Below are 42,379 nucleotides of genomic sequence, written 5' to 3'. Positions count from 1 at the left end.
GCCTCGGGGCCGCCGCCGCCCTGATCGCCCTCGTCCTTCTGGCCAAGCCGCCCTACGCACCGTTGGCAGCGATGCTGCTCGTGCCGCTGCCTGCCGGCCGCGACATCGGCCGCTTCCTGCTTCGCCGGACGGCGTTGGCCGCGCTCGTCGTGCTGCCGGGCGTCTTTTGGTTCGGCTATGCGAATTCCGTCGTGGCGACGCCGGTGCCGCGCTACGCCTACGAGGCCGGCCCGCTCTGGAACGGAGCGCGTCCCGCCACCTTCGACGGTACCGACACGCGGGCGCAGGCCCAGGTGCTGCTATCCCAGCCGATCCGCCTGCTGACCGTGCCGGCAAAGTTTCTGTTCACGGTCAAGCATATGGCGACCCTCGCCATGGGCGCCATCGGCTTCTTCGGCTGGCTCGATAAACCGCTGCCGGTTGCGCTCTATTGGCTCTGGGCAGCCGGGTTCGTCGTCCCGTTCGTGGCGCTCGCCGGTCAGGGAGAGGCCATCCGCCGCGCCGATCTCGCGCTCCTTGCCGGATCCGCGCTGCTCTGCGTCTGGCTCGTGATCCTGTCGCAGTACCTGTCCTGGACGAATGTCGGCGAACTGGCGGTCTATGGACCGCAGGGGCGCTACCTCCTGCCGATCCTGCCGATGCTGGCCCTCGCCGTGCCCCGTCTGCGCGAAGCCTCCCTCGCCGGATGGCGGCGCATCGCCGTCGCGGCACCGATCCTTGTGGCTGCCGTCAGCCTCGCCGCCGTACCGATCACCACCGCCCGGATGTACTGACAAACGAAAAACGCCCGGCCGCTGGGGCCGGGCGCTTCTGGTCTTCTTGGGTTGCGAAACGATCAGGCCGTGAGCACGGAGCTCGGCTCGACCTTCACACCCGGGCCCATCGTCGAGGTGACGGCGATGCGCTGGATGTAGGTGCCCTTGGAACCCGTCGGCTTCGCCTTGGAGACGGCGTCGGCGAAGGCCTTGATGTTCTCGACGAGCTTCTGCTCATCGAAGGAAACCTTGCCGATGCCGGCATGCACGATGCCGGCCTTCTCGACGCGGAACTCCACGGCGCCGCCCTTGGCGGCGGCGACGGCGGCCTTCACGTCCATGGTCACCGTTCCGACCTTCGGGTTCGGCATCAGGCCGCGCGGGCCGAGCACCTTGCCGAGACGCCCGACGAGGGGCATCAGGTCGGGAGTCGCGATGCAGCGATCGAACTCGATCTTGCCGCCCTGAACGATCTCGAGAAGATCCTCCGCACCGACGATGTCGGCACCGGCCTCACGGGCGTCGTCGGCCTTGGCGCCGCGGGCGAAGACCGCGACCCGCACGGTGCGGCCGGAGCCGTTCGGCAGGTTGCAGACGCCGCGGACCATCTGGTCGGCGTGGCGGGGATCGACGCCCAGATTCATCGAGACCTCGACGGTCTCGTCGAACTTGGCGGTCGCCTTCGACTTCACGAGCTTGATCGCTTCGTCGATGGTGTAGAGCTTGGTCGGCTCGATGCCCTCGCGGGCGGCGCGGATGCGCTTACCTTCAGCCATTCTGACCTCCTCAAGCCGTGACTTCGAGACCCATGGCCCGGGCGGAGCCGCGGATCATGGCAACGGCGGACTCGATGGAGTCGCAGTTGAGGTCGACCAACTTCTTCTCGGCGATCTCGCGAAGCTGAGCCTCGGAGATCGTGCCGACCGTCGGACCCTTGCCCGGGGTCTTCGAACCGGAAGCCGGCTTCTTGCCGATCTTCAGGCCGACGGCCTTTTTCAGAAAGAAGGTGACCGGCGGCTGCTTCATCTCGAAGGTGAACGAACGGTCCTGATACGCGGTGATGATCACCGGGATCGGGGTACCCTTGTCCATCTGCGCGGTCTTCGCGTTGAAGGCCTTGCAGAATTCCATGATGTTGAGACCGCGCTGACCGAGCGCGGGACCGATCGGCGGCGACGGATTGGCGGCGCCGGCCGGGACCTGAAGCTTCACGTAACCCGTGATCTTCTTCGCCATGGGGACTGCTCCCAATGTATGCCCGCCGCCGGGCTGCCTAAGCCTTCGACGGAGCGGGCGGTTGCAGGTCGCGGTGCGATCCGAAATTCCCGGAGGCGAAGCCGGGCGGATCTCCCGCGTGTGATGGGCGAGCGGGCTAGCCGATCGACCCTACGATCAGGCCTTAACGACCTGTCCGTATTCGAGCTCGACCAAGGTAGCGCGTCCGAAGATCGACACTGCCACCTTGAGGCGAGAGCGGCCATCGTCGATCTCCTCGACGACACCGTTGAAGCTGGCGAAGGGGCCTTCCGACACCTGAACGGTCTCGCCGATCTCGAAGGATACCGAATGCTTCGGGCGATCAACGCCCTCCTGCACCTGACCCTTGATCCGCTCGGCTTCCGCGTCGGGAATCGGCACGGGCTTCGACTTGTCGGCGCCGAGGAAGCCTGTGACCTTCGGGGTGTTCTTGATAAGGTGGTAGACCTCGTCGGTGAGTTCGCACTTCACGAGGACGTAGCCGGGGAAGAACTTGCGCTCGGCCTCGACCTTCCGGCCGCGGCGCACCTCTGTGACCTTCTCGGTCGGCACCATGACCTCGTCGAAGAGCTCCGTGAGTCCGCGCTGCGCCGCCTGATCCTTGATGGACTGGGCGACCTTGTTCTCGAAGTTCGAGTAGGCGTGGACGATGTACCAGCGCTTCGACACGGGTCGGTTCAACTCCCAAAGCAATCGTCGGCGCGAGAGATCGCACCGGAAAATGACTAGCCGGCGATCCCGAGGAGGAGCCCGACGGCCCAGCGCAGGAACTGATCCACGACCGTGAAGAAGATGCTCGCGACGACGACCATGACGAAGACCATGATCGTGGTCACCGTGGTCTCCTTGCGGCTCGGCCACGTGACCTTGCGGCCCTCGTCGCGAACCTGACCCAGGAACTCCAACGGTCCGACACGCTTGGCCGGCGGGCGAGGCGCAGGCGCGGAGCGCGCCGTCGTCGGGGCTGCCGGCCCGCGGGCGGCAGCCCGGGCGGGATCCGCTTTCTTCGTCGCTTCGTTCGATGCCATGATCTTACGTGTACCGGAAATTCCGAGAGCCGGCGGGGCGAAGGACCAAGGCAAACGCCTCGACCACGCCCGAACCGCGATAGCGCAATCGACGATCTCGGAGTGCGCACGCTCTAGCGCAAGTACTCCGGCTTGTCGACTATCCACGAAAAGGCTGAGTTGTGCCGGACTGGCAGGAGTGGAGGGACTCGAACCCGCAACCTCCGGTTTTGGAGACCGGCGCTCTGACCAGTTGAGCTACACTCCTACGGCGCCGCGGCGCGGCGACGTCAATGCCGCAACGTTCGGCGGGATGCAAGAGGCTCGGCGACGTCCCCTGTCGTTCATCGACCGTGATCGGCCCGCTCGGCCACCGTGAGGGGTCTGACCGCGCCTCTTTCGAAGCGGAACAGCTCGTCGGTACGGGCGTAGGCGCCGGTCCGCATCTGCTTGCGCACTTCCTCGGCCAGGTCCTGGCGTGCCTTGCTGTCGGCGGGCCATGCCATCAGCAAGTCGCGAGTCGGAATGGCCAGTGTCAAGCTGTCGGTCTTGAGGGCCTCGGCGATCTGGGTGAGGTAATACGGCAACATGAGGCGCGCGGCATCGTAGTTGTCGCCGGTCGCGACCAGGGCCAAGACCGGAACGTCGTCGGCGAGGGCGAGCCGAAAGTTGGCTTTTTTCGAAGCGGCCGCGAGATTGACCAGGGCGGGCGCTTCGAGGCTCGCGGCGTCGATGTTCCAGCGCGCCAGCATCGGTCGGGTCACGTATTGATAGCGGTTCGGTTCGTCGAGGACGTAGGTGACGATCAGCGTCTCCGAGAAGGCGCGGTGAACGAGTTCGGGCGTCTGCCGGAGCACTTCGCGCGGCACGAGCTGGACGCGCAGGCGTGATTTGACTGTCTCGAAGGTCTGGGGATCGCCCGAGGGTGTGCCGGGCGCGGGCCGCATGAGTTCGGTCAAATACGATTCGATCGCTTGCCGACGGTCCGTCCCCGACAGCGTCGCGACACGGGGATAGAGGTTGGTCAACGCGATCGTGAAACGGCCGACGCGGATCTGACCCGGGTCGGGATCGGGAAGAATCGTCGCGGTCGGCTCGACCGCACGCACAATCTCTGCGACCTCGCTCCGGAAACGACCGTCGCTGAGCGCATCCGCGTAGGCGACGCCCGAGTGGACCAGGCTGCCCGTCCCCGCGAATAACAAGCTTCCGGCCAGGAATCGGCGCCAGGATGGCGACGGGTATACAGACATGGATGGCTCCGCCGGAATCGGGCGGGGCCAGAAAATGACTCCGCCGGCCACCCGTCAAGACGAGGACCGGCGAAGACTGTAGATCGGCGGCATTATTTGATCGGCCGTACGGCCGGCAACAGCCCCGCGTCCTATTCCTGGATCGAAGCGACGACGCCGGCGCCGACGGTGCGGCCGCCTTCGCGGATGGCGAAGCGCAGCTTCTCTTCCATGGCGATCGGCACGATCAGGGCGACGTCCATGGTCACGCTGTCGCCCGGCATCACCATCTCGGTGCCCTCGGGAAGGGTGCAGATCCCGGTCACGTCCGTGGTGCGGAAGTAGAACTGCGGGCGGTAGTTGGTGAAGAACGGCGTGTGGCGGCCGCCCTCCTCCTTGGTCAGGATGTAGGCCTCGGCCTTGAACTTGGTGTGCGGCTTCACCGAACCCGGCTTGCACACGACCTGGCCGCGCTCGACGTCCTCGCGCTTGGTGCCGCGCAGCAGCACGCCGACGTTGTCGCCGGCCTGGCCCTGGTCGAGCAGCTTGCGGAACATCTCGACGCCCGTGACCGTCGTGGTCTGGGTGTCGCGGATGCCGACGATCTCCACCGTCTCGCCGACCTTGACGATGCCGCGCTCGACGCGACCCGTCACCACCGTGCCGCGGCCCGAGATCGAGAACACGTCCTCGATCGGCATCAGGAACGGCTTGTCCACCGGACGCTCCGGCTGCGGGATGTACTCGTCCACCGTCTTCATCAGCGCGATCACCGCGTCATGGCCGACGGCCTTGTCGCCGTTGTCCAGCGCCACCTTGGCCGAGCCCTTGGTGATCGGGATGTCGTCGCCCGGGAACTCGTACTTCGAGAGGAGCTCGCGCACCTCCATCTCGACGAGCTCGAGCAGCTCCTCGTCGTCGACCAGGTCGACCTTGTTCAGGAACACCACCAGCGCCGGCACGCCGACCTGACGGGCGAGCAGGATGTGCTCGCGGGTCTGCGGCATCGGGCCGTCGGCGGCCGAGACCACCAGGATCGCGCCGTCCATCTGCGCGGCGCCCGTGATCATGTTCTTCACGTAGTCGGCGTGGCCGGGGCAGTCGACGTGGGCGTAGTGCCGGTTGGCCGTCTCGTACTCGACGTGGGCCGTCGAGATCGTGATGCCGCGGGCCTTCTCCTCGGGAGCCTTGTCGATCTGGTCGTAGGCCGTGAACGTCGCGCCGCCCGACTCCGCCAGAACCTTCGTGATCGCCGCCGTCAGAGACGTCTTGCCGTGGTCCACGTGGCCGATCGTGCCGATGTTGCAATGCGGCTTGTTGCGGTTGAACTTTTCCTTGCCCATCAGAGCCTCCTAAAAGTCGAATGCGTTTTTGCGGAAGAAGAAGTGTTTTAGGCGTGAGCCTTAGGCGTACTTGGCGATGACCTTGTCGGCCTCGCCGCGCGGCACCTCTTCGTAGTGATCGAACTGCATCGTGAAGTTGGCGCGGCCCTGTGAGAAGGAGCGCAGCTGGTTCACGTAGCCGAACATGTTGGCGAGCGGCACCATCGCGTTGATGACGTTGGCGTTGCCGCGCATGTCCTGGCCCTGGATCTGACCCCGGCGAGAGTTGAGATCGCCGATGACCGAGCCGGTGTATTCCTCAGGCGAGACGACCTCGACCTTCATGACCGGCTCGAGCAGAACCGAGCCGCCCTTCTGAAGGGCTTCACGCAAAGCGGCGCGGGACGCGATTTCGAAGGCGAGAGCAGACGAGTCGACGTCGTGATAGGCGCCGTCGATCAGCTCGACCTTGATGTCGACCACCGGGAAGCCGGCGAGGACGCCAGCGCCGAGGACCGAGTTCAGACCTTTCTCGACGCCTGGGATGTACTCCTTCGGCACCGAACCACCGACCACCTTCGACTCGAACGAGAAGCCTGCGCCCGGCTCGTTCGGCTCGACGATGAACTTCACCCGTGCGAACTGGCCGGTACCACCGGTCTGCTTCTTGTGGGTGTAGTCGATCTCCTGACGCTTGGTCAGCTTCTCGCGGTAGGCGACCTGCGGCTGGCCGATATTGGCGTCGACCTTGTAGGTCCGCCGCAGGATGTCGACCTTGATGTCGAGGTGGAGCTCGCCCATCCCCCGAAGGATGGTCTGGCCGGATTCCTGATCGGTCGAGACGCGGAAGGACGGATCCTCGGCCGCGAGCTTGGCGAGGGCGATGCCGAGCTTCTCCTGGTCGGCCTTCGACTTCGGCTCGACGGCGATCTCGATGACGGGCTCGGGGAACTCCATCTTCTCGAGGATCACGGCCTTGATCGGATCCGACAGGGTGTCGCCGGTGCGGGTGTCCTTGAGGCCTGCGAGGGCGACGATGTCGCCGGCGAAGGCTTCCTTGACGTCCTCACGGTTGTTGGCGTGCATCAGGAGCATGCGGCCGACACGCTCCTTCTTGTCGCGGGACGAGTTGAGTACGTTGGCGCCCGACTCGACCTTGCCCGAATACACGCGGCAGAACGTGATCGTGCCGACGTGGGGATCGTCCATGATCTTGAAGGCGAGCATGGAAAAGGGATCGCTATCCGTCGGATGACGGAAAGTGTCTTCCTCGGTCTTGAAGTCGATGCCCTTGATCTCGCCGCGATCCGCCGGGGACGGCAGGTAATCGACGACGGCGTCCAGGAGCGGCTGAACGCCCTTGTTCTTGAAGGCCGAACCGCAGAGCACGGGATGGAAGGCGCGCAGCTGCACGGCACGGCGCACGAGCATCCGCAGGGTCTCCTCGGACGGCTCCACGCCGTCGAGGTAGGCGGTCATGGCTTCGTCGTCGAGCTCGACGCAGGCCTCGATCATCTTGGTGCGGTACTCGACCGCCTGATCCTGAAGATCGGCCGGAATGGCCTCCTCTTCGTAGTTCGCGCCGAGCGCCTCGCCCGACCAGACGATCGCCTTCATCTTGATCAGGTCGACCACGCCCCGGAAGGTGCTCTCGGCACCGATCGGCAGCTGCAGGCAGACGGGCTTGCCGGCGACGCGGGTGATGATGTCGGCGACGCACTTGAAGAAGTCCGCACCGATCTTGTCCATCTTGTTGACGAACACGACACGGGGAACGTCGTACTTGTCGGCCTGGCGCCAGACGGTCTCGGTCTGGGGCTCGACGCCCTGGTTGCCGTCGAGCACGCAGACGGCGCCGTCGAGCACGCGCAGCGAGCGCTCGACTTCGATGGTGAAGTCGACGTGGCCGGGGGTGTCGATGATGTTCAGGCGCTTCTCGCGCCAGAAGCACGTCGTCGCGGCAGACGTGATCGTGATGCCGCGCTCCTGCTCCTGCTCCATCCAGTCCATCGTGGCGGCGCCCTCATGGACCTCGCCGATCTTGTGGGACTTGCCGGTGTAGTAGAGGATCCGCTCAGTGGTCGTCGTCTTGCCGGCATCAATGTGAGCCATGATGCCGAAGTTGCGGTAGTCCTCGATCGCATGCGTGCGGGGCATCGGGGTGCTCCTGAAAGGGCCTGGAACCGCTTACCAGCGGTAGTGCGAGAAGGCGCGGTTGGCTTCAGCCATCCGGTGCGTGTCTTCCCGCTTCTTGACGGCGTTGCCGCGGTTGTTCGCGGCGTCGAGCAGCTCTCCGGAGAGGCGCTCGACCATGGTGCGGTCGTTGCGGCCGCGGGCGGCCTGGATCAGCCAACGGATCGCGAGGGCCTGGCGGCGCTCGGTGCGCACCTCGACGGGGACCTGATAAGTCGCACCGCCGACGCGGCGCGAGCGCACTTCGATCGCCGGGGCGACGTTCTCGAGAGCGGCGCGGAAAACCTCGATCGGGTTGGTGCGGCTGCGGCTCTCGACGATCTCGAAGGCACCATAGACGATACCTTCGGCAACGGACTTCTTGCCCTCGTACATGATCGAATTCATGAACTTGGTCAGGACGATGTCGCCGTACTTGGCGTCGGGGATGATTTCGCGCTTCTCGGCAGAGTGACGACGAGACATGGGGTCCAGCCTTGCGTTCGAAAAATCGTCTTAAGCACCCCGCGCAGGCCGCCTGAGCTGTGAAGCCGGCGGCATCCTTACGGAGCCGTGGAAATAACAGGCCCGAAGAAATTACTTCGGACGCGGTTCTTACTTCGGGCGCTTGGCGCCGTACTTCGAGCGGCGCTGCTTGCGGCCCTTGACGCCCTGGGTATCCAGCACGCCGCGCAGGATGTGATAGCGGACGCCCGGAAGATCCTTCACGCGGCCGCCGCGGATCATCACCACGGAGTGCTCCTGAAGGTTGTGACCTTCGCCGGGGATATAGCCGATCACCTCAAAACCGTTGGTGAGGCGAACCTTGGCAACCTTACGAAGCGCCGAGTTCGGCTTCTTCGGGGTCGTCGTATAGACGCGGGTGCAAACGCCACGCTTCTGCGGGCACGAATCGAGCGCAGGCACCTTGTTACGGGCCTTCTGCGCCTTCCGCGGCTGGGCGATCAGCTGGTTGATCGTCGGCATTCTCTGCCCTCTTCCCTCGGGTCGCGCTGGGCGCCCCTGATCTTCGAACTCTCGGCTCCGGCGGAGCCGACGGCAAAACGAATAACGCCATAGGCCCCATGAGGCCTTTGGCGCAGTTGAGGCAGAGGATCACGCCGTAGAGGGCGCGTTCTTACCCACGGATCTGACGATTGTCAGGCTATATGACCCTCGGCACCGGCCCGGCGACGACCTGGGAAGCTCAGAGCTTCACGTCGTCGGAGACACTTGGCCAACCGAAGTGGGGCGCTTCTACTCGGGGATTTCCGGAACGTCAACGGCTCGGCAACACATTCTTCGTACCGCCGCCGGGACTCGGTCGCTGGCGTGCGGCGGGCGCATGCGGCCGGCGTTCCGCCAACGAAAAAGGGCGGCCCGAAGGCCGCCCTCGTTTTCGTCCGTTCGACCGAATCCTATTCGGCGGCGGCCGGCGGCAACTCGGTCACCGGGGCCGGCGCGCGCGCCGCGTGCTCTTCGGCGCGCTGCTTCAGGATCAGGCTGTCGCGGCGACGCGCGATCGTGCGGATATCCGCGACGAGCGAACCGGTACCCGCCGGGATGAGCGAGCCCACGATCACGTTCTCCTTCAGGCCTTCGAGCGTGTCGACCTTGCCGTTGACCGCCGCCTCGGTGAGGACGCGGGTGGTCTCCTGGAACGAGGCCGCCGAGATGAACGACTTCGTCTGCAGCGAGGCCTTGGTGATGCCGAGCAGCACCGGCACGCCCTGGATCGGCTTCTTGCCCTCGGCAAGCAGCTTCTCGTTGAAGTCGGCGAGTTCGGTCCGGTCGATCTGGTCGCCCGGGATGATATCCGAGTCGCCGCTATCGGTGATCTCCACCTTCTGCAGCATCTGACGGACGATCACCTCGATGTGCTTGTCGTTGATGAGCACGCCCTGGAGCCGGTAGACCTCCTGGATCTCGTTGACGAGGTAAGCGGCAAGCTCCTCCACGCCCTTGATCGCCAGGATGTCGTGTGGCGCGGGGTTGCCGTCGACGATGTAGTCGCCGAGTTCGACCACGTCGCCGTCCTGCAAGTGGATGTGCTTGCCCTTCGGGATCAGGTACTCGACGTTCTCGCTGCCGTCATGCGGCGTCAACGAGAGGCGGCGCTTGTTCTTGTAGTCGCGCCCGAAGGCGATCGTGCCGGACTTCTCGGCGATGATCGCCGCATCCTTCGGACGACGCGCCTCGAACAGCTCCGCCACCCGCGGCAGACCGCCGGTGATGTCGCGGGTCTTGGCCGACTCGCTCGAGACACGCGCGAGGATGTCGCCCGCCTTGATCTTCGCACCCGGATCGACGCCGATGATGGCTTCGACCGGCAGGAGGTAGCGAGCCTCCGAGCCGCGCGGCAGCTTCAGGGGCTTGCCCTCGGAATCGACGACGACCATGGCCGGCTTCAGGTCGGAGGTCCGCGACGAACCGCGCCAGTCGATGACGACGCGCTTCGAGATGCCGGTCGACTCGTCGGTGGTCTCGGTGATCGACTGACCGTCGTAGAGGTCCTCGTAGGCCACGATGCCGTCGATCTCGGACACGATCGGACGGGTATAGGGATCCCATTCGGCGATCCGCTGCCCACGCTTGATCTTGTCGCCCTCGTCGACACGCAGCTTGGCGCCGTATTGCAGGCGGTGCACCGCGCGCTCGCCACCGTCGCTGCCGACGATCACGACGGCCACGTTACGGCCGGTGGCGATGAGGTCGCCGTCCGAGTTCTTGGCGAGCGAGCGGTTGCGGATCGCGATCGTACCCTCGAAGCTCGATTCGACGAAGGACGAGTCCGCGATCTGCGCTGCGCCACCGATGTGGAACGTACGCATCGTGAGCTGGGTACCCGGCTCGCCGATCGACTGCGCCGCGATGACGCCGACGGCCTCGCCCATGTTGACGGGCGTGCCGCGGGCGAGGTCGCGCCCGTAACAGGTGGCGCAGACGCCGCTCTTGGTGGCGCAGACGAGCACCGAGCGGATCTTCACCTCCTGGATGCCGGCGGCCGTGATGGCCGGCAGGTGACGTTCCTCGATGGTCTCGCCCGCCGCCACGATGACGCTGCCGTCGGCAGCCGTCAGCGGATCGGCCGAGGCGCGGCCGAGGATGCGGCTCGACAGCGGCGCGACGACCTGGCCGGCATCGATGATGGCGCGCATCTTGATGCCGTTGGTCGTGCCGCAATCGACCTCGCGGATCACCGCGTCCTGCGCCACGTCGACGAGACGACGGGTCAGGTAGCCGGAGTTGGCGGTCTTCAACGCCGTGTCCGCGAGGCCCTTACGGGCGCCGTGGGTGGAGTTGAAGTACTCGAGAACGTTGAGGCCTTCCTTGAAGTTCGAGATGATCGGGGTCTCGATGATCTCGCCCGAGGGCTTGGCCATGAGTCCGCGCATCGCGGCAAGCTGCTTCATCTGCGCCGGCGAACCACGCGCACCGGAGTGGCTCATCATGTAGATCGAGTTGACCTGCTTGTCGGCGCCGTCCTCGTCCTTCTGCACGGTGGAGATGCGGAGCATCATCTCCGCGGCGAGCTTGTCGGAGCACTTCGCCCAGGCGTCGACGACCTTGTTGTACTTCTCGCCCTGGGTGATCAGGCCGTCGTTGTACTGCTGCTCGTAGTCCTTCACGAGCGAGCGGGTGGTGTCGACGATGGTCCACTTGTTCTCTGGCACCACCATGTCGTCCTTGCCGAACGAGATGCCGGCCTTGAACGCGTGGCTGAAGCCCAGCGCCATGATGCGATCACAGAAGATCACCGATTCCTTCTGACCGCAGTGGCGGTAGACGGTGTCGATCATCCCCGAGATTTCCTTCTTCGTCATCAGCTTGTTGACGACGTCGAAGGGCACCTTGGCGTGCAGCGGCAGCGCGCCCGACAGGATCACCCGGCCAGGCGTGGTGTCGTAGGTCTTGGTCAGCGGCTCGCCGTCCGGGCCGATGCCCTTCCAGCGCCACTTGATCTTGGTATGCAGCTTCACGGTCTTGGCCGCGAGCGCATGCTCGAGCTCGCCCACGTCGCCGAAGACGCCCTGCATCGGGTTGGTCTTGTGGTCGGGTTGGAAGGCGCCGACGAGGCCCTCACCGACGATGGAGAGGTAGTAGAGGCCGAGAACGATGTCCTGCGAGGGCACGATGATCGGCTGGCCGTTGGCCGGGTGCAGGATGTTGTTCGTCGACATCATGAGGACGCGCGCTTCCAACTGCGCCTCAAGCGACAGCGGGACGTGCACGGCCATCTGGTCGCCGTCGAAGTCGGCGTTGAAGGCGGCGCAGACCAGCGGATGCAGCTGGATCGCCTTGCCCTCGATCAGCTTCGGCTCGAAGGCCTGGATGCCGAGGCGGTGGAGCGTCGGCGCCCGGTTCAGCATCACGGGATGCTCGCGGATGACCTCGTCCAGGATGTCCCAGACCTCGGGCTTCTCCTTCTCGACGAGCTTCTTCGCCTGCTTGACGGTGGCCGAGAAACCCTTGGCGTCGAGGCGCGCGTAGATGAAGGGCTTGAACAGCTCCAGCGCCATCTTCTTCGGTAGCCCGCACTGATGCAGCTTCAGCTCCGGGCCGACCACGATGACCGAACGGCCCGAATAGTCGACGCGCTTGCCGAGCAGGTTCTGACGGAAGCGGCCCTGCTTGCCCTTGAGCATGTCGGCGAGCGACTTCAGCGGGCGCTTGTTGGCGCCGGTGATGACGCGGCCGCGGCGGCCGTTGTCGAACAGCGCGTCGACGGCCTCCTGCAGCATCCGCTTCTCGTTGCGGATGATGATGTCGGGCGCGCGCAGCTCGATCAGCCGCTTGAGGCGGTTGTTGCGGTTGATGACGCGGCGATAGAGGTCGTTCAGGTCGGACGTGGCGAAGCGGCCGCCGTCGAGGGGAACCAGCGGGCGCAGGTCCGGCGGGATCACGGGGACGACGGTCAGGATCATCCACTCGGGCTTGTTGCCCGAGAGCTGGAACGCCTCAATGATCTTGAGACGCTTCATCAGCTTCTTGGGCTTCAGCTCCGACGTCGTCGTGGAGATTTCCTCCTTGAGCGACGCGGCGATGCCTTCGAGGTCGAGCTCCATCAGGATTCGGCGGATCGCCTCGGCGCCGATCATCGCCGTGAACGAGTCCTCGCCGTACTCCTCCTGCGCGCGCAGGTACTCCTCCTCCGTCAGGAGCTGACGCTCCTTGAGGGGGGTGAGGCCCGGCTCGATGACGCAGTAGGACTCGAAGTAGAGGATCCGCTCGAGGTCCTTGAGCGGCATGTCGAGTAGCAGGCCGATGCGGCTCGGCAGCGACTTCAGGAACCAGATGTGCGCGACCGGCGCGGCCAGCTCGATATGGCCCATGCGGTCACGACGGACGCGCGCCAGGGTGACTTCGACGCCGCACTTCTCGCAGATGACGCCCTTGTACTTCATGCGCTTGTACTTGCCGCACAAGCACTCGTAGTCCTTGATCGGCCCGAAGATGCGCGCGCAGAACAGGCCGTCGCGCTCGGGCTTGAAGGTCCGATAGTTGATGGTCTCGGGCTTCTTGATCTCGCCGAACGACCACGAGAGGATCTTCTCGGGCGACGAGATCGAGATCTTGATCTGGTCGAAGCTCTGCGGCTGGGACTGCTGGTTGAAAAGGTTCATGACCTCTTGGTTCATGATCCGCTCCTTGTTCGCGTGAGACCCCGCGCCTGGGTGTCACGACTGAAATCGTGTGGCGCCGCGTCCGCCCGGACGCCGCTGGCCCTTGTCCCGGAAGGTGCTTCCCCTCCCCGCTCGAACCGTGCCGGCTCCGAAGGGCCGGCACGGGAGCTGTCGCTTGGTGTTACTCGGCGGCCTCGGCCGGCGGCTCGAGCTGGTCGTTCGCGTTCTTCTTGGTGGAGGTCAGCTCGACGTTGAGGCCGAGCGATCGCATCTCCTTGACGAGAACGTTGAACGACTCGGGGATGCCCGCCTCGAAGGTGTCGTCGCCGCGCACGATGGCCTCGTAGACCTTGGTGCGGCCGGCCACGTCGTCCGACTTCACGGTGAGCATCTCCTGCAGCGTGTAGGCCGCGCCGTAGGCCTCCAGCGCCCAGACCTCCATCTCGCCGAAGCGCTGTCCGCCGAACTGCGCCTTGCCGCCCAGCGGCTGCTGGGTGACGAGCGAGTACGGGCCGATCGACCGCGCGTGGATCTTGTCGTCCACGAGGTGGTGAAGCTTGAGCATGTAGATGTAGCCCATCGTCACCTTGCGATCGAAGGCCTCGCCGGTCCGCCCGTCATAGAGCGTCGACTGGGCCGACCGGTCGAGACCGGCCATTTCCAGCATCTGCTCGATGTCGGCTTCCTTGGCGCCGTTGAACACCGGGGTCGCCATCGGCACGCCGCGGCGGACGTTGTTGGCCGCCTCCGCCATGTCGTCGTCGGAGAGGCCTTCCAGCTCCGAGGGGGAGTAGATCGCCTGCATCTCGGCGCGCAGCGGCGCGATGTCCTGGCTCTTCAGGTAGGCGTCGACGGCCTTGCCGACCTTGCGGCCGAGGCCGGCGGCGGCCCATCCGAGATGGGTCTCCAGGATCTGGCCGACGTTCATCCGCGAGGGCACGCCGAGCGGGTTCAGCACGATGTCGGCATGCGTGCCGTCTTCGAGGAACGGCATGTCCTCGATCGGCACGATGCGGGAGACCACGCCCTTGTTGCCGTGACGGCCGGCCATCTTGTCGCCCGGCTGGATCTTGCGCTTCACCGCGACGAAGACCTTGACCATCTTCATCACGCCGGGGGGCAACTCGTCCCCGCGCTGCAGCTTCTCGACCTTGTCGAGGAAGCGCTGCTCGAGGCGCTTCTTCGACTCGTCGTACTGCTTCTGCATCGCCTCGATTTCCGTCATCATACGGTCTTCGACGACGGCGAACTGCCACCATTGCGAACGGGGATACTCGCTGATCTCCTCGCGGGTCAGCTTGGTGTCCTTCTTGAAGCCCTTCGGGCCGGCGACCGGTGACTGGCCGATCAGCACGCCGGATAGGCGGGCATAGGTGTTGCGGTCGAGGATGGTCTGCTCGTCGTCGCGGTCCTTGGCGAGACGCTCGATCTCCTCGCGCTCGATCGCCTGGGCGCGCTCGTCCTTGTCGACGCCGTGGCGGTTGAACACCCGGACCTCGACGATCGTGCCGGTCACGCCCGGGGGAACCCGGAGCGAGGTGTCGCGCACGTCGGACGCCTTCTCGCCGAAGATGGCGCGGAGAAGCTTCTCCTCCGGCGTCATCGGGCTCTCGCCCTTCGGCGTGATCTTGCCGCAGAGGATGTCGCCGGCGTGCACTTCCGCGCCGATATAGACGATGCCGGCTTCGTCGAGGTTCTTGAGCGCCTCTTCCGAGACGTTCGGGATGTCGCGGGTGATTTCCTCCGGACCGAGCTTGGTGTCTCGGGCCATCACCTCGAATTCCTCGATGTGGATCGAGGTGAACACGTCATCTTTCACGATCCGCTCGGAGAGCAGGATCGAGTCCTCGAAGTTGTAGCCGTTCCACGGCATGAACGCGACGAGCACGTTCCGGCCGAGCGCCAGCTCGCCGAACTCGGTCGAGGGACCGTCGGCGATGATCTCGCCCTTCTTGACCTGCTCGCCGACGCGCACCAGCGGCTTCTGCGTGATGCAGGTCGACTGGTTGGAGCGCTGGAACTTCTGCAGGCGGTAGATGTCGACGCCGGGCTTGGTGGCGTCGGCTTCTTCCGTGGCGCGGATGACGATACGGGTGGCATCCACCTGGTCGATGATGCCCGAGCGGCGGGCCGCGATGGCGGCGCCGGAGTCGCGGGCGACCACGGCTTCCATGCCGGTGCCGACGAACGGCGCGTCCGAGCGGACAAGCGGCACCGCCTGGCGCTGCATGTTCGAGCCCATCAGCGCGCGGTTCGCGTCGTCGTTCTCGAGGAACGGGATCAGCGCGGCCGCGACCGAGACGAGCTGCTTCGGCGACACGTCCATGAGGTCGACGCGGTCGGGGGTGACCACGATGACGTCACCGGCGCGCCGGCAGACCACGAGGTCCTCGGTGAGCTTCTTGTTCTCGTCCATCTGCGCGTTGGCCTGGGCGACGTGATACTTCGCCTCCTCCATCGCGGAGAGATACGAGACGTCGTTCGTCACCACGCCGTCCTTCACCTTGCGGAAGGGCGTCTCGATGAAGCCGTACTTGTTCACGCGCGCGAAGGTCGCGAGCGAGTTGATCAGGCCGATGTTCGGGCCTTCCGGCGTCTCGATCGGGCAGATGCGGCCGTAGTGCGTCGGATGCACGTCGCGGACTTCGAAGCCGGCGCGCTCGCGGGTCAGACCGCCCGGGCCAAGCGCCGAGAGGCGGCGCTTGTGGGTGACCTCCGAGAGCGGGTTGGTCTGGTCCATGAACTGCGAGAGCTGCGACGAGCCGAAGAACTCGCGCACCGCGGCGGCAGCCGGCTTCGCGTTGATCAGGTCCTGCGGCATCACGGTGTCGATGTCGACGGACGACATCCGCTCCTTGATGGCGCGCTCCATGCGGAGCAGGCCGAGCCGGTACTGGTTCTCCATGAGCTCGCCGACCGAGCGCACGCGCCGGTTGCCGAGATGGTCGATGTCGTCGATCTCACCCTTGCCGTCGCGCAGGTCCACCAGCGCCTTGACGACCGCGAGCATGTCCTCCTTGCGGAGCGTGCGCACGGTGTCCTCGGCGTCGAGGTCGAGGCGCATGTTCATCTTCACGCGGCCGACGGCGGACAGGTCGTAGCGCTCGCTGTCGAAGAACAGCGAGTGGAACATGGCCTCGGCGGTGTCGAGCGTCGGCGGCTCGCCGGGACGCATGACGCGGTAGATGTCGAACAGCGCACCCTCGCGAGCCGAGTTCTTGTCCACGGCCAGGGTGTTGCGGATGTAAGGGCCGACGTTGACGTGGTCGATGTCGAGCACCGGAATCTCGGAGATCCCGGCCTCGTCGAGGCCCGCCAAGGTCTTCTCGGAGATCTCGTCGCCGGCCTCGGCGTAGATCTCGCCGGTCTTCAGGTTGACCAGGTCCTCGGCGATGTACTGGCCGACGAGGTCCTCGTTGGTCTGCTTGAGGAACTGGGTGCCCTTCTCGGAGATGAGGCGCGCGTTGCGCACGTTCATCTTCTTGCCGGCTTCGAGCACGACCTCGCCCGACTCGGCGTCGATCAGGTCGACTGAGGCCTTGAAGCCCTTCAGCCGCTCGGGGTCGAACGGGACGCGCCAATCTTCCTTGTCGCGGTCGTAGACGACGCGGTCGTAGAAGGTCGCGAGAATTTCCTCGCCGTCGAGGCCGAGCGCGAACAGCAGCGAGGTCGCCGGGATCTTGCGCTTCCGGTCGATGCGGACGTGCACGATGTCCTTGGCGTCGAACTCGACGTCGAGCCAGGAGCCGCGATACGGGATGATGCGGGCGGCGAACAGGAGCTTGCCCGAGGAGTGGGTCTTGCCCTTGTCGTGGTCGAAGAACACGCCCGGCGAGCGGTGCATCTGGGAGACGATGACGCGCTCGGTGCCGTTGACGATGAAGGTGCCGTTCTCCGTCATCAGGGGCATGTCGCCCATGTAGACGTCCTGCTCCTTGATGTCCTTGACCGACTTGGCGCCGGTGTCCGGATCGACGTCGAACACGATCAGCCGCAGGGTCACCTTGAGCGGGGCCGCGTAGGTGATGCCGCGCTGACGGCACTCGTCGACGTCGTATTTCGGCTGCTCGAACGTGTACTTCACGAATTCGAGGAGTGCCGTGGCCGAGAAGTCGGAAATCGGGAAGACCGACTTGAAGACGCTCTGCAGGCCCTCGTCGCCGCGGCCGCCCTCGGGCTCGTCCACCATCAGGAACTGGTCGTAGGATGCCTTCTGAACCTCGATGAGGTTCGGCATCTCTGCCACTTCCTTGATCTTGCCGAAGAACTTGCGAATGCGCTTCCGACCGACCAGCGTGTTGGCCATGTGATCTCGCTCCACCTACCCGCGTACCGGTGCCCGGGGAAAGTGCCCTTCCCGCTCCGGGCCGTGAGACGCGCCCCGCCGGACCGCCTCACCCAAACTGCAAATTCGGTCTTCTGTCGCCGGTTTGGATCGCCCCCGATCCGCCGGCCGCCGGAAGCGGCGTCAGCCCGCGAGCCGGTGGGGCTCGCGGGCGTTTCGTGCCGGTCTCCCGCGAAGGAGACCGGAAGAGATGGGCCGGATCCGGCCCATCCGGGTCTTACTTGAGTTCGACCTTGGCGCCGGCCTTCTCGAGCTGGGCCTTGATCTTCTCGGCTTCGTCCTTGGACACGCCTTCCTTGACGGCCTTGGGAGCGCCCTCGACGAGGTCCTTGGCTTCCTTGAGGCCGAGGCCGGTGATCGCGCGGACCTCCTTGATGGCCTCGATCTTCTTGTCGCCGGCGGCGGTGAGCATGACCGTGAACTCGGTCTGCTCTTCGACGGCGGCGGCCGGGCCGGCAGCGGGTCCGGCAACGGCGACGGCGGCGGCAGCGGAGACGCCCCACTTCTCTTCGAGCAGCTTGGCGAGGTCAGCGGCCTCGAGGACGGTCAAAGACGACAGGTCGTCGACGAGCTTGGCGAGATCAGCCATTTTCGGTTTCCTTGAGAGATCGGTTCGATCGGTTTGAATGAAAAGGACGAACGGCCCTCAGGCCGCCTCGTCCCGGTTCTCGTCCTTGGTGGCATAGGCCCCGAACACGCGGGCGAGCTTGGCCGCCGGTGCGCTGACGACCTGGGCGATCTTGGTCGCGGGAGCCTGGATGAGGCCCACGATCTTGGCGCGCAGTTCGTCGAGGGACGGGAGCGAGGCGAGCGCCTTCACACCGTCCGGGTTCAAGGCTGTCGTCCCCATGGCGCCGCCGAGGATCACGAGCTTCTCGTTGACCTTGGCGAAATCCACCGCAACCTTGGCGGCCGCGACCGGATCGCTCGAATAGGCGAGCAGGGTCGGGCCCTTCAGGAGGGGCTTGATGGAGGCGACGTCCGTGCCATCGAGAGCAATGCTGGCGAGGCGGTTCTTGGCGACCTTCACGGTGGCGCCGGCCTGCTTCATCTGCGAGCGCAGCTTCTGCATGTCGGCGACCGTGAGGCCTTTGTAGTGGGCCACGACGACGACGGCGTTCTCTGAGAACACGCCGTTGAGCGTCGAGACGAGATCAGCTTTTGCTGTTCTGTCCACCTTGGCTCTCTCCGGTTCTGGCGGAACCTCGATGAGGACCCGCCGGTTGCAACATGCCGCCCGGAAACGGTCTCGGCCTCGTCAGCCGAAAACGTCCGAACGACGCTTCACGGCCCTGTCCCCTGCCGCTACGCCCGAGGGCGGATCGACATGGGCGAGATGGTTCAAACCGATGCCCCTCCCCCACGGAAGCCGCAGGGTCGAGGCGTGTCGAAAAACTCGGTCTTCCCCGTCTGTGCAGGCGCTTTGAGGATTAAGCCGGCAAGCCGGCCCCTGCAGTCTCGGACAGGACATGGCCGGACGAGGCTTCCGAGGCATCTGCCCCGAAGTCCTTCCGGCCATCGCCGCCCGGTTTCCCGGACGACATCTCGAACGGAAATCGGCCGATAGGCCGAACTCCTTCAAAAAGGTGAATTCGTGGAAGGGGGTCTATAGAGCCTAGCAAGCGCCCTGCCAAGTCCCTGAACACGGCAAAACGGTCGCAACCCGGCCATGCGCCCGGCGGCGGTCCCGCGATGCGAAGGCCCCAGTCGGCTCTCGGGCTCCCGAATCACCGGGGTGCGTTCCCTGCCGAAGGCGATGGTGCTGCACCCGGCGCCCTGGCGGCAAGGAAAAACGAATCGCGACGTGGTCCGGATCGGCTGTGGACGCGCAGCTCAGTGGCCGCCCGGACTCTCGGCCTGCCCCTTCGCGAAGGCGGCCTGCTGCTCCGGGGTCGCTTCCTTCTGATGCAGTCGCTTCCAGTCTGCGAAGGGCATCCCGTAGACATGTTCGCGGCTGGCTTCCTTGCCGAGCGCGAGGCCGCGCGCGTCGGCCGCATCCTTGAGCCAGTTCGACAGGCAGTTCCGGCAGAAGCCGGCGAGGTTCATCAGGTCGATGTTCTGTGCGTCCGGCCGGTCGCGCAGATGTGCGACGAGCCGGCGGAAGACTGCCGCCTCGAGTTCGGTCTGGGTCTGGGGATCGATGCCGTCCATCGGTGCCTGCCTCTCTCGTGATCGCCATGCGCCGCCGGCCGACATGCCGGGACCGCCCATCGGGAGGGATGTGGGGACGATGACGGTGGAGATCACGCCGATCCGGCACGTGTCCAGCGCAAGGGGGCATGTCCGGCCGACCTGGGCAATGCGCGGGCGGCGACGCAGGCGAGCGTCGCGAGGCCGATCATGAGGCCGAAGGAGATGCCCGTCGCCGCCATGGCCGGCCGCAGCAGCGCGGTCGCCGGTGCGGCGATCAGCAGCCAGCGCTCATGCGGCTTCAGCGCACCCGTCCGTCGCGCCGCCATGACCAGCAGCAGGGTCGCCGGCACGATCGGAGCCAGGTCGTACAGGGGCACGTAGGGCGAGATCATCGGCGATGCGGCCAGCAGGGCCGCGGCGCGCAGGTTCGGGTCGGCGCAGGTCCGCCAGGTCCGTACGGCGATCCCGATCGCGGCGAGGCTCACGGCGATCTGGATCGTCCAGGCCGCCGCCATCGGGCCACCCGCGAGCCGGACGGCACCGAACGCGCTCGCATTGATCTCGAGGCCGCCGCCGCCTTGCTGCAGAAGGATGCGGTTGGTCTGGGTCAGCGTTTCGAGGAAGCCGTGCCAGGGAGCCCAGCCGAACGCGGCGATCGAGGCGAGGCAGAGTGCGGCGACCGTGAGGACGGATGCCAGCAGCGCCTGCCGGCGACCCGTGACCAGCAGCAGCAGCGGTGCGAGGGCCGCGAGCTGCGGTTTGTAGGCGATCAGCCCGAAGCAGAGGCCGGAGAGCCAGGGCCTCCTGTCGACCAGAAGCGCGCCGAGCGTCAGCAGGCTCGCGGTGACGAGCCCGTTCTGGCCATAGGACAGATTGCAGAACACCAGGGGGTGGGCGAGCCCGATCAGGACGGCGTCGGTGCGCCGCGCCGCGAGCGACAGGGCGAGCGTGAAAAGGCCGACGGAGAAGAGCGTCCAGAGCAGGAACGCGGCCTGGTACGGCAGCAGCGCCATCGCGGCGGCGGGAAGCAGGACGAATGGCGGATAATGCCAGGAGTACCGGCAGTCGGGGCCGAAGACGGCCTTCAAGTTCTCCAGGTGAACCGCCAGATCGTAGGGCTCGCCGCCGCGGCCATCGAGTGCCCTGCGGCCTGCGAGCCAGACCTGCGTGAAATCGAAGCCGAGGATGTCGCCGAGCCAGTTGCGGCCCGGCTCCGGACCCGTGCCGAGGACGACGAAGGCGATCGCCAGGGTCAGCGGCACGATGACGAGGGCCGCGAGCCGGGCGAAGCGCAGCAGGCGCTCGTCGCTGGCGATCAGGCCGGCGAGATCGTCACCGGCCGACTGCAGGAGGTCGTGGATCGTCGATGGCGCGCGCATGCAGACGGTCTCGGCCAGCCCCGATGAACGGCAGGATCACACCCAAAGGCGATGAGCCCGTCGATCGCCGTTCTCCCATCCGATCGCGTCCATCGGTCGGGATCGGCGCATATCAGGTATAGGACGGCTGGGTTCCGAGGCGGTTAATGGACCGTCGCACGGCGTCCGAAGCGGCCGTGCACGATCGATGCGAACGGACTGGGCCTGGGTCGGCCGCCGGCCGCGATCAGGCGAACCCTTCCGCCTGGAACCGGAGAGCTCCGGACATGGCCGGGCGGCAGCCGCAGCCGGCGTCGGCGGGCGCATCCTTCCGGGGCCGCATCGTGCAGGTCATCACGTGGATCAGGATGTCCTGCATCTGTTCGAGGCGATAGGGCTTCTGCACCACCGGAACGGTCCGATAGGCCTGCTCCAGCCCTGCGAAGCCGTAGCCCGTCGCGAACAGGAAGCGCACGCCGCGCTCGAACAGGACGTCGGCGATCGGATAGCTGCGCTGCGCTCCGAGATTCACGTCGAGCACGGCGAGATCGAAACTGCCGTTCCGGGCATGGGCCAGCGCCTTGTCCAGGCGCATCGCCACGGTCACGTCGCAGCCGAGATCGACGAGCATGTCCTCGGCGAGCATCGCCACCAGACTCTCGTCCTCGACCAGCAGCACACGCCGGCCTTCGAGCGCGCTCATGGCGCCCCCTGCAGCGTGGCGGTTTCCTGTCCGTGCCATCCGAGCTCGGTCAGCGGGATCTGCAGCCGGCAGGCCACGCCGGCCGGCTCGTAGACGATCTCCGCCGAGCCGTCGAACTCCATCGGCAGCTGGCGTTCGATCAGCCGCGAGCCGAAGCCCGTGCGGACCGGCGCAACGACGACGGGGCCGCCCCTCTCCTGCCAATGCAGCTCGAGCCGGCCGCTGCCAGCGTCTTCGTGGCGTACCGACCACGCGACGGCCACCCGTCCTTCGGGCACCGACAGCGCGCCGTATTTCGACGCGTTGGTCATCAGTTCGTGCAGCGCCATCGACAGCGTCACGGCGATCTTCGGATGCAGGCGCGAATCCGGGCCGGACAGTTTGAAGCGGTCGGAATCGACCTCGGCCGAGGCGTGCGGGGCGAGCGCGCGTTCGACGACGCTCCACAGGCTCGCGCTTTCCCAGTTGTCGGCGACGAGCACGTTGTGGGCATCCGACAGGGCCAGCATGCGCTCGTCGAACACGCGCCGCACCGCGGCGTCGGTCTTGCCCCGAAAGGTCTGCGCGGCGATCGACTGCACGGTCGCGAGGGTGTTCTTCACGCGGTGGTTCAGCTCGTTGATGAGCAGGCGCTGGCGCTCGGCGGCCGCCTTCTCCTCGCTGATGTCGCGCACCTCGATGATGGTGCCGATGATCTTGGCGGTGTCGTCCCGGATCGGGCTCGCGGTGAAGCCGACGGGGTAGAAGTGACCGCTCTTGTGGACGAACACTTCCTCGCCGCGCTCCTGGTTGTTCTCGGGAAACGCCCGGTCGATCGCGCAGTCCTGCAGCGGAAAGGGCCGGCCGTCGGGATAGGTGTGATGCACGACGTCGTGCAGCGGGCAATCGCGGGCGAGCACTTCGTCCAAGGTGAAGCCCGTGAGCTTTTCGGCGGCGCGGTTCATGTAGACGCAGTGCTGGCGGTCATCCATCAGGAAGATGGAGACGGAGGCGTTGTTGAGAACCGCGTTGAGCCGGCGCTCGGTCTCGAACAACTGCCCGCTGCGGCGCAACGAGGCCAGGGGGGCCGATGCCTCGGCCGTGGACTGTACGGATTGCCGGGAAGACGGCACGTCACGGCCTTTCGGGGATGCGGGGACGGGGCTCATAGACTCAAGCATGCCGGGCTGACAATTCCCGCGTGTGCACGGATTCGATCCGCCGCTTCAGGGGGCGGCAGCCGCATCAACGCGGTGTCCGATCAAAGGCTGCATCAGTTTCGCGAAGCGCTCTGCCCATTCCGCGATGCCGGCCTCGCTGAGCAGCAGATCCTGCCGGATCTCGACGAGCGCGTTGGGCAGCCCGCGGGCGGTGGCATGGCGGTCGACGGTGTCGCCGGGCAGGCCGCCGCCATAGGGATCGTTGTCGCCGACGACGAGTCCGGCCGGGTCGGCCTGCAGGCCCGCGATCAGCGGACGGCTCAGGCGCTCGTCGCCGTCATAGAGGATGCCGACATGCCAGGGGCGCGCCACGCCGCGCCAATACCGGGTGAAGCTGTGCATGGTCAGGATCATCGGGGGCGCCCCGGCGGCCTGAGCCTCGGCCACGGCGGCATCGATCGCCCGGTCGTAGGGCGCGTAGAACCGGCGGATGCGCTCGGCCACGCCGTCGGCGTCGATGCGGGCGTTGCCGGGGACGATGGCCCCGTCCGACAGCCGCATCACCAGCGTCGGATCCTTGCGGCCCCGGTTCGGGTCGATCACCAGTCGCGAGAACCGCGTCAGCACCGCCGGCACCCCGAGCAGGCCGGCGAGCTGCCGCGTCACCGCCGCCGCGCCGAGGTCGTAGGCGATGTGGCGGCCGAACTCGTGTTCCGGCACGCCGAGGCGATCGAGATCGTCCGGCACATGGTTCGAGGCGTGGTCGCACAGGATCAACAGCCCGCGACCCGGATCGCCGGCGATGGTCTCGACCGGGTGCTCGGGATGCTCGGTCGGGTCGGGAGCGGGGGCGCGGCGGGCAGCGGATGAGGGCATGGGTCTTATCTGGGCCGATCGCTTACAAACGACAGTCTTGAAAGCCATGCGGGATCGATGCCGTTCGAATCTCGGCTGCAAATCTTGCCGTCGCGGGCAGGCTCGGGCATGGCGGGAGCCAAGCCGCGCTCGGACAGGGCGCCCGGCAGAAACCGTCTGCCGAGACCAGTGCAAAAAGACCGCTGCGAGGACGCCCGCATGACCGCCCCCTCCCCCGATGTGCCCGCCATCCGCGACCTGCGCCAGCTGCTGACCGACTTTCTCGATGCCGGGATCGCGGCGGCGCATCCGAGCAAGTGCCTGGTCGGCCAGCTGCCGCCGCCGGTTCCGGGCCGGCTGATCATTCTCGGCGCGGGCAAGGCCGGCGGCAGCATGGCAGCGATGGCGAGCCGGTTCTACCGCCAGGAACACGGGGTGCCGGAGGAGCGCATTTTGGGCCTCGCGGTGGCGCGTCACGGCTACGGCGAGGATGCGCCGGGCATCCGCATGGTCGAGGCCGGGCATCCGGTTCCCGACGCCGCCGGCATCGCGGCGACCAAGGATGCGCTGGCCATCGCCGCCCAGGCCGGCCCCGACGACGAGGTGCTGGTACTGCTGTCGGGCGGCGGCTCGGCCAACTGGATCGCGCCGGCCGGCAACCTCACGCTCGAAGAGAAGCAGGGGATCACCAAGGCCCTGCTCCGCTCGGGCGCGCCGATCGACGAGATCAACTGCGTCCGCAAGCATCTTTCGCGGATCAAGGGCGGCCGCCTCGCGGTCGCCGCGAAGAACGCCCGGCGGATCCTGACGCTCGCGATCTCCGACGTGCCGCGGGACGATCCCTCGGTGATCGCCTCCGGGCCGACCGTGCCCGACCCCTCGACACTGGCCGACGCGCTGGCGATCTGCGAGCGCCGCGGCATCACCCTGCCCGAGTCGGCGCGCGCGCTCCTCACCGACCCCGCCAACGAGACCCCGAAGGCCGGCGATCCGGCCTTCGCACGGGCCGAGTACCGCATCGTCGCCCGGCCGATCGACGCGCTGGAGGCCGCCGCCGCCGCCGCCAAGGCCGCCGGCTACGAGCCGGTGATGCTCGGCGCCGATTGCGAGGGCGAGGCGCGCGAGGTCGCGGCCGAGCATGCCAAGCTCGCCCGCGAAATGAAGGCGGCCGGCCGCAAGGTCGCGCTGATCTCCGGCGGCGAACTCACGGTGACGATCCGCGGCGAGGGCGACGGCGGTCCGAACCAGGAATACGCGCTTGCCCTCGCGCTCGCCCTCGACGGCGAAGAGGGCATCGCCGGCATCGCCGCCGACACCGACGGCACCGATGGCGGCCGCGGCAAGGCCACCGATCCGGCCGGCGGCCTCGTCGACCCGACGACTCTCGCCCGTGCCCGCGAAAAGGGTCTCGATCCGGCCGCGATGCTCGCGGACAACGATTCGACGCGATTCTTCGCGACGATCGGCGACCTCGTCCAGCCCGGCCCGACCCGAACCAATGTCAACGACTGCCGCATCATCCTCGTCGGCTGATTTTTTGTCAGATCCCCGGGTCGTCATCGCTCATCGTCCGGCCCTGCGTGGCCGGGCCGAACGTGGGATGCATACGATGCTGACGCGGGCGAGCATCGTGGTGTGCGTCCTGGCGGGCAACGTCGGGCCGGCCATGGCCGACCTGCGCATGTGCAATCTCACCGGCAGCAAGGTCGGCGTGACGGTCGGCTATCGCGATCCGCAGGGCTGGGTCACCGAGGGCTGGTGGGACCTCAAGCCGAAGGATTGCGAGACCCTGCTCAAGGGCGCCCTCGCGGCTCGGTTCTACTACATCTACGCCGTCGACTTCACCCGAGGCGGGGATTGGAGCGGCCGCTCGATGATGTGCACCCGCGACACCGCCTTCACCATCCGCGGCGTCGAGGATTGTCTGGCACGCGGCTACGACCGCAACGGCTTCATCGAGGTCGATACCGGCGAGCAGAAGAGCTGGACGATCCAGCTGACCGATCCCGGCCAGCCGCTCGGCGGCGCTCCGTAGCGCGCTTTCCCGGCGGTAGGGCGCGTTCTCCCATACCACCGGCCGTCGATCTCGCCCTGGGCCGGTTCGCCACTCCCGCCGTGACGGTCCGCTTCCGTCCAACGCACTGCAGATCCAAACGAAAAAAGGCGGGGCTCCGAAGAGCGCCCGCCCGATTTTCGTTTGGAAGTCGATGTCGGCGTGAAGCCGGATCAGCCGCCGAACTTGTAGTTGAAGCCAGCGCGAACGATGCTGCCCTCGGTGCTGAAGCGCGAGGTGTAGCCACCGCCCGCAGCGTTCAGGACGCTGATGGAGCGACCGCCGAGATCGTAGCGGATGTACTCGGCCTTGATCGTCACGTCGGACTTGAGGCCCAGGAGCCGGCCGACGGAGAAGCTGCTCAGGAAGCTGTCGGCGGGGATCGCGTACTCGACGCCGCCACCATAGTTGTAGCCGGTCTCGAAGTTGACGTCGTAGCCGCCGGTGAACTGCGTCGGGAAGGCGGGAACGTTGCCCTGCGTGCCGAAGAAGGTCGCGCCGTAGGAGACGTTGCCGAAGGCGAGACCGCCGGTCCCGTACACCAGGAACCGGTCGAAGGCGTAGCCGAGCTTGCCGTTCAGGGTGCCGAGGTAGTCGAGGTTCTGCGTGTAGACGCTGGCGTTGTTGCCGGGCCCGGTGGCGACCGGATTGAAGCCGCCGACGAAGCCGACGTTCTTCTGAAGGTCGGTCCAGCTGATGTCGAAGGCCGCGCCGACGACGAAGCCTGTGCCGGGGGTCAGCTGGTAGTTGACGCCCATGCCGCCGCCGATCTTCGAGAAGCCGTCGACTTCGCTCTTGAGCGAGGCGGGCCGGAAGCCGGCGTTGACGTTCGCCTGCGTCGCCAGCGCGTTGCCGGTCGTGCGGATGTTCTGGTTGTCGGTGAAGGCGTAGGCGCTGTGCAGGCCGGCATAGAAGCCGGTCCAGGAGAAGACGGGGATCGGCACGAACACCGGCGGCTCGGCGCGGCGCGGCAGGTCGGCGGCGGAAGCGGCGGTGGTCAGGAGCGCCATCGCGGCGCCGGCCAAGAGAAGCTTCTTCATCACGGTGTGTCCATCCCCAGGTATCAACGTGATCCGACAATACGGCAAAGCTCGGCCCATCAACTATGGCTTGCAAGCCACACTGTTGCCTCAAGCGTTCAAACGGAGCCGTTTCGGGGCGCTTTCGAGGGGCGCCGGGGTCTGTCGGGCGTCCGGCCGGCTTTCGCTTTCTGGTTTTAGGGACGGATGGGCGGCCGCTCCGGGGACTCGACCGGAACGAGGGCCTTTCGTCGAGGGCTGAGGAGCGCGCGATTCCAGTGCTCGGGACGTGCCTCCGCCGGTTCATTGTGCCGGACGCGCCGCGTGTGCGATCCTTGGCGCTGACCGACATGTCGGTCTGCGCCCGCTCGAGACCGTCGATCGACACCACGCGCCGAACCATTGGCGAGAGCCCTAACATTTCGGTATTCGCCTTTTGTTCTTGACAAAATTCCTATTCTATGGTTCCTTCCCCTGGCTCGCCCCCATGGAGGGAGGCGCTTCGGCGGACCGGGTCGAAGCGCTGCGGGGATGCGAGACGGTGCCTGCGTCGGTGGTCCGGATGCCCCACCGCCTCGGGCAGAGCCTGTGACGCAAGGTGCTGTGGGACGGGTACGCGACTTTGATCGCCGGACCCGGGACCCTCGCGGCACACCGAGAGCCTTCGATCCACCCGCCCACTACGAGGCGGGTGCGGGACGCCCCGCCGGCCGAGAGGCCGCACGGTGAGGCTGAAATGCCGATCCGTGAGGATGACAAGAGCGTCCTCGCGTCGAGTCATGGGCCTGTGAGAAGACACCGTGACGTCGTCGGCCCGCACCAGCGGGCCGCGGGACGCCGTGGGACCGAGTTCTACAAACCACAGAGTGGTTCCGCGGCGTCCCGCGTCCACCCTCGTGACAGTTTGGGCCATGCCGCCGGAGCGTAACGCTCGCGGGGAGGCCGAGCCGTGCGTGACGTGCCGACAGACTCTCTCCCGCGTTCCGGACCTTGACGCGCGGACCTCGAAGGGGCTTGTGGCCGCCAAGTCTTCGTCCGGCCGCCGGCGCCTTGCGGCGCCCCATCGCCGGGCCGTTCCCGCGGTCGCAGTCCGATCTCCGCCGGGTCCTAACGGGCATGGAGGAAAACGAGTGAAGCGCGCACGCCGTACCAAGATCGTCGCAACCCTGGGGCCGGCCTCCGACACGCCGGAGATGATCGCCAAGCTGTTTCACGCGGGAGCCGACGTGTTCCGGCTCAACATGAGCCACCTTCCCCGGGAAAAGCTGCCCGAGAAGGTCGAGATCATTCGCACCATCGAGCGCGAGGCGCGTCGCCCGATCGCGATTCTGGTCGACCTGCAGGGCCCGAAGCTGCGCGTCGGCGCCTTTGCGGAGGGCTCGGCCGAGCTCGTGAACGGCGCCACGTTCGTTCTCGACAGCGATCCGACGCCCGGCGACGTCCACCGCGTTTTCCTGCCCCACCCCGAGATCCTGGCGGCCCTCGAGCCGAACCACGCGGTCATCATCGACGACGGCAAGCTCAGGCTGCACGTGACGGAGGTCAGCGAAGGCCGTGCCGTCACCCGCGTCGACGTCGGCGGCCGGATCTCGAACCGTAAGGGCGTGTCGTTGCCCCACACCGTTCTGCCGGTGCCGGCCATGACGGAGAAGGACCGCGCCGACCTCGAAGCCGGGCTGAACGCCGGCGCCGACTGGATCGCGGTCTCCTTCGTACAGCGGCCCGAGGACGTGGCGGAGGTCAAGAAGGTCTGCGCCGGCCGCGCCCTGGTGATGGCCAAGATCGAGAAGCCGCAGGCGCTGACCCGCCTCGACGAGATCATCGAGATCTCCGACGGCATCATGATCGCCCGCGGCGATCTCGGCGTGGAGATGCCGCTGGAGCAGGTGCCGGGCGTGCAGAAGCGCATCACCCGCGGCGCGCGCCGGCTCGGCAAGCCGGTCGTCGTGGCGACGCAGATGCTCGAATCGATGATCACGGCTCCGGTCCCGACCCGCGCCGAGGTCTCCGACGTCGCAACCGCCGTCTACGAGGGTGCCGACGCGGTGATGCTCTCGGCCGAGAGCGCGGCCGGTGATTTTCCGGTCGAGGCGATCTCGACGATGAGCCGCATCGCCGAGCAGGTGGAGCGCGATGCGCTGTACTGGTCGATCCTGACGGCCCAGCGCTCCGAGCCCGACGCCACCGTCTCGGACGCCATCGCCGCTGCGACCCACCAGATCGTCGAGGCGCTGAACCTGCGCGCCGTCATGGCCTGGACTCATTCGGGCTCGACCGTGCAGCGCCTCGCCCGCTCGCGGCCGAATGCCAGCATCATCGCCCTGACCCCGAAGCGCGAGACGGCCCGTCGCCTCGCCATCGTCTGGGGGACGCATCCGATCGTCACCAAGGATGCCAGCGACGTCGACGACATGGCGTTCCGCGCCGCGAAGTTCGCGCTGCGCGAAGACTTCGCGGTGATCGGCGACCGGGTCATCGTGGTGGCGGGCGTACCGTTCGGGACGCCCGGCGCCACGAACATGGTGCGGATCGCCTACGTCACCCGCGAGCACGCCGCCCTGATCTGAATCACGGTGCAGGCGGGCTTGCGAGCTTCGCCTGCACATCGTCCACGGCGTCGGCGAGGGCGTCCGTCGCCGTGTAGTGCAGCATGTGGCCGACACCGCGCAGGCGCACCAGCCGCGCTCCCGGGATCTGCTCCGCCAGCGGCGCAGCCTGGGTTTGGAACCGGACGACCGGGTCGGCATCGCCCGCGACCACGACGGTCGGGATCGGGATGTCGCCGTAGCGTGGCGCCTGCTCGCGCAGGGCGTCCGGCAGCCCGGCGAGGTCCTGGAGGTTGGCGAGCGCCGCGCCCGGCCGCAGGATCAGCGGCGCGCGGCTACGCTCGACATAGCGCTCGCTCATCGCCTGCGGCGCGAACGCGCCCTTCGCCGCCTTAGGCAGATACCACCAGGCGATCGGAACCACGACGGTCCGCACGAGAAACGCCGTGACGGCGGGCTGCAGCGCCAGCCTGCCCCACCATGGCAGTTGCTTGCCCGGAAACGGCAGAGCCACCGGCGCGGCGAGTACCAGGCCCGAGACCTGGTCGGCGCGATCGAGGGCGAGGCGCAATGCCAGCGCGCCGGACCAGGAATGCCCGAGCACGATCGCCGGGCCGACCTGCATCGCATCGAGCGCCTCCCCGATCGCCGCAGCCTGGAAGGCCGGCGAGGCCGCCTCGGCGCCCCCGAGCCTGTCGCTCCAGCCGAAGCCCGGCCTGTCGAAGGCGATGACGCGATAGCCCCGCTTCGTCAGAGTGCGTCCGACGCCTTCCATCGGATCGGCTGCGCTGGCCGACGCGCCGTGCAACAGAACGACGGTCCCGCGGGCAGTTTCGGTCGGGCCGGCCTCCAGAACCGCGAGCCGCCCTCCCCGCACCGGAACGAACCGGCCGGCCGGCGGATAGAGCGTTTCGATGTGGGATGCGATCAACACGGTAGCGCCGGCACCCGCCGCGAGCGCCGCGACCAGCAATCCGACGAACAACGCCACAGCGCCGCCGGTAAACGCTGCGACGCCTTTCAGGGTGCCCATGGAGCCCGCGACGATGGAGTTTGCTTAGAGATCGCGGCCGTCGACGTCGGGTGCGAGCCGCTCGATCGCCTTCTTCAACACGTCCCATTGCGGGTAGATGTTCTCCGCCCGCCGGAAGGCCTCGAGGGCACGGCGCTTGTCGTCATCGGCGAGGTAGAGCTTGCCCAGCGCCGCCCAGGCCTCGAAGTGGCGCGGCTCGAGGACGAGAGCCCGTTCGAGATCGGCGATGGCACTCGGAGAATCGGATAGCCGGAAGAACAGCGTAGCCCGGCGGTTCCAGCCCTCGGACCAGGTCGGCTCCAGCGCCACGGCCCGGTCCATCAACTCGACGGCCAGCGGCACGTCGTTGCCCGCCATCGCCTCCCGAGCCCGGTCGGTCAGGAGGTCCACGGTGGCACTGCCGGAGCGTGCGAGCCTGCGCTCGATCAGCCCGGCAATGCCCTTGGCTTCTGCCGGATCGTCAGCTTCCTTCAGACGCACGTACAGATCATCGAGGGAGACCGGAGGATGCGCTTTGCGCTCACGCTCGGGCGCCGGTTTCGCCAACGCAATCGTCGCCGATCCACCGAGCACGAAGGCGAGGCAGACGGCGAGCCCGAGACGGGAAACAAGCAAATAGCCGGCTCTATCGAACATCATCGACCCGAAGCTGTCACGCCGCGGGTCCCGCCGTCAACGCGCCCGCGTGACGCGCGGGCGCTGCGGATCAACCCTGGCGCGCCTTGAAGCGCTTCTGGGTCTTGTTGATGACGTAGACGCGGCCCTTGCGGCGCACGAGCTGGTTGTCGCGGTGACGGCCGCGCAGCGACTTGAGCGAATTGCGGATCTTCATTGGTGTCCACTCGGCGCGGGCTGCCCGGCCGCCTGTCGTTCGGGTATCGGGATGGGCGGGATGCCGCGGGGGCACCCCGGCGATGGCAGACCACGCATCGCGGAAAGACGGTCGCCTTACCAGAGACGGTGGCGCACAGGCAAGGCCGCGCGTCTCACCAAAACGCCCGTGGGACCGAGTCCGGCGTCCGGCTTCGCAGACGTGGCCATCATCCATGCCAAACGAAACGGCCGCCGGGGCGATGCCCGACGGCCGCTCGATCGATGCTTGCCGGGCGGGTGAGAAACTCTCCCACCCGGCAGCGCTCATTTCGGCATGTCTGCCGGGGGCGATGCCGCGGGCGGCGTCGCGTCGGCCGCCGATGCCGTGGCCTTGGCGAGTTCCGGATAGGCGTCGATCACGTGGGCACCGTTCAGGGGCTTCGGCTGGCCGTTATGACAGGTGCCGCAGCCGACCTTCGGAACGTCACCCGTCGGCCCAAGGCGGTTCGGAGGGAACGTGCCCTTCAACGGCTCGAGATAGTCGCCGTTGAGTGCGCGCACCATGCGGATACCGTACCAGGCCGTCGTCCGCTGCGGTGTGCTCTGGGACCATTGCGAGATCGCCCGGGTGTTGTGGCAGTAGGTGCAGTTCACCCCGAGCGATTGCGACATGTGCATCATGAGGCCGTAGGTCTTCTCGGCCTCCTGGATAGGTTTGCCCTTGCCTTCGGGCAAAGCCGTCGTGGCGTTCACCCGGATCGCGTTCTCGTTCACGTCCTTCTTGCCGAGATACTCGGTCAGGGTGTCGTAGGGCAGCGAGGCAAGGCCGACTTCGGCCGAGGCCATGTTCTGCCCGTTGTTGCGCGGCTGGGTCAGGCCCTTGGCGGTCAGGCCGGGGTTCTCGAACCAGATGTTCTTCGGCACGGGCTGGCCGCGGTGGCAGGTGTAGCAGGTCACGCCGGAGCCGTTGACGTGCTTCTCCTTCCAATCGCTGTTGATGTACTGGGTCATCTGCAGCATCCGCCGGGCGACCTTCTTCTGGTAAAGGTCGTCCGAGGCCATGTTCTCGGTGTTGTGGCAGTAGGTGCAGCCCTGTTCGGGGGCGACCCACTCCGTCATCGAGGTCATCACCCGGTTGAACTGCTCGGTCGAGAGATCCTTCAGGACCTGGACGTTCTGGTAGGTCGTCCCGGCCTTGTCGCCGCCGGCATCCGCTGGCTCCGCGGGCTCCGGGGCCTTGTTGGCGTCCTTGAGCGCCACGGCCTCCCGCTTGGTCTGGATCTGATCCATCCCGGTGCCGCGGAAGCCGTGCTGCTGGGCGGCGATGGGCGGGAAGCTCCAGCCCGCCGTGCCGAACTGAGCGATGGTGAGGAAGGCCGCGACGACGACGCCCGCGACGATGAGCAGGCTCTTCATGGCGTGGCTCCCGAGGCTCCGAGGGGATCCGTCACCGGACCGAAGACCTGGGGGTAGGACGGCGCCACGCCGTGCTTCACCGCCCAGAGGTACCAGTTGTCGACGACGGTGCCGGTGAGGATGATGCCGATGCCGCCGGTAAGCGTCGTCAGGACCGCGAACCACCAGGCCCAGCGGTGGATCGATTCCATGGTGGCATTGAAGCCCATGGTCCAGCGCCAGAACAGGGCGGCCCGCTCGGTAGCCGTGCCGCGGCTGACGATCTGGTCGATCTCACGCTCCGCTCCGTAGCGGCTCGTCGCCAGGATGGTCGCGCCGTGCATGGCGAACAGCAGCGTCGACCCATAGAGGAAGGCGATCGAGAGCATGTGGAACGGATTGTAGAAGAGGTTGCCGTAGCGCAGCGAGAACGCGGCGGTCCAATCGAGGTGCGGGAAGATGCCGAAGGGCACCGCCTCGCTCCACGAGCCCATCAGAACCGGCCGGATGAACCCGAGGACCAGGTAGAGCCAGATCGCCGAGGCGAAGGCCCAGGGCACGTGGGTCCCGATCTTGAGCGCCCGGGCCCGGCGGTACATGCGAACCCACCAAAGCAGGATCGACGTCGTCAGGAAGAAGCCGGCGATCAGCCACCAGCCACCCTTGTTGAGCGGCGGCAGGATCTTGAGCCCGTATTCCGGCCGCGGCGGCTCGAGGGCGAGCCAGGGCAGCTGGCGCACGAACTGCACCGGATCCCAGTTCACCGAGGCCAGCATGTTGAGGCCGATGATCTCGAAGGCGATCAGGAAGCAGACGCCCGAGAGGATGCCGATATAGCCGCCGTAGATCGGGCCGATCTGGCTGTTGCCGAAGAGGCCGGCCAGGTAGCTGTTGAAGGGCTTCCCGATGCGATTGTCGGTCGAGACGGGAACTCCCTGCTCCGGCACGAGGGGCCGGACCTGCACTTGGGTGAAGATGTTCTGGTAGTAGGCCATCGTCTGCGAGCCCCCTTAACGCCAGACCGGAAGATTGAGCCACCAGCCCCACCATTCAGGCCAGCCCCGGGTCCAGAACGGCCCGCTGATGATGATGCAGACCGCGCTCCAGAAGCCCGCCGAGAGCGCCAGGAACAGGCCTAGCCGGTGGATGCCGAGCGTGCCGATCGAGTAGCCGATGGTGTCGCGGAAGTAGGTGTCCTCGTGCTCCGGGGTCTTCACGGTCTCGCCCTTGGGCGGATTGGTCGAGGCCAGGATCAAGGAGCCGTGCAGCGACAGGGCGAAGGTCGTCGTGAAGAAGAACGACACCGCCAGCATGTGCGCCGGATTGTAGTGGAAGTGCAGATACTGGTAGCCGGTGTTCGACACCCAATCGAGGTGGCTCAAGATGCCGTAGGGGAAGCCGTAGCCCCAGGCGCCCATCAGGAACGGCCGAATCACCACCAGCGACACGTAGGCGAAGATCGCCACGCCGAAGGCGAAGGGCACGTGGTAGCCGATGCCGAGTTTTCGGCAGATCTCGACCTCGCGCAGCATCCAGGACACGAACGACCCGATCGCGCAGAATGTGATGATCTGCCAGAGGCCGCCTTCCTTCAGCGGCGCAAGGGCGAGGCCGTATTTGAGGTCGGGCGGCGCGATGTTGATCTGCCAGATGTTCCAGGTTGGCCCGAGGGCCGCCCCGTAGATGATCAATGCGGTCCCGAGGATCGCGAAGAACAGGGTCGTGACGCCGAAGAACCCGACGTAGAACGGCCCTACCCAGAAGTCGAAAAGGTCGCCGCCGACGAGCGTGCCGCCGCGAACCCTGTATTTTCTTTCGAAGCTCAGCATCGCCATCGCGGCACCTTCGGGCTGGACCGTCGGGGAGTGCTGGCGCCGTGAAACGACCGCATCGGGTCGTCGCACGGAGCCAACTTGTCGGTCGGAAAGCAGTCTCTGGAGACGATCACCGATCGGGCTCGTCGGTGGAGACTCGCGACCGCGGGCGGGCACCGTCAGGCCGGCGACCCGTCCGCGGGTTCGCGGCGACGCGGGGCGTCGCCGCAGCTCACCGCCCTCAGGAGGGCATCGTCTGCAGGACGAGCGAATGCTCGTTGGCTGCGGACTTCTTTCCGCCTTCCAGCCAGTTGAACCGGTCCGTGCTGAGCAGGATGAAGTGGATCAGCAGAGCCAGGATGAACAGGAAGGTGAACAGCGCGACGAGAGTCCGCCGCGGATCGAACAGAAGCCAAACCTTGTGCATGGTGCGCTCCCCCTCAGACGATCATCGACAGAAGCGACTGGGCCGTCTGGGTCACACCCTCGAGGGAGGTGTAGCCCTGCGGTCCAGGCAGCCACGGACGCCACAGCCAGACGAGGATGTGAGCGACCACGGCGATCGCCGTGAAGATGATGAAGCTCGTCAGGAAGATCGCGTGGAACTCCTTGGCTTCAGGTTCCGTCAGCCCCGATAGGCTGCTCGGTCTTTCGGTTACTCCGTTAGCCATCGATCGAACCTCCGTTTGTGTTGGCCGCACCTTTCAGAAGGAGCGACGGGTCGTGGCCGTGACTCGATGCAATCACGGCTGTCTTCCCCCGTGCCACCGGACGGAAGAATTCGGTGTGAGCCTCGGGCGTAAGCGCCCGGTCAGCCCATGAAGGCGAAGGGGATGGCCGAGACGGCCATGGCCTTGGCTTCGCCAAAAATGGATCGGCGCGCGACCGGCATGCCGGGACGCTGCGCGGCGCTGCCGGGCAGCACGCGCTGCACCAGGGCCGCGATCAGGAAGAAGGGGTAGGTCGCCGCCAGGATCAGCCGGAACTGCAAAGCTTCCTGGTGCTGCCGCGACGGCGAGGACATCGTACGTTGCATGGCCTGGGACTCCGTGCTGCGCACCCGAAGGTGCCGGTCGGGAAAGGGGGTGGTCGCGGCGCTCATGCGGCGGCTCCCATGGACAGGTCGGCCTGGGCGCGCGCGACATGGTCGAGGGCGACGGCATCGGCGTTCTCGCGCCGCGCGCTCCGCTCGGCCGCATCGCGCAGGCGCTTGGCCGCCGAGATGCGCACCAGGACGGGATGGGAATCGACGATCGTGCCCAGCTGCTCGCGGGCATCCGCGTCCCAGGGCAGCTCGCGGTGCATCCGCGAGGGCGTCGCCTCCACCGCATCCATGTCACGGGCGAGCGGCAGGATGTGGAAGAGCATGTCGAAGAGGGCGTTGCAGACCTCCTGAACCAGGTAGGTCGCCCCGGCGTAGCCCATGAAGGGGGTGCCGGTGTGCCGCCGAATGATCGCCCCCGGGAACGAGGCCGGCACGAAGACCGCGCGGCCGCCGCACTCGGCGAGGTACATGCGCTCATTGAAGGAGCCGAACAGCACCAGTGGCGGATTTGCCTTGATGGCGGCGCGCACGGCGGCGTTGTCAGTCTTCTCCCCGGCGTTGCGCGCGACGGCGAAGGTGCAGGGCAGCCCCATCTCGTCTTCGAGGAAGTGCCGCACGCCGCGGGAATAAGTCTCCGTCGCCACGATCCCGAAGCTTGCGGTGCCGAAGAAATCCTGCGTCACCGAGCGCCAGAGATCCCAGACCGGCTTGATCGTGGTGTGCTTCTCCCGCTCGATGAACGGCTCGGGATCGACGCCGAGGATCTCACCGAGCGAACGCAGGAACTTGGTGGTCGAGAGGAGGCCGATCGGCGCCTGCAGGTAGGGGCGTTCCAGGCTCTCGCAGAGCAGCCGGCCGAACTCGCGGTAGAGGCAGATGTTGGCATCGGCGTTGACGAGCTTCGGCACGTCGGCGAGGTGGCTGCCGAGCGGAAAGGTCAGGTTGATCTCGGCGCCCAACCCCTCGACCAGCCGTTTGATCTCGGCGAGATCGGACGGCATGTTGAAGGTGCCGTAGGCCGGGCCGATGATGTTGACCCGCGGCTTCTCGCCGGGCTTGCGCTCGGGACGGGCCGGAATGCCCTTCTTCGCGAATTTCTTGGCGCCGTATTCCTGCCAGAGCCAGGAGATCGCCCGATCGGCGGCCTGCCACTGATCCTCGTCGATGGTGCGCGGCAGGAAGCGCTGCAGGCCGGTGCCCTCGGGGGTCACGCCGCCGCCGATCATCTCGGCAATCGAGCCAGTGACGACGACGCTCGGCAGGCCCGGATCGAGCGTGGCATGCGCCCGCTTCATCGCGCCCTCGGTGCCGTGACGGCCGAGCTCTTCCTCGGCCAAGCCCGTGACGACGATCGGCAGTTCGTGCGGCGGCAGCGCGTCGGTGTAGTGCAGCACCGAGGTGACCGGCAGGTTCTCGCAGCCCACCGGACCGTCGATGACGACCTGCAAACCCTTGATCGCGGTGAAGACGTAGACCGCGCCCCAGTAGCCGCCGGCCCTGTCGTGATCGAGGACGAGCATCAGGCCATCTCCCCGATCGGATCGTGCTTTTTGGCGACCTGAACCTTGGGGCCTTGCTTGGCCTGGGGCGTCTCCTGCCAGACGCCGGCTGCGAAGCCGGTGCCGACGCCCTCGAAGAAGTCGCGCATCGCGTCGAAGCGGGGCTTGTTGGCGAGCGCGGCGTTGATGACCTTGGCGAGCGAGCCGGCGCCGGCGGCACCCATCAGCGGCCGTGCCGAAATCAGGTTGGTGAAGTAGAGAGCCGGGATCGCCAGTTCCTTGGCCTTCTGCACCACCGGCGTCGTGCCGATGGCGAGGTCCGGCCGGTATTCATGCATCGCCGCGAGATCGTCTTCGAGCGAGGCGCGGAACTGGACCCGGACGCCCTTGGCTTCGAGCCATTCGCGGTCGGCATCCGACCAGGGCGTGCGCGGGCAGGCCGTGCCGACGTAGCGCAGATCCGCGCCACTCTCGACGAGCAGGCGCCCGACCAGCAGTTCCGAACCCTCGTAGCCCGAGAGCGTGATCCGGCCGGTGATCGGCATGGCCGAGAGCGCGCCGCGGATGCCGGGCAGGAGCCGGTTCTTCGCGGTCTCGACCACGTCGCGGGCGACGCCGCAGGCCTCCCCGATCCGGTCGAGCCAGTCGGCCGTGCCGTCGTGGCCGACCGGGGCAGAGCCGACGATCGGCCGGCCGGCCGCCTGGAACTCGCGGATGCTCGCGGTGTAGAACGGATGGATCGCCGCCACCGCTGCGCCGTCCAGCGCTGCGTAGAGTTCGCGCCATTCGCGCGTCGGCACCACCGGACCGGCGGCGAGGCCGAGTGGCTCCAGCAGCGAAGCGATCACGACCGGATCGGCCGGGAACATCTCGCCGAGCAACGTCACCGTCGGCTTGCCCGAGCGGCCGCCGCGCGGGGCCTGGACTGGGCCCTGCTCGGCCTCTGTGCGGGCGAATTTCAGCATCGCGCCGGCGAGCACGTCCTTGGCTTCCGCATGGGTCGGCACGCCGAAGCCCGGCACGTCGATGCCGATGATGCGGACTCCGTCGATCTGCTTCGGCAGGAGGCGCAGCGGCACGCCCGACGCGGTGGGCACGCAGAGATTGATCACGACGACGGCGTCGTAATCCTCTGGCTTGGCCGTCTCGAACACCGCCTCGCGGATGTCCTCGAACAGCTTGCCGGTCACCAGCGTCTCGGAATTGAAGGGCACGTAGCCCACGGTCCGGCGCGCGCCGTAGAAATGCGAGGTGAAGGTCAGGCCGTAGACGCAGCAGGCCGAGCCGGAGAGGATCGTCGCCGTGCGGCGCATGCGCAGGCCGACGCGGAGCGAACCGAAGGCCGGGCACATGCTCTGCGGCTGGTCGTGCGGCCCGGCCGGATAGTCTTTCCGCAACTGCTCCAGGGTCTCGGACATCCCGGCGGCTTCGGCCGAGGCCCGCATCGCGTCCTTGCCGGCGTGACAGCCGATCCCGTCGCCCTGCGTGGCGGCGAGGTTGATCGCCTCCGCACCCTGGGAGGCGGCGACGCGCGAGGCAGGGGTTTCCCGGCGGGCGCGAAGGCTTGCGATGTCGAGGGAGACCGCCATCCGCTCAGACCTCGTCGTAGACGACTTCGAGGGACGGCTTCACGAGCGGGGTCGAGCCGCACATGTCTTCGAACGTGGCCGGCACCAGCACGACGTTGCGGCCGGTGGTCTCGCTGGAAAACAGGCCGAGCAGGCCATCCTGCGAGAGCGGGGTCGGATGGTTCGGCTTCGCCTCGGCGACGTTCTGCGCGAGGGTTTCGAACAGCGAGGCCCAGCGGCTGTCCGGCTTGCCGATGATCTCGTAATTCGCGCTCTTCTTCCGGATGTCGTCGTCGGCCGGGATCGAGGCGAGGACCGGGATGCCGACCGCGTCCGCGAAGGCCTGGGCCTCGCCGGTGCCGTCGTCCTTGTTGATGACGAGGCCGCCGACGCCGACATTGCCGCCGAGCTTGCGGAAGTATTCGACCGCCGAGCAGACGTTGTTGGCGACGTAGAGCGACTGCAGGTCGTTCGAGCCGACGACGATGACCTTCTGGCACATGTCGCGGGCGATCGGCAGGCCGAAGCCGCCGCAGACGACGTCGCCGAGGAAGTCGAGCAGGACGAAGTCGAAGCCCCACTCGTGGAAGCCGAGTTTTTCCAGCAGCTCGAAGCCGTGGATGATGCCGCGGCCGCCGCAGCCGCGGCCGACCTCAGGCCCGCCGAGCTCCATCGCGTAGACGCCGTCGCGCTTGAAGCAGACGTCGCCGATGGCGACCTGCTCGCCGGCGAGCTTCTTCTTCGTCGAGGTCTCGATGATGGTCGGGCAGGCTTTGCCGCCGAAGAGCAGCGAGGTGGTGTCGCTCTTCGGGTCGCAGCCGATCAGCAGGACCTTCTTGCCCTGCTGGGCCATCATGTAGCTGAGGTTGGCCAGCGTGAAAGACTTGCCGATGCCGCCCTTGCCGTAGATCGCGATGATCTGGGTTTCTTTCTTCACCGGCGCGGTCGAGACCGGATCCGGCTCGATCGCCGCTTCGTCGCGAAGCGCTTGGGCGTTGTTCAGGGCCGCCTTGTTCAGCTGGACATTCATGAACAGGCTCTCCAATCGAGGACCATCTTGAGGCATTCGGGGTCGCCGAACGCCGTGCGGTAGGCCTCTTGCGCCTGGAGCGCTGGCACGCGGTGCGTGATGAGGCCGTCGAGCGAGAGGCGTCCGCCCTGGATCAGTGCCGTGGTCGCGGCGAGATCTTCGGACTTGAACTCTGCGGAAATCCGGATGCGCGCCTCCCGCATGAAGGCGGGCGGGAAGGCGAAGGAAAGCGGCGCCTCGTAGAAGCCGGCGAGCACGATCTCGCCGCCGGGCGCCAGCCGGCCGATCAGCGTGTCGAGCAGGCTCGCACTGCCGCTAACGTCGGTGATGATCGCGTAGTCGCGGCGCGGATCGGCCGACGGGTCGATCACCTCGTAACCGAAATCCCCCGCGGCCCGGACCGGGTTGGTTTCCCAGACCGTCGGCTCCGCGCCGGCCGCCACGGTGAGCCGCGCCAGCAGCCGGCCGAGCACGCCGTGCCCGACGATGAGGGGCTTGGTGCCGGGCGCGATCCCGCCGAGCGCTCGATAGGCGGTTGCGGCCAGAGCCATCAGGCAGGCGCGGTCGCCGAGCGCCGGATCGACCGCGATGAGGCGGGAGGCCGGGGCGATGAGATGGGAGGCCGCGCCGCCGAACAGGCCGCGGACTTCGCCAAAGCAGCGTGCGCCGGGGACGAAGACGGTGTCGCCGACCTTGAGGTCAGCCTCGGCGCCGACTTCGACGATCGTGCCGACGGACTCATAGCCGGGGACCAGCGGGTAGCCCATGCCGGGGAAGCTCGGCATCCGGCCCGACCAGAGCAGGCGCTCCGTCCCGGTGCTGATGCCGCTCCAGGAGACCGCGACCACGGCGTCGCCTTCGACGGCGGGAGTCAGGGCCAGGCGGTTGAGCGCCAGCTGCTCCGGTCGTTCGAGGATGACGGCGAGCGCGTCCATGTCCTGGATCTTCCACCCCTGCTTGCGACTCCGTCCGTATGCGGTATCGCTTGTTGTCATCCTACGTGGACATATCAGAGCGTCAAGCGCTCTTTACACTTTTGCGACTTTCTTTGCCGTGATCAGTCGCGTGAGCAGCGGGCGACGGGTCCGGATTTCGTGGATCTCCGCAAAGCCTGCAGCCGTGAGCATGTCTTGCAGTTCGGTGGCGGTGCGGGCGCGGCCGCTACCCATGGCGAGGAGGTAGAAGCCGAAATACGCGTCGCCGATCGGCTCGGCCCCGGGCGTCCCCGCCATCGGCTCGGCGATGAGGAGCGTGCCGCCAGGGGGGAGTGCGGAATGGGCGGCGCGCAGCAGCGCCGCGGCAGCGGAATCGTCATGGTCGTGGACGATGCGCACGAGAGAGATCACGTCGGCGCCTGTCGGCAGCGCGCCGCCGTGAAAGCTGCCGCCGAGGCAGTCCACCCGGCCGCTGAGCCCCAGTTCCGCGAGCCGGCGTGCCGCTCTCGCCGCCACCGGTGGCAGATCGAACAATTTGAGTTTCATCGAAACGTGTCGACGAGCTGCTGCAGCCGAAAAGGCGCCCTCGCCGCCGCCGACATCCATCAGGCAGGCGTGATCGTCGAGCGGGTAGGCGTCGAGCACGTCCTCGGCGACGAGGGCCTGCGAGGCAGACATCAGCCCGCTATAGGCTGCGACCGATTCGTCGCCGGCCGCGCCGAGGCGCGCGTGGTCCGCATAGAGCCAGTATTCTGCGAGCCGCGTCGATCCGGCTTCGCCGCGCAGCAGCGCCACCGGATCGGCGAGGTCCGCGTAGAGCATGGCGTGATGCTCGATCATCGCCGCGACCGAGGGGTTGCCGATCAGCGCGGCACCGAGATCGGCCAGCGCGTAACGGCCGTCCGGCAAGGCGGAGACGAGCTTGAGCGAAGCCGCTGCCTTCAGCAGCCGTTCGGCGCGCTCTCTGGGGAGGCCGAGCCTGCGCGCCAGATCCCCGAGGCCCTGCGGGCCCGGCTCCAGCATCCGAAACAGATCGAGCCGGACGCAGGCGAACAGTACCTGCGAGTAGACGAAGCCGGCACAGAGATCGAACAGCGCCCGGGTATTGCGCCGGGCAATGCCGCGGGTGAGCGGAAATCCGGTGGCCCAGCGCTGGAAGGCCGGGCTCGCGATGCGGCCGTTGCGGAAGGCGAGCCAACGCTCCCGCCACGATCGCCGCATCGGAGCGGGAGGCGTGGCGGCGAGCGCCGGCATCTCGCGGCTCAGGCCGCAACCAGATGTGCGAGGCTTGTCGGCAGGAACAGCCGAGTCTGGGCCTCGATCTCGGCCCGGAGCGCATCGGCTCCCGGGCAGGCCGGGATAACCTCGATGGCCTCCTGCGTCAGCCGCTTCAGCCGCTCGAGGGCGCCGTCGGTGCCGAGGAGCGCCGCAGCATTCGGCCGGCCGAGGGTGGCGTCGCGGCCCGCGGGCTTGCCGATCTCTTCCTGGCGACAGGCGACGTCGCGCAGGTCGTCGGCGACTTGGTAGGCTTCCCCAAGACATTCGCCGAGGAGCCGCCACGGCAGGGGCTGCGCACCCGCCGCCGCCGCGCCGGCCACGGTCGAGGCTGCGAACAGGGCGCCGGTCTTGGCCTGCTGATAGTCGCTGAGCGCGACGTAGGGCTCGGATTCCCAGGCCTGTCCCGCCACAATGCCGGCCGGCGAGCCGGCGGCGCGGGCGACGAGCCC

Annotated in this window: 38 protein-coding genes and 1 tRNA gene; 4 read left to right on the top strand and 35 right to left on the bottom strand. The window is 67.1% G+C overall.

Annotation, left to right across the window (positions count from 1 at the left end; translation table 11 throughout):
- Positions 1-773: DUF2142 domain-containing protein (locus FV217_RS11500; protein ID WP_147817318.1), on the top strand; the 773-nt coding region annotated here is incomplete at its 5' end.
- 62 nt (positions 774-835) lie between these two features.
- On the opposite strand, the gene rplA is transcribed toward FV217_RS11500, so the two are convergent.
- The 19 genes from rplA to FV217_RS11405 form a co-directional block, all read right to left on the bottom strand.
- Positions 836-1,531 carry a 50S ribosomal protein L1 gene (rplA, locus tag FV217_RS11495; RefSeq protein ID WP_147817317.1) on the bottom strand — a complete coding sequence of 232 codons (696 nt, stop codon included), beginning with the start codon at positions 1,529-1,531 and terminating at the stop codon, positions 836-838.
- Between the two features lie 10 nt (positions 1,532-1,541).
- Positions 1,542-1,991: a 50S ribosomal protein L11 gene (gene rplK / locus FV217_RS11490; protein ID WP_147817316.1), complete on the bottom strand. Its 450-nt coding sequence runs from the start codon at positions 1,989-1,991 to the stop codon at positions 1,542-1,544.
- Between the two features lie 156 nt (positions 1,992-2,147).
- A complete protein-coding gene (gene nusG / locus FV217_RS11485) occupies positions 2,148-2,681 on the bottom strand; it encodes a transcription termination/antitermination protein NusG (protein WP_147817315.1) in 534 nt (177 codons plus the stop codon).
- Between the two features lie 56 nt (positions 2,682-2,737).
- The gene (gene secE, locus FV217_RS11480; protein WP_147817314.1) at positions 2,738-3,040 is read right to left on the bottom strand and encodes a preprotein translocase subunit SecE; all 303 of its coding nucleotides are present in this window, start codon (positions 3,038-3,040) and stop codon (positions 2,738-2,740) included.
- 170 nt (positions 3,041-3,210) lie between these two features.
- A tRNA-Trp gene (locus tag FV217_RS11475) sits at positions 3,211-3,287 on the bottom strand.
- Positions 3,288-3,363: 76 nt separating this feature from the next.
- Positions 3,364-4,128, bottom strand: coding sequence for a DUF1444 family protein (locus FV217_RS11470; protein ID WP_187272527.1), 765 nt, complete (start codon positions 4,126-4,128; stop codon positions 3,364-3,366).
- A 275-nt stretch (positions 4,129-4,403) separates the two neighbouring features.
- Complete coding sequence (tuf, locus tag FV217_RS11465) at positions 4,404-5,594, bottom strand: elongation factor Tu (protein ID WP_147817312.1); 1,191 nt, start codon at positions 5,592-5,594, stop codon at positions 4,404-4,406.
- A gap of 60 nt (positions 5,595-5,654) precedes the next feature.
- A complete protein-coding gene (gene fusA, locus FV217_RS11460; protein WP_147817311.1) occupies positions 5,655-7,730 on the bottom strand; it encodes an elongation factor G in 2,076 nt (691 codons plus the stop codon).
- Between the two features lie 30 nt (positions 7,731-7,760).
- The gene (gene rpsG, locus FV217_RS11455; RefSeq protein WP_147817310.1) at positions 7,761-8,231 is read right to left on the bottom strand and encodes a 30S ribosomal protein S7; all 471 of its coding nucleotides are present in this window, start codon (positions 8,229-8,231) and stop codon (positions 7,761-7,763) included.
- Positions 8,232-8,360: 129 nt separating this feature from the next.
- On the bottom strand, positions 8,361-8,732 hold the full coding sequence (gene rpsL / locus FV217_RS11450; RefSeq protein ID WP_147817309.1) for a 30S ribosomal protein S12: 372 nt from the start codon (positions 8,730-8,732) through the stop codon (positions 8,361-8,363).
- A gap of 431 nt (positions 8,733-9,163) precedes the next feature.
- On the bottom strand, positions 9,164-13,384 hold the full coding sequence (gene rpoC, locus FV217_RS11445; RefSeq protein WP_147817308.1) for a DNA-directed RNA polymerase subunit beta': 4,221 nt from the start codon (positions 13,382-13,384) through the stop codon (positions 9,164-9,166).
- Between the two features lie 166 nt (positions 13,385-13,550).
- A complete protein-coding gene (rpoB, locus tag FV217_RS11440) occupies positions 13,551-17,675 on the bottom strand; it encodes a DNA-directed RNA polymerase subunit beta (RefSeq protein WP_147817307.1) in 4,125 nt (1,374 codons plus the stop codon).
- Positions 17,676-17,931: 256 nt separating this feature from the next.
- Complete coding sequence (rplL, locus tag FV217_RS11435; RefSeq protein ID WP_147817306.1) at positions 17,932-18,303, bottom strand: 50S ribosomal protein L7/L12; 372 nt, start codon at positions 18,301-18,303, stop codon at positions 17,932-17,934.
- 57 nt (positions 18,304-18,360) lie between these two features.
- On the bottom strand, positions 18,361-18,891 hold the full coding sequence (gene rplJ / locus FV217_RS11430; RefSeq protein WP_147817305.1) for a 50S ribosomal protein L10: 531 nt from the start codon (positions 18,889-18,891) through the stop codon (positions 18,361-18,363).
- A gap of 656 nt (positions 18,892-19,547) precedes the next feature.
- Positions 19,548-19,865 carry a DUF1244 domain-containing protein gene (locus FV217_RS11425; protein WP_147817321.1) on the bottom strand — a complete coding sequence of 106 codons (318 nt, stop codon included), beginning with the start codon at positions 19,863-19,865 and terminating at the stop codon, positions 19,548-19,550.
- 92 nt (positions 19,866-19,957) lie between these two features.
- Positions 19,958-21,226: a glycosyltransferase family 87 protein gene (locus FV217_RS11420; protein ID WP_147817304.1), complete on the bottom strand. Its 1,269-nt coding sequence runs from the start codon at positions 21,224-21,226 to the stop codon at positions 19,958-19,960.
- 226 nt (positions 21,227-21,452) lie between these two features.
- Positions 21,453-21,908, bottom strand: a complete 456-nt coding sequence (locus FV217_RS11415) for a response regulator (protein WP_147817303.1) — start codon at positions 21,906-21,908, stop codon at positions 21,453-21,455.
- Positions 21,905-23,020 carry an HWE histidine kinase domain-containing protein gene (locus FV217_RS11410; protein ID WP_246682768.1) on the bottom strand — a complete coding sequence of 372 codons (1,116 nt, stop codon included), beginning with the start codon at positions 23,018-23,020 and terminating at the stop codon, positions 21,905-21,907. The genes FV217_RS11415 and FV217_RS11410 overlap by 4 nt, the downstream gene beginning before the upstream one ends.
- Before the next feature lie 93 nt (positions 23,021-23,113).
- A complete protein-coding gene (locus FV217_RS11405; protein ID WP_147817301.1) occupies positions 23,114-23,923 on the bottom strand; it encodes an N-formylglutamate amidohydrolase in 810 nt (269 codons plus the stop codon).
- Between the two features lie 198 nt (positions 23,924-24,121).
- Between FV217_RS11405 and FV217_RS11400 the strand changes: the two genes are divergently transcribed.
- On the top strand, positions 24,122-25,435 hold the full coding sequence (locus FV217_RS11400; protein WP_147817300.1) for a glycerate kinase: 1,314 nt from the start codon (positions 24,122-24,124) through the stop codon (positions 25,433-25,435).
- A gap of 76 nt (positions 25,436-25,511) precedes the next feature.
- Positions 25,512-25,937: a DUF1036 domain-containing protein gene (locus FV217_RS11395; RefSeq protein WP_306424625.1), complete on the top strand. Its 426-nt coding sequence runs from the start codon at positions 25,512-25,514 to the stop codon at positions 25,935-25,937.
- A 191-nt stretch (positions 25,938-26,128) separates the two neighbouring features.
- On the opposite strand, the gene FV217_RS11390 is transcribed toward FV217_RS11395, so the two are convergent.
- Positions 26,129-26,995, bottom strand: a complete 867-nt coding sequence (locus tag FV217_RS11390; RefSeq protein WP_147817298.1) for a porin family protein — start codon at positions 26,993-26,995, stop codon at positions 26,129-26,131.
- A 1,109-nt stretch (positions 26,996-28,104) separates the two neighbouring features.
- On the opposite strand from FV217_RS11390, the gene pyk reads away from it, so the two are divergent.
- Positions 28,105-29,541, top strand: a complete 1,437-nt coding sequence (gene pyk, locus FV217_RS11385; RefSeq protein ID WP_147817297.1) for a pyruvate kinase — start codon at positions 28,105-28,107, stop codon at positions 29,539-29,541.
- Between the two features lies 1 nt (position 29,542).
- Here pyk and FV217_RS11380 read toward each other — a convergent pair whose 3' ends face one another.
- The 15 genes from FV217_RS11380 to FV217_RS11310 form a co-directional block, all read right to left on the bottom strand.
- Positions 29,543-30,553 carry an alpha/beta hydrolase gene (locus FV217_RS11380; protein ID WP_147817296.1) on the bottom strand — a complete coding sequence of 337 codons (1,011 nt, stop codon included), beginning with the start codon at positions 30,551-30,553 and terminating at the stop codon, positions 29,543-29,545.
- Positions 30,554-30,577: 24 nt separating this feature from the next.
- Positions 30,578-31,192 (bottom strand): tetratricopeptide repeat protein, encoded by a 615-nt coding sequence (locus tag FV217_RS11375; protein WP_238231062.1) that lies wholly within the window; start codon positions 31,190-31,192, stop codon positions 30,578-30,580.
- 67 nt (positions 31,193-31,259) lie between these two features.
- Positions 31,260-31,385, bottom strand: a complete 126-nt coding sequence (gene ykgO, locus FV217_RS11370) for a type B 50S ribosomal protein L36 (protein ID WP_003601867.1) — start codon at positions 31,383-31,385, stop codon at positions 31,260-31,262.
- Between the two features lie 305 nt (positions 31,386-31,690).
- A complete protein-coding gene (gene pufC / locus FV217_RS11365; RefSeq protein WP_147817295.1) occupies positions 31,691-32,782 on the bottom strand; it encodes a photosynthetic reaction center cytochrome PufC in 1,092 nt (363 codons plus the stop codon).
- Positions 32,779-33,756 carry a photosynthetic reaction center subunit M gene (gene pufM, locus FV217_RS11360; protein ID WP_147817294.1) on the bottom strand — a complete coding sequence of 326 codons (978 nt, stop codon included), beginning with the start codon at positions 33,754-33,756 and terminating at the stop codon, positions 32,779-32,781. Before pufM ends, pufC begins: the two co-directional genes overlap by 4 nt.
- Before the next feature lie 15 nt (positions 33,757-33,771).
- On the bottom strand, positions 33,772-34,596 hold the full coding sequence (gene pufL, locus FV217_RS11355; protein ID WP_147817293.1) for a photosynthetic reaction center subunit L: 825 nt from the start codon (positions 34,594-34,596) through the stop codon (positions 33,772-33,774).
- A gap of 220 nt (positions 34,597-34,816) precedes the next feature.
- Complete coding sequence (pufA, locus tag FV217_RS11350; RefSeq protein ID WP_147079000.1) at positions 34,817-35,002, bottom strand: light-harvesting antenna LH1, alpha subunit; 186 nt, start codon at positions 35,000-35,002, stop codon at positions 34,817-34,819.
- A 13-nt stretch (positions 35,003-35,015) separates the two neighbouring features.
- The gene (gene pufB / locus FV217_RS11345; protein ID WP_147079002.1) at positions 35,016-35,246 is read right to left on the bottom strand and encodes a light-harvesting antenna LH1, beta subunit; all 231 of its coding nucleotides are present in this window, start codon (positions 35,244-35,246) and stop codon (positions 35,016-35,018) included.
- A gap of 140 nt (positions 35,247-35,386) precedes the next feature.
- A complete protein-coding gene (locus FV217_RS11340) occupies positions 35,387-35,611 on the bottom strand; it encodes a hypothetical protein (protein ID WP_147817319.1) in 225 nt (74 codons plus the stop codon).
- A 62-nt stretch (positions 35,612-35,673) separates the two neighbouring features.
- Positions 35,674-37,140, bottom strand: coding sequence for a chlorophyllide a reductase subunit Z (gene bchZ / locus FV217_RS11335; RefSeq protein ID WP_147817292.1), 1,467 nt, complete (start codon positions 37,138-37,140; stop codon positions 35,674-35,676).
- Positions 37,140-38,708 carry a chlorophyllide a reductase subunit Y gene (gene bchY, locus FV217_RS11330; RefSeq protein ID WP_147817291.1) on the bottom strand — a complete coding sequence of 523 codons (1,569 nt, stop codon included), beginning with the start codon at positions 38,706-38,708 and terminating at the stop codon, positions 37,140-37,142. Before bchY ends, bchZ begins: the two co-directional genes overlap by 1 nt.
- 4 nt (positions 38,709-38,712) lie before the next feature.
- Positions 38,713-39,717, bottom strand: coding sequence for a chlorophyllide a reductase iron protein subunit X (locus tag FV217_RS11325; protein ID WP_147817290.1), 1,005 nt, complete (start codon positions 39,715-39,717; stop codon positions 38,713-38,715).
- On the bottom strand, positions 39,714-40,652 hold the full coding sequence (gene bchC, locus FV217_RS11320) for a chlorophyll synthesis pathway protein BchC (protein ID WP_147817289.1): 939 nt from the start codon (positions 40,650-40,652) through the stop codon (positions 39,714-39,716). The genes FV217_RS11325 and bchC overlap by 4 nt, the downstream gene beginning before the upstream one ends.
- Before the next feature lie 93 nt (positions 40,653-40,745).
- On the bottom strand, positions 40,746-41,906 hold the full coding sequence (locus tag FV217_RS11315; protein WP_147817288.1) for a methyltransferase: 1,161 nt from the start codon (positions 41,904-41,906) through the stop codon (positions 40,746-40,748).
- Positions 41,907-41,914: 8 nt separating this feature from the next.
- Positions 41,915-42,379: polyprenyl synthetase family protein (locus FV217_RS11310; RefSeq protein ID WP_187272525.1), on the bottom strand; the 465-nt coding region annotated here is incomplete at its 5' end.

Origin of the sequence: Methylobacterium sp. WL9, from assembly GCF_008040035.1 — a bacterium.
Taxonomy (GTDB): Bacteria; Pseudomonadota; Alphaproteobacteria; order Rhizobiales; family Beijerinckiaceae; genus Methylobacterium; species Methylobacterium thuringiense.
Note: the sequence above shows the minus strand (reverse complement) of the source record. Positions and strands in the feature narration are given on the sequence as shown.

Excerpts from the sequence above, each read along its gene's own strand:
- rplA (WP_147817317.1), bottom strand. The coding sequence starts at position 1,531 with ATGGCTGAAGGTAAGCGCATCCGCGCCGCCCGCGAGGGCATCGAGCCG.
- rplK (WP_147817316.1), bottom strand. The coding sequence starts at position 1,991 with ATGGCGAAGAAGATCACGGGTTACGTGAAGCTTCAGGTCCCGGCCGGC.
- secE (WP_147817314.1), bottom strand. The coding sequence starts at position 3,040 with ATGGCATCGAACGAAGCGACGAAGAAAGCGGATCCCGCCCGGGCTGCC.
- tuf (WP_147817312.1), bottom strand. The coding sequence starts at position 5,594 with ATGGGCAAGGAAAAGTTCAACCGCAACAAGCCGCATTGCAACATCGGC.
- fusA (WP_147817311.1), bottom strand. The coding sequence starts at position 7,730 with ATGCCCCGCACGCATGCGATCGAGGACTACCGCAACTTCGGCATCATG.
- rpsG (WP_147817310.1), bottom strand. The coding sequence starts at position 8,231 with ATGTCTCGTCGTCACTCTGCCGAGAAGCGCGAAATCATCCCCGACGCC.
- rpsL (WP_147817309.1), bottom strand. The coding sequence starts at position 8,732 with ATGCCGACGATCAACCAGCTGATCGCCCAGCCGCGGAAGGCGCAGAAG.
- rpoC (WP_147817308.1), bottom strand. The coding sequence starts at position 13,384 with ATGAACCAAGAGGTCATGAACCTTTTCAACCAGCAGTCCCAGCCGCAG.
- rpoB (WP_147817307.1), bottom strand. The coding sequence starts at position 17,675 with ATGGCCAACACGCTGGTCGGTCGGAAGCGCATTCGCAAGTTCTTCGGC.
- rplL (WP_147817306.1), bottom strand. The coding sequence starts at position 18,303 with ATGGCTGATCTCGCCAAGCTCGTCGACGACCTGTCGTCTTTGACCGTC.
- FV217_RS11425 (WP_147817321.1), bottom strand. The coding sequence starts at position 19,865 with ATGGACGGCATCGATCCCCAGACCCAGACCGAACTCGAGGCGGCAGTC.
- FV217_RS11420 (WP_147817304.1), bottom strand. The coding sequence starts at position 21,226 with ATGCGCGCGCCATCGACGATCCACGACCTCCTGCAGTCGGCCGGTGAC.
- FV217_RS11415 (WP_147817303.1), bottom strand. The coding sequence starts at position 21,908 with ATGAGCGCGCTCGAAGGCCGGCGTGTGCTGCTGGTCGAGGACGAGAGT.
- FV217_RS11405 (WP_147817301.1), bottom strand. The coding sequence starts at position 23,923 with ATGCCCTCATCCGCTGCCCGCCGCGCCCCCGCTCCCGACCCGACCGAG.
- FV217_RS11400 (WP_147817300.1), top strand. The coding sequence starts at position 24,122 with ATGACCGCCCCCTCCCCCGATGTGCCCGCCATCCGCGACCTGCGCCAG.
- FV217_RS11395 (WP_306424625.1), top strand. The coding sequence starts at position 25,512 with ATGCTGACGCGGGCGAGCATCGTGGTGTGCGTCCTGGCGGGCAACGTC.
- FV217_RS11390 (WP_147817298.1), bottom strand. The coding sequence starts at position 26,995 with ATGAAGAAGCTTCTCTTGGCCGGCGCCGCGATGGCGCTCCTGACCACC.
- FV217_RS11380 (WP_147817296.1), bottom strand. The coding sequence starts at position 30,553 with ATGGGCACCCTGAAAGGCGTCGCAGCGTTTACCGGCGGCGCTGTGGCG.
- FV217_RS11375 (WP_238231062.1), bottom strand. The coding sequence starts at position 31,192 with ATGATGTTCGATAGAGCCGGCTATTTGCTTGTTTCCCGTCTCGGGCTC.
- ykgO (WP_003601867.1), bottom strand. The coding sequence starts at position 31,385 with ATGAAGATCCGCAATTCGCTCAAGTCGCTGCGCGGCCGTCACCGCGAC.
- pufC (WP_147817295.1), bottom strand. The coding sequence starts at position 32,782 with ATGAAGAGCCTGCTCATCGTCGCGGGCGTCGTCGTCGCGGCCTTCCTC.
- pufM (WP_147817294.1), bottom strand. The coding sequence starts at position 33,756 with ATGGCCTACTACCAGAACATCTTCACCCAAGTGCAGGTCCGGCCCCTC.
- pufL (WP_147817293.1), bottom strand. The coding sequence starts at position 34,596 with ATGGCGATGCTGAGCTTCGAAAGAAAATACAGGGTTCGCGGCGGCACG.
- pufA (WP_147079000.1), bottom strand. The coding sequence starts at position 35,002 with ATGCACAAGGTTTGGCTTCTGTTCGATCCGCGGCGGACTCTCGTCGCG.
- pufB (WP_147079002.1), bottom strand. The coding sequence starts at position 35,246 with ATGGCTAACGGAGTAACCGAAAGACCGAGCAGCCTATCGGGGCTGACG.
- FV217_RS11340 (WP_147817319.1), bottom strand. The coding sequence starts at position 35,611 with ATGCAACGTACGATGTCCTCGCCGTCGCGGCAGCACCAGGAAGCTTTG.
- bchZ (WP_147817292.1), bottom strand. The coding sequence starts at position 37,140 with ATGCTCGTCCTCGATCACGACAGGGCCGGCGGCTACTGGGGCGCGGTC.
- bchY (WP_147817291.1), bottom strand. The coding sequence starts at position 38,708 with ATGGCGGTCTCCCTCGACATCGCAAGCCTTCGCGCCCGCCGGGAAACC.
- FV217_RS11325 (WP_147817290.1), bottom strand. The coding sequence starts at position 39,717 with ATGAATGTCCAGCTGAACAAGGCGGCCCTGAACAACGCCCAAGCGCTT.
- bchC (WP_147817289.1), bottom strand. The coding sequence starts at position 40,652 with ATGGACGCGCTCGCCGTCATCCTCGAACGACCGGAGCAGCTGGCGCTC.
- FV217_RS11315 (WP_147817288.1), bottom strand. The coding sequence starts at position 41,906 with ATGCCGGCGCTCGCCGCCACGCCTCCCGCTCCGATGCGGCGATCGTGG.